The following is a 48,558-nucleotide window of genomic DNA, read 5'->3' on the forward strand; positions in this document are numbered from 1 at the left end:
GGATGCTGTCGCCCGTCGAGTTCGAACGGCAGCGGAAACTGAGAGCCGAAGGCGTCTAAGAAACGCGGGGCTATTCAGTGCGGAGCGGAAAAATGGTCTCAGTCTTTATAGCTGATTTGAGCAGGCTGTAATCGCCCTGAGCGATGAAGTCCCAGGTACTTCGGACAATCTTGACAACCAAGGAGTCGGGTAGAGGCTTGTTTTCTAGTGCTGCTTCTAAATGATCTCCAGCGGCCAAGGCTGTTCTAACAAGTGTCCAGGCATCGACTTCCGGTCCATCGTCGGCCTGTACGTTATCGCGGAGCCAAACGGCCAAATCCCCCATGCCACGTATGCCATGCGGTATCGAGGCCCCGCTGCCCAAGACTATCACTGGGCTATGTTGTGCACAGTTTTGGCACTGCTTTGCGAGTTCTTCTAGTTCCAAAGCTATTTTGCCTCACTTCTTGTACTTCGGCTTCGTTTGTCTGTGCCCGAAAACGATTTGGTCCAAATGTTCGCTCTTACGATACCCCCGGTAGCACTTCTTTGTCACAGCAAGTTTTCTCTGTCGTCGCAAGGTGGGTGCGTCGGGAATCTGGCAATTGACATGGATCCGAAAATGCCTGCTCCAGCTATGATCCATGCATCAACATACGCCCTCTGGCATCTTCGACGGCTGTTCCCCTACTTTCCTTCATGGCCAACGCACTTCTCCCCTTGTCTGAGTTGCATGACATGCTGGTCGCAGCTGTCGTCCCGTCCACAAAGGTTGTCGCCGATCTTTTTCCCCTGCCCCTGCGGGTCATTCCTCGCGGAGCAAAAAGACCGGCGCCTGCCCCTCTCCGCTGCGCTCCGCCTGCGGTGTGGCCGGGCCTTGGCCAGCTGCAAGGTGACCATCATTGCAACGCAAACAAGGAGAAAAGCAATGACCACGAACTGCATCAAATTCACCAGCGCCGACATCGAAACCGCCAAGGGCGTCGGCTCCATCTCGACCTTGACCTTCGACCTCGACATCACGGTCGAACCTGTCGCGAGCACCAACCCGATGGCCCCCACGCACCGCGTCCTCGGCCGCTCCCCGCGCGGCAAGCTGGTCGAGTGCGGCGGCATCTGGAAGAAGCAGAACAAGGAGACCGGCGCCGACTACTACACGCTGACCATCCGCGACCACGGCTTCAACGCCAACCTCGGCAAGGCCGCGAACCAGGACGATCTGTCCCTGCAGGCGGTCATCCCCTGGGGTCCCAAAGACGCCGCCTAAGCCAAGGGCCAGACCGCTTCGGCGGTCTGGCTTTTTCTCGTTCCGGGGAACTAGCCCTTGGTCAGCGAAATAGCGGTGTCCGAAGGATGGCGCATATTTCGGACGCGGACGCCGAGGCGGATAGTCAGGCTGGATAGGTCGCTGACGCGGCCCCGATCATTCTGTTCCGTGACAACGTGCATCGCGCGAACCCGAGCCTGAACCGAATTTCCGCAGGGAGAGCTGGCAGCCCACAGAGCGAGGCCAGCGCACCCCTTCTCTCTTTCGTGCAACCCGCGCCTCGGTCTCGAGGCCTACCTCGCCGCCTTCGATGAAGAGGCCCATCCCGAGACCCTCGACAGCCTCGAGACCGAGGCGCTGATCGCTCGCAGCCGCTACGACGACCTGCGCTCTCTGGGACTGGGTCACTGACCCAGACACCCCTGCGGGTCTTCGGATCCGCAGGGGTCTGACGTCGACTCTCAGAAGCTTCGTGACGCCCTCAAAGGGCGTGACTCGCGCCATCCCGCGCGGGCAGTTTTCGTGTTCCTAGCGCCCGATCCGTGACCGGCTCGAGCGTTTGGTTTGCCTGTCGTCGCGTGCGTCTTGAACACAAGTTTTGGAAGCCTTTTCGACCTGGCTGTCCTGCATCGAAGAGGGCGGGACCCGTTCCATGCCGCGCTGAGCGGCGATCTTGAGTGCACCTCATTTCCCGCAAAAAGACACTACACGCAAAACGTAATATTGCGCAATGTGATGTATTGATTTATAAGCGAAGGAGAGAAGGAAGACGTTGGCAGGATATGGCCAATGTTTGCACATTTTGTCCGAGGGGTCTGACCCGTGCCGAGGCCAGCGAAAAACCTGAAGCTTGAAGAGCGCATCGAAGTCGCGCGGCGCTTCGCGGCGGGCGAGAGCGCGAAGGACCTGGCGGCGGCATTTGGCATCTCTCCGCGTCATGTGAACCGGCTCGCGAAAGAGGAGGCGGGTGAGGGCATCGCAGTGCGGGATCCGAGCGAGACGGTGGCGTTCCGCGCCAGCCGATCCGAGTTGGAAGCCTTCGACGCGGAGTGGCGTGAACGGGGCTATGCCAACCGGTCACAGGCGCTGAATGCAGTGCTGCGTGGGCGGTGCGGGTTTCTCGATGTGCCGCGTGATCTGGTCGCGGAATTCTGCGCCGCATGGCGTCAGGCGAAGGATGTGAGCGACGCCGGATTGGCGCTCGCCAAGGCGGTGCATCGCGGTCGGCTGGAGGTCTCGGAGGCGGACCGCGCGGTGCTGATCGAACTGCTCGATTTGGCGCAGTCCATGAGCCGTGAGATGGGCCGGATGAAGGATGCGGCGCAGGCGCTGCGTCATCAGGAGTGGCCGCAAAAGGAAGAAGGGCAGGGGGCGGAGAGCGACGTTCTGGAGGGCGGCCCGCGCACGACCGACGGTCTGAGGCTGGTGCGCAATGGCTGACCCTCTCGCCCTCTACACCTCGGTCATGGGGCGGCTCTGGGAGGATGAGCGCATCCGGGGTCAGGCCGCGGCGCGGATCGACGCGCGGCTGGCGGGGCGTCGGCAGGGTCGGAGTTTCGCACGCGTCGGCTCGATGTCGGCACGCAACGCGCTGAAGGCGGCCTCGGGGCAAAGCCTGGCGGCGGTGTTCAAACGGATCCGGGCGGGGGGCTGCAAGACGCGTGCTTCGCTCGGAGCGCAGATCTCCTACATCAACGACAAGGCGGTTTACACCTACTCGACGATGACCAATGCGCTGACCGATGCGGCGGTCCTGACGGATGAGCAGAAGGAAGACATCATCGAGGACTGGGCCGGGACCTGGCGCGGCTCGACCAAACTCGGCTTCACCTCGCACATGCTGCTGTCCTTCCCGACCGACGTGACGGTCGACCAGGTGCGCGACATCGCGATGGACTGGACGGAGCATTTCTTCGAGAGCGGCGAATACGGCGACCAATGGGACTATGTGCTCGCGGTCCATGACGACCGGGCGCACAAGCACGCCCATATCATCCTGAACAATCGCGGCGTCGAGAAGGGCACCTGGTTCTCCTGCTGGGCCGAGGGCGTGATGTCGCCGCAGCTCATGCGCGAGAAGCAGGCAGAGATCGCCGAAAGCTATGGCATCATGCTCGACGCCACCACCCGGCTCGAGCGCGGCATCTTCGAGAAGCCGGCCGGGATCGAGGAGATTTACCGCGCCAAGGAAGAGGCTCGCCTGCCGCGCGAGATCGTCATGACGGCCCAGGAATCCGCCATCGCGCAGGCGCAGGTGGTGGGCTTCGCCAAGGACTACAAGAACCTCGCCGACCTGCTGGACCGGATGGACCAGCGCCACATGGCGCGCGCCCTGCGCGGCATGGCGGACGGGCTCGGCTCCGGCACGCCGTGGAACTTCACCGAAGGAGAGATAGACATGAAGGACATCAAGACCGTCGGTGATGCGATCGACTATTCCGAGCGCACGATCGAGGCGCTCAGGCTCAAGGCCGAGGAACTGGACCCGGCTGAGCGCGCCGCTTTTGAAGCCAAGGCCGCACCGATCATCGCGGACCTCTCGCAAATGGTGCCAGACCCGGAACTGCGCGCGCGGTTTGGAAAGCAGCTCGAGGAACCCTATCCGCCGGGGGCGGGCAGCGAGGTGCTGATCGCCGCGCTGCAGTCCGGCAAGGACGAGGGGTTGCGCGACGTGCTCGAGCGCGCCGAAGAGGCAGGTATGGACAGCGAGGAGTTGGTGGCTCGGATTGCTGCGGGCGGCACGCGGAACTATGGCATGGCGCAGGACTGGGTCGAGCGGGACATGAACGCTGTGCTGGCCAAGGATGGCCTCAGCGTGGAGACCGCGAGTGACGACCAACTCGATGCCGCGCTCGAGAAGGTCGACGGGGTCATGGACGCCCTGATGGAGCGCGCGAAGGAACTGGGCGTCGAGATCGGTCGGACTCTCGCGGACGAAGAGGAGGCGACACTTCCGCTCATCGACGAGGATGACCGCACGCCCAATCCGTACCTGCAGGACCTCGCCGACATGTTGCGCGATGGCAAGCTCACCGAGGAGCAGGAAGAGACCGTCGAGCGGACCCTGCAATCCGAACTCTTCAAGGAATTGGGCGAGGAAGGTTTGGCCGAACTCCGGCGCGGCAACTACGAGGTGCTGGATGCGGCCCTGCCGAGCAAGCTCGACCAGATTACGGTCACGCAGGAGTTCCTCGAGATGACCTTTGAGGAGACCGGCGACCAGGTCTTCACCGACCGCGCCGCCGGATTGCAGCAGGACAAGGCGACGGAGGTGGCGCGGATGCGCGGCCAGCAAGAGGCGCAGGAAATGGGGCGTGAACTTGCCCGAAACAAAACACTAGATCGTGGTCTCGATGACGAGATGGATTTCTAAGGGGGAGATGACAACCATGACCAAGACACTTCCCCTTTGGGCCGCGCTCCTCTTCGGTGTGATCTGCGGCGCCGTGATCGGCACCATTGTCGCCGCCTTCTACCTGACCCTGGCCCTGAAAACCGGGTTTCAGAGCTTTGACATGTTGGCGCTCTGGAAGGCCAGCGCCGCAACACGCGCGGCACATCCTGAGGCCTTTAAGGTGGGGTTTGGCGCCGTCGCCTTCGGAGCCATCGGCCTCGGCGCCCTGGCGCTTGCCTGGACCTGGAAGAAGGAGCGGGACGATTACGGCTCGGCGCACTGGCAGACAAAGGCGGAGCTGCAGAAGAACGATATGCTGCAGGCCCCTGGCAAGGGCTTCGTCTGTGGCAGGCTCGGTGCGCCGACCTCCAAGGCCGAGTTCATCTCCTCGACCACCATCCCCCATGTGATGATGGTGGCCCCGACCCGCGCCGGCAAGGGCGTTGGCTTCGTGATCCCGAACCTTCTGAGTTTCGCGGGCTCGGTTGTGGTCCTCGACGTGAAGGGCGAGAACTTCGAGAAGACCGCACGGCTCCGGGCGCTGAACGGTGACGAGGTCTATCGCTTCAGCCCCTTCGACTGGGCCAACGCCACGCATCGCTACAACCCGCTTGCTCGGATCGCGAAGGCCCCGACCTTTGCGCAGCGGTTCACCGAGGTCTCGATCCTGGCCGACCTGTTCCTCGACAAGGACAACAAGACGCTCGACACCTTCTCCGAGGCCGGCAAGTCTATCTTTGTCGCGGCCTGTTTGCTGGCGATTCAACGCGGCACGCCGAACCTTGGCGAGGTCAACAAGATCGTCGCAGGAGGGGAATACAAGAACGCCCAGTACAAGACCTATGCTGATGAGGCCGAGGAAGACATCCTGCGCGAGCTCTGGACCAACGCCGCCTCGGCCTCGTCGCGGCTTCTGACGTCGAACATTCAGGCTCTGATGACCGCCGGCCTCAAGCAGTGGGACAACCCGGCGGTGCGCTCGGCCACCGAGGCGAGCGACTTCGACTTTTCGACATTCCGGAAAACCCCACAGTCGCTCTACATTGCAGTCTCCGAGGATCACATCGCGACCCTCGCCCCGCTCCTGCGCCTGATGTTCGCCGATCTCATTGCCTCGATCCGCCTCAATGAACCGGGCCTGGACGAGCCCTGGCCTGTCATGATGATGATCGACGAATTCCAGCAGATGGGGGCGATGCCCTATCTGGAGCGCGCGATCCATTCGCTGGCAAGCTATGGCGGCCGCGTTGCGATGATCGCGCAGTCGCTGGCTTCGCTTGATCGGATTTACGGGCCCGAGGGCCGTGAAAGTCTCGAGAACGGGGCAGGGCTGAAGCTCTACATCACCCCGCGGGACCAGCGCACGGTGAAAGAGGTCTCCGCCGCGGTCGGCAGCACCACCCGCGAGGCGGTGACCCGGATGTACGGTCGCAACAAGGGCTTCCTTGGCGCGACCTCGACCTCGGCGCGTCTGGAAGAGCGGCCGCTACTTTCCGAGACGGAAGCGCGCCTCATGGATCCCGACGAGGTCATAATCCTCGCGTCGCCCCAGCACCCTATCAAGGCTAGCCGGATCAAGTATTACGACGATCCGTTCTTCAAGGACATGCTGGCCCGCCAGGACGGCAAGCCGTTCCCCTATCCGCCGAGTGTGCAGGGCGTGGGGCCCTGGGGCGGTGACTTTGAGGTCGGCGCAGACGACCAGGCGAAACTAGCCGAACGTGCGCCTGTCCGGGATCGATCGCAGCGGCGCGAAGCGCGCGCGATGAGCGTGATGCCGATTGAGGCCGGACGCGGGCAGCCCGAGCCCGAGACGCTCGAAAGGGAAGCCGCCGTGCCGAAGGATTGGAAGGCGGCGCTCGACCGGCAGGAGGACTTCATCGAGGAATTGTTGGGTGGGTGATCGCCGTCGACTAGTCCCCTATTCGTCGTAGTAGAATTTCAAGTCGCGTCGCTCTTTCAATTGGGCAGGTCGGTAGGGTTTGACCTCGCCACACTGGGCGACGGCCTTGGCTCGCATGCGCTCTTCGACTGAAGGATGGAGCGGGAAGTCGTCGCCAACTGCGCGAATTCCCTTCTTCCAGCGGATGCGGAGGGGGCCAAATGCTACCATCGCGTCTTCGCGGTGCTGCAAACCCAGAGGGTCAGGGGCGCGGTTCAAGACGTTCTCGTTGATCTGGATCGACGGCACGCAGTCTTTCAATTCGTCGACCATCCAATCGAGGGCGATATCGCTCAGGCGGGACTCTGCCTCAGGATAGCTTCCACCGATGTCGCTATGACAGCCCGGGAACCAGACCTGCTTCAACCACTTCGGCTCTCGATCTTTGGTCTCAATCGCGGCCGCCTTCGATGCCCATCCAACCCTTGGAAAGTCAGCACGGTCTTCGTCGATCGCCATGGCGTGACGGGCGTGTTGGACATCGGGATCCAGCCACTTGTCGTAGTTGCGCTTGTTCCAAGCCGCGAAATGACCCGTCTTGAGAATCTGCGGCCAATCGGTTGGGCGCCAGAGCTTCAGTTTGCGCTCGGGATCGTCCGAGAAATACTTGAAGTTGTCGAGCAACAGGGAACCTAGCTGCCAAAGAAGCGCGACTAGAAGTACGCCAAGCGGAACAACCAAAAGCCAAGACCATCCGAGTGCAATGCCTGCGGCCAAAGCCGCCCCGACCCCGAACGTGACGCCCCAGACCAAGGTGCGGACAACTGCCGTTCGCAGTGATGCCACCGTGTCGAAGACCCCGATGAATGTTGGCTGAACGTTTCCCTGATTTTCTTCGCCTACGAGCGGAAAGCTCGAATACTTCTTGCGAAATCGCTTGCCGAGTTCTTCACGGTTCTTGAAGTAAGGATCTTGTCCGCGCGGTTTTCCAGCACCGTGATTATACACGAATTTTACAGCGTCCTTGGCGATCTTGCGCAATCCGGGGCCGTAACGCGGGACCGGCGAACCATCTAGCATCTGCGTCGGGACACCGCAGAGGTTCATAACGTTTGCAAGTGCTCTTACTGTGTAGGCCCCGCGCGAGAACCCAAACAGCAACACACGGTCGCCGGGCTCGTAATGGGCGATGATCTGCTCGTAGCAATCGATTATGTTGTGGTCGATGCCAGTTCCGACGGCGCTTTCCAGGATGGGCTTGATCCGACCGAAAAACCCACCGCGTTCTCCTGTTCCCAAGCCCGGGTCGTAAAAAGCCACTTGGTCCTTAGGGCTAATTGGTGAATCTGGGCCGGGACGCATGGCTCGATACATCTTGTAAACATTCGACAGCCGTTGGTCTGGCCTGGCGCCACCCATCTGGCCGGTTCCGTCCGAGAATATGCAGATGTTCTTTACCATTTGTCGCCCTATTCAAGAACACGAAGTACAGTCAAAATCCTAAACCTGCAGCAGTTCTGCCAAGCTAGGAGAGAGTGCAGCGGAAATGTTTCGCCCGAGTCGGGAAAAATTAGAACATAGTGGAAACACATATGTCTACCTGATATTGTGACACATGAGAAGGGATTGCCCAATATGTTGGATACGATGCAGCAAATGGAAGTGTTCCCGACGACAGTCGATCTCAAGCGGGTCGACCTGTCTATCAACATGCGGCGCTTCTATCGAATGAGCGTTCAGCCAGACCTGTTTGGCGGTGCATGCCTCGTGCGGGAATGGGGCCGTATCGGGTTTCGAGGGCGGATGCTAATCGATCAGCACGCCGACGAGGGTGGAGCTGTCACCGCGCTCATGAAGCTTGCAGTGACCAAGACGCGGCGAGGGTATCGAGCTGCTCTGGATCAACGTGAGCAGCGGGTCTCGGGTGTGCCAATCGTTAACGCCGTCATTGCTGCCAGCCAAGACGAACGTAAAATCAAGAGCATACGAACTGAAGGGCTATAGAAAATCTGCAAATACGGTTCCGCAAAAAGGTTGAAAAGTCATGGCCAAACGAACATCTTTAAGTTGAGGTCGATTGAGTTAGGAAGTTGATGATGAACACGAGTTCGAACATAGGTTTTGGCTATAACGTCGCGATTGAAAAACTTGCTGAAGAATTGGCAGTGCCACAAGATCGCTTTGATCAAGCCGAAAAACGCTACAAGGACCTTGGCGAGTTTTTGCATCGCGATGAGTCCAGAGTTCGTGCTTATGATCCCGATGTCTATATTCAGGGCTCGTTCGCGCTCGGCACGCCGATCAAGCCGACGTCCAAGAACGAAGACTACGATCTCGACATCGTTGTTTCTTTCCGTTCCCTGACGAAAGCGCAGATTACCCAGGCAGATCTCCGCGCTCATCTGCTGGCTGAGCTCAAGGCGTATCGCGATGCGCGAGGGATCAAGAACGAGGTAAGCGATGAGCCTAGAAGATGCTGCACCTTGACCTACGCAGATGGTGCGCAATTCCACATGGACGTATTGCCGGCTGTACCGAACGAGGCAAACATGCGTGCCGTTCTTTCTTCCTACCTCGCGGATCAGGCGCTTGCGGAAGGTGCGATTGCCATCACCGATAAAGACAAGACTAGCACATACCGTATCATCACGGATGATTGGCCCCGAAGCAATCCCAGGGGCTTTGCCGCATGGTTCAAGTCGAGGCAGATCGAACAACTGAATGAACGCCGCAGGGCATTCCTCGACGCCCAAGGCAAAGTGACAGCGAGTGTGGAAGACGTCCCGGTATTTCGGGTGCGAACACCTCTCCAGTCATCCATCATGATTTTGAAGCGTCACAGGGATGAGTGGTTCGCGGAGCAGGATTCGGACCTCAAGGTTATCAGTATAATCCTCACGACACTGTCAACTCATGCCTATGCCGGGGAGGCAAGAGTTTCGGATGCAATTGCCAAGATTCTGAGGGACATGCATCTCGAAATCAAAGAACGAAATGGCGTGTCGTGGATTGCCAATCCTACCGACCCTTCAGAAAATTTTGCAGATCGGTGGGAAGAATTCCCCGAGCGCCGGGCCTCCTTCTTTGCGTGGCTTGAGGCCGCTCGAACGGATTTTGGTGCCGTTCAAAGGTTCAGCGACACAAATATTGTTCTAAATGAGCTCTCACGAAATCTTGGAAGCACCCTCGTTGAAGGTGCGCGCTCGAGGGTAGCGGCATCTGCGGGGTCACGTGCGGCATCCGTTGCTCCTGCCGCTGCAGCCGGGGCTTCTGCGCCCGGTCTCGTCTTTGGTGGTGAGGATCGAAGGCCGACGGAGCCAAAAGGTTTTGGTTGATGGACTTCACAGCCGGCGAAGCTCGGCTAATCCGTGAGTGTGAAGAGCTCGCTGACCTAGCCGCGGCATCAGATTGGCTGGAAGAACCCCAATTCGGCAAAAACTCCGATGGCCTGCTGACTTGGTCGTTTGTTCTGCTCGCCAGGGAGCGTCGCATTCCATTGCGGCTGGTTTTCCCAGCACTTTTTCCAGATCTGCCACCATTTGTACTTCCAGCCGACAGTTCTGTCCGGCTATCCCAGCACCAGTATGGCGAGGGTGGCGAACTATGCCTTCAGTATAGACCGGATAACTGGCACCCCGACTGCAAAAGCACGGATGTGATCCGGAGTGCCAAAGCACTTCTCGAGGCAACCCCAAAGGACGATGCTTTCTCAGACGTGGAAAGCGCTCATCCAGCCGACTTACCTTCGTTGCTCTCGGGGTGCTCCCGGCGCTTCATGCTACCGCCTGACACCGCACGGCTTTTAAGGTTGCGCCTTGCCGGACACGCAACCGATATTCATATGACTTTGGAGCGCCGAGTTGGGGGTTCTGAAGTTCTTGTTGCTCGCATCGCGAGCATCGGGCTGGATTCTGGTTTACGGGTGCCGATTGATGGTGCGGGATTTGGGGGAAGGGTGGTCCCTGGGGTCCTATATCGATTGCCCGATATTCGACAAATTCCAGATCTGCATCCCGAAGAGCTGAAGGGGCTCTTGTACCAGTACCTGCCTTCATGGCTCCGTAAATGGGTAGAAGACGCCGGCGACATGTTGGTTGTCATGTCAAATGGTAGGCGAGAGGTATTACTGCGCGTTCGGCACAACGGATCGAAACGAAAGATTGACCTGTTTAATACCTTTGAACCGCCGAATGCTAGAGAACGCCGACTCCATGGGAAGATGTTTCGAGAATATAGCATCTGCATCATCGGCGCAGGTTCGCTGGGATCAAAAGTGGCCGCCAGTCTTGCGCGCGAAGGCGTCGGTCATTTCATGTTGCTGGATAATGATGTTCTTTGGTCCGACAACTTGGTTCGAAACGAACTTGATGAAATGGATGTGGGGCATCACAAGGCAGTTTCTCTAAGGCACAGATTGTTGCGAATAAATCCGGCAGCGAAAGTCGGTGCTTTGGGTATGAGTCTGACGTCTCAATCCGCTGTCCAGCATATTGCTCAGTTGAGCGAGATCATCAGCACTTGTGATCTCGTCATAGATACGACGGCTGATAGCGGAGTGTTTCGAATGGCAGCGGCCATTTGCACGCAGAAGCGTAAACCCCTCGTTTGGGGACGAGTCTACGCGGGAGGGCTCGGAGGATTGATTGCACGAAGTATCCCGTCTGAAGATCCGCCACCACTGACCGCTGCAACTCAATTGCGAGCATGGTGCGACGAGAAAGGTATGGCACCGCCAGAGGGCCGCGAGCGCAATTACGGGGTGCAAGGTGATGACGACGATGAACCCCTGTTCGCTTCTGACGGCGATGTGGGTGTCATTGCCAATAGGCTGGCACGTCACGCCCTAGACGCCCTGGCAATCACAGAGATGAGAGTTCATCCGGAACCTGCCTACTTTATCGGGCTGCGCAAAGGTTGGATCTTTGATCATCCCTTCGACACCCACCCAGTTATTTTCGCTCCTCACGGAGGATGGGAAAAGGGCAGCACTAGTTGTGCAGAAGAGGGCGTTGAACGCGTCATGACTCACCTTGGAGTACAAGATGACGCTTAGCCTCACAGTCTCACGCTCGCAGCTTGCTAAACTGCAGACCCACCTCAAGAAGGGCGGCAACCGCGAGATCGGCGGGTGGTTGGTTGCAGAACAGACAGCTCCAGGAAAATTTGATCTCGTCGGTTTGACCGTCGATCTTGAGGCAGGGACACGAGATCGTTTCGATAGTTTACCTGAGCCCCACTCACAACAGATGGATCGGATCTTGCTGGAGAATAGCGGTCGCGCTGGACGGGTTGACTATCTTGGCGAGTGGCACTCGCACCCGACATTCCCACCAATACCTAGCGAGATCGACGTGACCGCGATGACGGATATGGTAGAAAACAGCGGACCTTCGTTTGCGGCGTTGGTTATCGTCCGTCTAATCGCCAACGCCTCGATTCAGGCTACTATTACCACGTTTCAACGTGGCCAATTGCCCGAGGCCGGCCAGTTGATAATTGCGGATGAAGTTTCAGAAGCTGAATTTGGCGAGGGTTGGCAACTGCCGGAACACTAGCATCATTCGGTAGCCTGAAATTGGTTGGGTCCTCGTCTGACCATCCCATCGTAACTCGCTATGGCGGCGCTATTCAAAATGGAGCAGAAAATTGTCTAGTTCAAACATCCCAGCCAAGATTCAGACTCAATTGTGGGCTTTGGCGGCGGGTCGATGTGAATTTTCAGGATGCAACAAGCTCCTTGTCGGGGATCTAGTCGCTGGCAAGGAAGACGGAAAGTTCGGTTTCATCGCGCATATTGTGGCAGATAGCGAAAATGGTCCGAGGGGTGATAAAGTCCGTTCGCCACTTCTCGCCCGCGACATCAGCAACCTGATGCTAATGTGTCCCGTCCATCACAAGGAAATCGACGTAGATCACGTGGACGACTATCCGGAAGAAACGCTCGTGGCAATGAAGCGCGAGCACGAAGAGCGGATCGAGACTGTTACAGATATGGACTCTGACCGCGCAGCTCATGTGCTCCGTTTCGCGGCAACTATCGGCCAGATGGACTCGCTGGTTTCCACCAAAGCCATCTTTGCCGCTATGCCGCCCGACAGACATCCGGCGGAGCGACGAACCATCGACATCGAGCTAAATTCCGAAGTCAAGGATGATGAACCGGAATTTTGGGGCATGCAAAGTGCGCATCTGCATCGTCAGTTTCAACGCAAGGTGAAGGATCGGATAGAGCAGAAGGAAATACTTCAGTTGAGTGTGTTTGCGCTTGCTCCGCAGCCTCTTCTCATCGAGCTCGGTACATTGCTCGGTGACATCATGCCCGTGTGTGTTCACCAAAAATATCGCGAGCCATCTACTTGGAAATGGCAACTCCACCAGCCATCGATAAATTTCAAAATTGGCGAGTATTCTGGGCCGAAGGACGTACCAGTCGCCCTCAAGCTGGCGCTCAGCGCGACCGTAGATGATCAGAGAATTCGCTCGGTTTTGGGCGATAACGCTGCAATCTGGTCGATCACGGCAGAGGACCCTCATAACGACATCATGCGAAGACAGGACGATCTTGCAATTTATAAGACTCACCTTCGCAGGCTCTTTGATCGGATCAAAGCGCACCACGGCGAGGATGCGAGTATCAACGTATTTCCTGTTCTTCCGGCTTCCGCGGCTGTCGAAACGGGTCGCTCACGAATGCCCAAAGCCGATCTGCCTTTGGTGATCTACGATCAAAAACCGGGGAAGGGATTCGAGCCAACGATTAGGATTGGCGTATAGATCACTGTAAATCTACGAGCGTAAGTCTGTCATACCTTCGCGGAATTGGCCGCCTCTCTTCTACTCAACCCTGCCTTCGCCAAATCAGTAGACGGCGGGCACCAGCACCGCATGGAGGTTTCATATAGTGGAATTCCCTTTGGCGAATACCAGGCCTGTTGATCAATTATTGGAAGACCTAGTTGAGGAGCTTCAGGTCCCGCCCGGTCGGTATGAACAGGCGGAGCGCAGTTACAAGTCGCTCGGTGATTGGTTGCACCGGCTGGACTCGACTGTGCGGGATGACAATCCCGACGTATATGTCCAAGGTTCATTTCGGCTGGGGACTGCAATACGGCCCGCGTCAGACGAAGAAGACTATGACATCGATATGGTCTGCCGCCTCGATTACGAGAAGTCGGCACTGACCCAGGCAGAGCTGAAACGACGCGTTGGCGTCGAGGTCAAAGCCTATGCTCGGCGATATGGCATGAGCAAACCCGAAGACGGGCGCCGCTGTTGGACCCTAGTCTACGCAGACGGCGCACAGTTTCACATGGATGTCCTGCCTGCGGTGCCTGACTTCGAGAAGCGGCGCTATCTGAGTGAAGCGGGCCCCGCGCTTGCCCGACTGGGGGCAACTGCACTCGCGATCACAGACAAGGAACACGACGGTTTCCGGCAGGCTGGCGGCCGCTGGCCGCGCAGCAATCCCAAAGGCTATGCGCTCTGGTTTCGCGATCGGATGGGCCAGGCGTTCAGAAGTCGTGCTCTCAACGAGGCACGCAGGATGCAGGCCAGTGTTGAGGATGTTCCGGCATGGCGGGTGCGTACCCCGCTGCAGGGCGCCATTCAGATACTTAAACGCCATCGCGATCTCATGTTCAGCGACCGGCCGGATGACAAACCGATCTCCATCCTGATCACGACCCTTGCGGCACATGCCTATAATCAGGAAGAACGCCTCTCCGATGCGCTGTTCTCGATCCTTCAGGGAATGGACCGGTACATTACCCGCCGCAATGGCGTGGACTGGGTCGAAAACCCGGCCGACCCTGAGGAAAATTTTGCTGACAAGTGGGAGGAGCACTCCGAACGCCGGGACTCATTCCATGAGTGGCTTCAGCAGGCCCGCAGCGATTTCGCATCGGCAAATCAGGCGCTCACTGCAGACGGTGTCGGCGCCGTCCTCGGCGAACGCATGGGGCAGGGCCTGGTCGAACGCGCACTGGGGCGTCGCAATCCGGCCAGAAGGCCGGGTGTTCCCGCGCGCGTGGTCCGTGCGATGAATCTCGTCCTTGCGCCAGCCTACATGCGAAAACCGCGATGGCCGCAGGCTGCGGAAGGTCACGTGAATATTCGTACGGCGAGCTTCACGCAAAACGGGTTCAGGCCGCAGAGTTTCTTGAGCAATGGCGCGCCGCTTCCCAGAAATTGCAGTCTGCGCTTTGAGGCGGACACGACGGTGACTGGGCGTTTCAAGGTCTACTGGCAGGTCGTGAACACCGGGCGGGAAGCCGAAGATGCGGATTGCCTACGTGGAGGCTTCAGCCCGGACGCGGCGGTCCGGGGTGGTCTGTCCCATTCTGAGAGCACCCTCTATCGGGGCCAGCACAGCATCGAGTGTTTCATTGTGAAGAATGGCAAACTGGCCGCACGGAGCGGTCAGTTCATCGTAAATATTGGCTGATCCGGAGGCCGAAGACATGTCGTTCTGGCGCAAACATGGTGACCGGTTTTTCGATGGATTGATCACCTATGTCTTCCGGATCCCGTCCTGGCCGTCGAGGTTGCTGCGTGCCGGTGTCACATTGATGGTCGCCGGGTTGGGCGTCGGCGGGCTGGCCGGTAATCTTTCCTGGATCGATGCGGACCGCGTCCTGCGGCTGGCCGTGCAGGCGGATGGTGGCGGGCTATCGGTCTACTGGTCCCAGATCACCGTCTTCCTCGGCATTCTGCTCCTCGCTGCGGGGGGTGTCCTTGGTGTGATCGATCACATCGCCGACCGGCGGCAGCTCAGGAAGCAGAGCGTGGTTGTGCTGGAGCACCGCGGGCTGCACCAGACCGTTGATACTCCCCTTGCCTCTGCCGTGCCGAAGCACCTGAAAGGCCGGATCGATCTCCTGCCGGTCGACCACCGGCAGTCGACCTCAACGAGTCAGATCAGCAGTCCCGAAGATGCGCTCACACAGATTGCCGGGTTGCGGCAACAGCTTCGTCAGAAGCGTGATGCGGCGGGTCCTGGCAACGTCAGGCTGGTCTACGGTGGCATGGCTCCGGTTCCGCTGACGTTCCTGATCGGTATGATGGTTGGCAATGAAGCCGGTCTCACCGTGATGGACTGGGATCGTTTCGCAGAAAAATGGCGCGAAGCTGACGGTGAAGATGACGGAGACCGGTTCGACGTTTTCGGAGTCGAAGGTCTGAAGGACGATGTTCCGGAGGTAGCTTTGGCCGTCGCTGTTTCCTACCCGTCGGACGCAGACGGTATCAGCGCGACTCTCGGCGATATGCCTCTGATCCGCCTCGCTTTGCCAACTCTGAGCACGACGGCGCACTGGTCTGCCGACAAGCAATCTGCCATGGCAAAAGACTTCACGGATCTTTTGGGCGACCTCATGGCGAAAGGGGTCAAACGCGTTCACCTGTTTATCGCAGCTCCCAACAGCGTTGTGTTCACTCTGGGCCGGCACCTCGATGACAGGCTGCATCCCGAGGTGCTGGTCTACCAGTACGAGCGTTCGGCGTCGCCACCGTTTCCCTGGGCGGTTCAGATGCCCACCCACGGACGGAGTGCAGCGCAGATTGTCAGAAGTGTCGCGATAGCAATCCCTTCCACAGCGAACTGACGAATTACTGGTGACTTGCGGCGAGGTAGGCGCATCATGTTTGATGAGCAAGTCGGCTCTGGCGAGGAACGCTACGGTCGAGAAACTCCTCTATTTAGCTGGTAATCCCATGTTTTTGTGCGGAGATTACCAGTTGACCGCCCTAAAGAAGTCCGCTTCGGGTATTGGAAGGCAAGGCCAGCGTCGCGCTGTCGCAAACCCGTTCAGCGCCTTTGTTCTGGGGCTTTCAAGACCCCGGCAAATAGAATTCCGTAATCCCCCGCTTCCCCTCCGCGCGACCGAGTTGGACGATCACATCGATGGATTTCCGGATGTATTCGCGTACCTCGGCGAATGTTAGAGGCGTCCCTGCCTGCAGCACCATGATGGCCAGCCGGTCGATCGCGAGTTCCGCGGTCTCTGAGTGGATCGTGGAGACCGACCCACCATGGCCGGTGTTGATCGCTTCGAGATAGGTCAGGGCTTCGGCGCCGCGCAGCTCGCCGACGATAATCCGGTCGGGGCGCATGCGGAGGGAGGCCTGGAGGAGGGCGTTGGCGCTGCGTTGTGAACTGGCACCGCGGTCGGCAAGGAGGGCGACGGTGTTGGGTTGGCCGGGGAAGAGCTCGAAGGCGTCCTCGATAGTGATCAGCCGTTCGTGCTCGCTCACATGCGTCAGGAGGTGGCGGGCGAAAGTGGTCTTGCCGGTCGAGGTGCCGCCGCTGATCAGGACGTTGAGCCGCGCTTCGACAAGGGTCTGCAGTGCGGCCTCGAGATTTTCCTCGGCAAGACTGGCGATGTTCTTCATCTTCTCGGCGCGGAGCGCATCCAGCGAGACGGCCTTGCCGAAGAGATAGGCCGGGGCGTAATCTCGGACGCTGCCCGAGGCAAAAAGGCGGATGGTGATCGAAGCGCCGCGATCGATGGCGGGCGGCACGGCGACCTGGACCCGAAGCGGGCGGCCTGCATATTCTACCTTGCCGGAGACGAGGGGGTTCTTTTCAGAAACGCGGGCCTTGGCATCGCCGACGATGGTTTGGGCCATGTTGAGCGCGGCGGTGCGATCCACGGTCTGACCTTCGTGGTGCATGGTGGCGTCACCCGCCACCTCGAGCCAGACCTTGCCGTCCGGGTTGATCGCGATCTCGACCACGTCGTCGCGTCTCAGCAGGTCGCGGAACGGATCGAGATAGCGCTCGAGGTATGAGGCTGGCGATGCCTGATCCATCATTTCGGTGGTTCCGGTAGTATTGAATCTGGTTTCGCTGCCTCTCGCCTGCGGCTCGAACGCGAAACCTGATGCTTCTTTTTCATTGTGAACCGGAACCCCCGTATATCACCACATCCCGGTCCACGAGCACGGTGACCGAGGCACCCTGATCGACATAGATCGTCGGCGCAATCGAGACCTGATCGGCGATGACCGACCCGACAGCATCCTGGAGGTCGCTTCCGACATCGCCCAGGACGATGCTGGTCGTTTCATTGTTGGCGCTCTCCGCTGCCACGGCTGGCGCCGCCCCGATCACGGAAATCAGCGCCGCCCCGCCGAAGCGCTCGGCGAACTTGGTGTCGACGAGACCGGTGAGGCCCGAGCGGCCGAGCTGGTCCCCGCCCACAGCGGCGATTTCCATCGAGGTGCCGTCCGGTGTCAAGACGCGGGTCCAGAGGATCAGGATTCGCTTCTGGTGCATCTCGATGCCGGAGCGGTATTGGCCAAAAAGGCGGGAGCCCCGGGGGATCAGGATCCGGTCCCCGGAAAAGGCCGGGACCGGCTCGGAGACAACCGCGACCACTGAGCCCGGCAGATCGCTGTTGATGGCGGTCTGGAGCGCGGCCTGAATGACGGACCCTTGGGTGAGCGTGCGCTCGGGATGGGTGAGGCGCGCGGCCTCCTGCACCTCGAGCGGTCGCGCGCTTTGCAGGAAAGCCTCATTGCCCGAGAGGGCCGGTCCACTTGCGCCGGCGGCAACAGGATCGGGAGCCGCCGCGCCACTTTGGCCGCCGCGCGGACCGTCGGCATAGACTATGGCTGGCGATTTGATCTGCGCGGTCAGAAGCTCCTCGGCGACCCGTTCGGCCTCGCGCTGGCGTTGTTCCTCTTCCTGGCGGCGGCGTTCTTCGAGAAGGCGCTGATCGGCGATCAGCCCTTCGCGGTCGAGCTCAGCCTCAAGCCCCTCGCGCTGCGCCCTTTCGGCATCAAGCATGGCCTGCAGGCCTTCAATGCGGGTCTCGGTCTGGCGCTGCAGGTTGGCCAGTTCGGTTTCCTTGGCGGCGAGCGTCGCTTCAAGCGCCGCCTTCTGTTCGTCGAAGGCTTCGCGCAGGTCCGCGACGGCGGACTGGATTTCCGAGTTGCGCGCGGCCTGACTGGCGGCGAGGGCTTCGCGGAGTTTGGCGATCTCGGCCAGCACCTCGGCGCTTGGCTCGGGGGCCGGGGCCGCAGGCACGTCGAGCGCCTCCTCGACGGCGATCAGCGCGTCATTCACCCTTTGCTCGTTCTCGTCGGGTGGAAACTCCAGCCGCCCGCCGGTGCCGGGGCGGCGGTTCTGGAAGGTCTCGACGTCCGAGGTCTCAAGCGCGCTGTCACCCTCCTGCAGACCGGTGGCCAGGAAATACGCGACCCCGGCGCCGCCAAGCGCGAGGGCGGCGGCGAGCGCGCCGACCCCTAGGCTGTTGCCGCGGCGCTTGGACTTGCCGCGCTGGCTGAATTGATCAAGGCGGTTCTGAAGGTCGGGAGGGGGTTGATCGGCCATGGTCAGTTGCTCACATAGATCGCGCTCTCGTCGCGCCAGGCGCAGATCGCCTCGTCCCCGATACGCAGCGTCCAGTAGGTGTTCACTCCAAGCACCCGGACCGAGTTGCCTTGTTGGGTCCAGTTGACGGTGCGCTCACGGCCCTGGTCATCGGCCTTGAAGAGGGCGGGCTGGCGACCGTTCTCGGGGAAGACGAAATACGTATAGCGCCCGTCGTCATAGATTTGGCTGGGGCGGAAATCGCCCTCGCCCGAGACGCGGTAATTGTAGTTCCGCGGTGCCTCGAACCCTTTGGGCTGGGTTGCACCCGCCGCGCGGCGTTCCTCATCGGGGTAGCGGAAGCGCACCTCGAAAAACATGCCGGTGCGGTTCGGGATCGAACCCTCGCGCAGATGGAAGGAATAGGTGCGCCGGTTGGTGATCACCGTCATGTTGGTCGAGGCATTGGCCACATGCGGTTTGATCGTGAGCACATTGCCAAGCTCGGGGATTGGATCGACCTGGAAGCTCTCAGTGTCGCCGACGATCACTGCTTCAAACCGCTCCCCCGCCCCGAAATGAATCGTCGTCGAATGCCGAAGATCGGTTTCGATCCGGTAGACCTGGTTTTCATTATAGACGGCGGTGCGAATGCGGATATCGAGCGGGCCGCCTTGCGGCGTGGCCTCGGCGAAGGCAGCAACAGGAAGGGCAAGCGCCAGAAGGAGCGCGGGCAGGGTTTTCATCTTGGTCAGTTCTCCAGGGTCTCGGCGTCGACGCGGTAGGAGGTCACCACGAAGCCCAAGGGGTTGGCCCAGACGTCCTGAAGGCGCTGGCGGGTTTCGGGTTGGAAGTCGTAGCCGACAGTGGCGACGTAAGACCGGGTCACGGTGCGGGTGTCGCGGGGGCGGCGCAGCGTACGGGTGAAGCGGACCTGGGCCACGCCGCGCTCGATCTGGTTCACCGATTTGATCACCACCTCGATCTTGGCGTCGCGGCCATAGACGGTGATCGGGTAATCTTCGTTGGTGGAGGACCAGAGATCACGCAGCGTGCGGGCGGCATCGCCGTCCGAGCGATCGAGCACCGAGTTGATACGCTGCTCGCCATCGGTCAGGTCATAGGTTTCGCGGTCATCGACGTAGGCCACGAGATTGGCCTGGATGATGGCATCGCTCTCGGAAAGCGTCAGGGCCTGAACGGCGGCGACCCGATCCATCTCGCCGGTTTCCTTGTCGACCACGACCACGAAGGTCTCGGTCGATTTGAGCGGGAAGAGGCTCGCGCCCGCGACCATGCCGGCCACGCCAACCAGCACGCCGGCCGCCGCGACAAACCAGGCGAAACGCTCGCGCCGCCGTGGCCCGTAGATGAAATCCGCCTCGAAAGCGTCGCGGTCAGGCGCGGAGGAACTGGTCACAAGCTTCTTCAAAGTCGTCGTCTTTCACATCAGGGTTTGCGGAAGGCCTTGGCGGCAGAGAGAAGCGCGCCCGGGCTTTGCCGGATCATCTCGCCGGTTTTGACCACGCCCGCATTGGCCATCTGATTCAGCTCGTGCGGGGACTTGCCGGTGACGAGGCGGGAGGTCGCGCCGGTGCCATACTGGCGCGTGTTCACGAAGCCCTGACGTGCGAGGCCGGTCAGACCCACGGCATTCGAGGCAATGCCCACCACGCCGGTGAGGTTGGAGGCGATGTAGGGCACCGAAGCCATGATCCCGGCGCTGAGGATCAGGATCACGAGGAAGGGCAGGATGAGGCTGACGGTCTCGACATCTCCGGGATCGGCGGAAGCATCCCCGATGGCCTCGGCGATCGCCACGATGATGCCCGCGGCGCCTGCTGCGGCGACGGGCATGAGCGCATAGCCGATGGTGGCGCGGGTCCAGGCCTCGAAGAGGGATTGGGTCGGTTTGAAGAGCGAGGTCACGATCATGAAGGGGGCGATCACGATCATCAGCGCGAAGACGATGCGGGCGAAGGCGATGATCCCGGCGGTGACGGCGGCGAAAACGGCGGAAAGGACGAAGAAGATCGCGCCCAGGACCGCCCCGAAGACCCAGCCCGCGCGGTCGCCGATCGTGTCACCATAGGCGGTGATGCGGGCGACCATGTTGTCGAGGCTCTCATAGACCCCGGCCTCGTCGCCTGAGCCGGTGAGCGCCAGGATCGACGCGCCGACGGAGTCGGGCACCCGCGTGACGATGTCATAAATGACGCTGAAATTGTCCCAGCTCTGCGCAAAGATTCCCACGAGTGCCACCTTCATTCCGAAGGCAAAGCCGGTGCCGAAGGGCAGGGGGCGGAGTTGCATCACGGCGTTGATGCCGAGGAGGACGACAAGGAGCGTCGCGCCCGCCGAGATGACATTACCGACCGAGGCCGCCGAGGAGACAAAGCCGTCCTGCGCCACGGTGTTCACCGCGGCGTCGACCTGGCTCAGGATGTCGCGAATGACCCCCATTTACTCCGCACAGGCCTCCACAACTTGCGCCTCGAGCGCGTCCGCCTTGGCGTAGAGCTCGAGCACGTTGAAGGGCAGACGCGGGTTGTCCGAGGTCTGGAACCGGGGCAGGGCGGTGAGTGCCTGATCCCAGGTGAACTGGTCCAGCAGGCAGGTGCAGCTCTCCGACGCCAGCGCTTCCTCGGCAATCAGGATGCGCAGGATTGCCCGGTAGCCGTTGCGGAGATAGGCGGTCTCGGCCAGATCTGCGGGCGGTTTCGGGACACGGCAGGCGTCGGCCTCGTCCCGCGCGATGGCCATCGAGTTGAAGGGCGTGTCGCCGGAAGGGTTCGTGCTCGGGGTCTGGGCCAGCGCGGCACTGGGCAGGGCGGCCACAACAAGCACGGCGAGGCCAAGAGACCGAATTGGCGCCAAGCTGTAGGTCATGAACATTCTCATGGATCCACCGCCATCGAGCGGAACTTGCGCTCATCCGCGAGGGTTGCGGCGTCGACAACGCCAAGCTGGCCGGCACTGACGCCTTGCGCCGCTTCCAGCCGCCAGATCTGGGTCAGGATGATGCCGAGCTCGGCGGTGACGCGGGTGTTGAGATCGACGGCAGCTTTCAGCCCGTCCTGGTCGTCGATGAGCCCGACCATGGTTTCGAGCCGCTCAAGGCTTTGACCGGCCTCCTCGTGGCTTTCCTGCGCGGCGACGGACAACATGGCGCTGGCCCCGGCCGAGGTGGCGATGCGGTTGTCTGCGGGCTGATTGGAGTCCGAGAGCGTGCTCAGGCGCTCCGAAGTAAACCCACTGCCCGAAAGCACGCGCTCGACCGAGGCCGAAAGCTCGGCGCCGGGATTGAAGCCGCTCAGAAAATCGCCACTGGCCAAAGACTGCGCGGTGTTGAGCGGGGCGACGAGCTTGCCGCGAAGGGCGCGAAACTCCTCGACCGTGGCAAAAAGCTCACCAAGCCCGCTGCCCTCAATGAGCGAGGTCAGTTGCGCCTCGAGGTTCGTGAGCTGCGACAGCTGGGTTTCCAGTTCCAGCCGCATGGTCGCGAGCTGCTGCATCTGGACATTCAGGTCCTCGGCCATGTGCTCGAGCTGGGCCACGAGTTGACCAAGCTGCGAGCCATCAAAGGTTGGTACGCCCTGGGCCGTTGCAGGCGAGGCAAACCCGAGTGTGGTGACCGCAGCTACGGTCAGGAGAAGCTGTCTCATTCGGGAACTCCCATCTGCATGAAGTCGCGCTCGGCCAGCCGGTCGGCGACGAGGTGCTGCGCATAGGCCGCCTCGCGCTGCTGGTTTGCGGCCATCAGCCGGACGCGGAGATTGAGGATGCGGCCGATCTCGGCCTTGGCGTAGGTATTGAGTTCCCAGGCCGCCTTGGCATTGGGCTGCGCGTCGATCTGCAGGATGATCGCGCGGAGGCGATTGATGACCTGTTCGGTCGTGGCGGAGCTGTCGGCGGCGTAATAGACGCCGGCCTCGGAGATGCTGGCATATTCGGCGAGCGCAAAGTCTGAAGGTGAGAGCGTGCCGAGCGCATCGGCACCGCCCACAACGGCGAGGTATTCGTTGTAGAACTTCGAGATGTTGCGGACGTAGCCTTGGGTCTCGGCAAAAGGCGGCACGCCACCGTATTCGATCACCCGGCCCGGGCCCGCGTTATAGGCCGCGAGCGCATGGGGGATATTGCCGAAACGGTTGAGCTGGGTCGTGATGTAGCGCGCGCCACCGCGCAAGTTGTCTTTCACATCATAGCGGTCGACTCCAAGATCGGAGGCGGTGCCGGGCATGAGCTGAGTCAGCCCATAGGCTCCGACCGGGCTTTCGGCGGCGACATTAAAGCGGCTCTCCTGCTTGATCAGGGCCTGGAAGAGACAGCGCCACTGGGTGGCCGAGAGACCCGCGCGGGCCACACCGGGGGCGCCTGCGAATTCGCCCGCGACCTCGACGATCATCATCTCGACCGTCTCGCGGCCCTCGCCGAAAAGGCGGCTGTTCATCGGGTTCGGATCGGTGTTGGGATAGACCGCCGCCACTCCGAAATCCGCATTGCCCTCGAGCGCGCGGATATCGAAGCCGGGACCGATGATCGCCGCCGTCATCTCCTCGAAGACGCGCAGTTGGTCGGCCTGGACATCGGCCAACGTGGACTCCGTCCGATCCTTGTCCTGCTGGACGCCCAGATCTTCGGCAAGCGCCGTCACCCGCGCGATGGCGCGACCGATCGCGGAATTGTCCTGCGTCGGCACGCCCTGGGCATGCGCAGGCAGGGCACCGAGGCCGAGGCAGAGCCCGGCGGATATGATCGCGGCACGGCTCATTCCGGACGGGGCAGGGGCTCGAAGGAGCAGTCGGCCTTGGCCGTCTCCTGAACCGGTGCGCCCATGGTCGAGACCGAGAACGCGGACCGCGTCACCTGCGGCTCGCCATTGCGTCCGAAGCAGGGCGAGGTCTTTTCGGTGTATTTCTCGCACGCGGCCAGAAGGCTCGCGGCGGCGCAAAGCGCGACAAGGGGTTTCGAACTCATATCACATGTCTCCAGAAATCGGGGTTGGCGCGCCAATCGGCGGGCACACGGGCCTCGCCGGTGGCGCCGCCGCCAAGGATGGGAAGGAGGTTGCCGAGCGCGGAGAGATCGGCATCGATGAAGACGCTGTCGCCCGCCGAGCGCACGAGCGCGATGCGCTGGCCAATGGTCGGCTGCACGAGGAGTGCCGCCTCCTTGGCATTCACGCGCAGGAAGTCGTAATCGGAGACCGTGGCGCGGTCGTTCGGGAAGAGGATCTGAGTTGGCACTGTTTCGACGATGGTCTTGCCGACGCGGCTGTCGCGCAATTGGCTCGGGTATTGCGTCATCATGATCACGACGCAGTTCATCTTCCTGAGCGTCACCAGCCAGTTTTCCAGCCGCGCCCCGAAGTAGGGATCGTCCAAGAGCTTCCAGGCCTCGTCGAGCACGATGATGGTGGGGCGGCGATCCTCGACCACGCGTTCGATCTGGCGGAAGATGTAGGAGAGCACCGCCATCCGCTCGGTGGTCATATCGAGGATCTCGGTCATGTCGAAGCCGATGATGTCGGAGGCCAGTTCAAGCCCGGCACCCTGTTCCGGCTCATCGAAGACCCATCCGTAGCGGCCGCCTGGGGCCCATTCGGCGACGCGGGACTGTAGCTCGCCATCGTCATCGAGCGACTGGAACAGGGTCTCGAAACTCGTGAAGCGCCGGAGCGAGCCCTCGGCATGGGCATTTTGCGAGACCGCGCTCTGGATATGGCGGGATTGCTCGCCGGTCAGGGTTCCGCCCCGGGAAAGAAGGGTCGCCAGCCAATCCGAGAGCCAGGCGCGGCCACGTTCGTCGATTTCGGTATCGAGGGGGTTCAAGCCCGTGGGCACACCGGCTCGGATTTCGTTATAGCGACCGCCAAGGGCGCGGACGGCCATCTCAAGACCGCGATCTTTGTCGAAGAAAAAGAGCCGCGCACCGACCCGCTGCGCTTGGGCTGCGAGGAAAGCAGTGGTCAGTGTCTTGCCGGTGCCAGTGCGCCCCAGCACAAGGGTATGGCCAACGGTTGGTTCCTTGCCGGGGCTGCCCGTCTCGTGGAAATTGAAGCGATAGCCCGAGGTGCCGACCGTGGGCAGGACCGAGATCGTCTGGCCCCAGGGCGACTGGTCCGGGCCACGCCCTTCGACGCTGCCATGCAGGGCTGCGAAGTCGGCGAAGTTGATCGAGGAGATCGGCGTCTTGCGCGCACGGTAGCCGAAGTTGCCGGGCGACTGCGCGAAGTAGGTGGCTTTCAGCGCCATGTTCTCGCGCACGATCACCGACATGATCTCCTGGCCGACGCGTTTGATCTGGGCGGCGGCGCGTTCCAGCGTGTCGCGGTCCGGCGCGTAGACCGCGATGGAGAGGTGATGGTCGCCAAAGGCGATACGCCCCGCCTCCTGGTCATCGGCGGCCTGGCCGAGCTGTTCCCGCAGGGAGACAGCGGCATCGTCGGAGGCATGCATCTGGCGGATGATCCGCTGGATGCGTTCGGCCATGATGTTGTTCGGGATCGGGCTGAAGGAGTTCGTCAGCACGATGTCGAGCGGCAGGTCGAGCGCGTCGAGGAGCGTGACATCCGTGAGGGCCGGATAGGTCTTCATCGAAAAGAGCGCGCCATATTTGACCTGACCGGTCACGGCATCGGTCAGGGTGACGACGTCGCCATCAAAGGTGGCGCGGCAGTTGCTCAAGGTATGCGAGAGGGGCAGGGCACTTTGCCCGTAGGCAATGGGAGAGAAGCTGCCGGCGTTCAGCGTGTTGAGGTAGCCCAGCCATTCACCGCCTGACTTTGTGAGCCGCACAGGGTTTGCCGAGGAGAGCGCCACCTCGAAGAAGCCCATGACCTCGTTGAGTTCCTGCATCCGTGTCGCGCGGTCCTTGACCCAGGCCTTGCGGGCCAGCGCACGTAGGAGGGGAATGCGCGCGGAGATGTCGGGGCGCCGGATGACGCTGAGATAGAGCTGGCGCTTGGCCGGGCGAAGGTCCTTCACATGGGACTGCCAGCGCGCGTCGATCGCAGCGGCGAAACTGTCGCCCTCGATGGGGCGCATCCCGAGATCCTGCGGCACAGAGATGCGGTGGATGTAGAAGCCGAAGGCATTGCCGGTCTGGGCGACGATGGCCGCGACCGCGCGTTTGAGCGCATCGAGCCGGGCGTCTTCGCTGGTCATCGGGTTGAGCCCGTCGAGGCGCAGGGTCGCGAGGAGATCGCCCTCGCGCAGCACCATGACATCGTCATCGGTGAGGCCAAAATACGGCAGGTGCTCGGCGAGATAGCTTTCCCGCGCGAACTCCCCGCCGCCGGCTTGATGCAGTGCGGCCCCAAAAGTGGACAGGGTGCCTGCATCACGCGCCAAAGCTGTCGCCTCCGTGCAGGGCCCGGTTCTTCGTCGGGCGGACCGTGCCGTAGGAGACGCGCAGCACCTCGAAGAAATGCGGCTCGCGGTCGGCCACGAACCAGAGGATCGGATAGGCAATGATCCCGATCAGGAAGAAGACCATCGACTTGGTCCAGATGAAGGGCAGAACGACCCCAGTCGCCAAAACCACCAGGTATCCGACAGGGAGACCCAGATACTTGGGGGGACGGGCGAGGCCCAGAAAAAGGGGGGATCGTTCTGCCAACTAGATGCTTTCCCGCTTAGCTGAAATGAAGAATCCGTAGGTCGTCTCGAGGCAGCGTTTGCCGAGCAAACGCGTTCGAGAGGAACGTAGGATGTGAGGTTGCGGGAAAGTCATCGGCCAACCTCAGGAGAAGCCGTCGACGATTGTGCCCGCCGAGAAGATCAGCACGATCCCGATGATGACCGAAGCGAACCAGCCCCAGTTCAGCCGTCCCATCATGCACATGAAACCGGTGCCGATGACGGCGAGCGTCGCGACTGCAATCCCGATCGGACCGGTCAGCGCGGCCTCGACGGTTTCCAGCATGGTCTGGATGGGTGACAAGTCTTGCGCGAGAACGGGCGTTGCGAAAGCCGCCAAGGTTGTGGAGACGGGCAAGAGGCGGCTGAGGCGATGTCTGAGCATGCGAAGTTCCCTTGTTTTACTGAAGATCGATAAGGACGGGCGCGCGGGCTGGCACCTGGTCTGCGATGCGAGTGTCCGGCGCGGAAACGGGGGTGCCTGCCAGCCGGGACCGAATCCGGTGGATGCGCGCGATGTAGTCGCGGGTCTCGGTGAAAGGCGGGATGCCGGAATATTCGACGACCCGATGCGGCCCGGCATTGTAAGCCGCGAGCGCCAAGTCGATGTCCTTGAACGTGGCAAGCTGCGCGAGCAGATAGCGCGCTGCGCCGTCGAGGTTCTGAGTGGGATCGCGCGGATCAACCCCCAGGGCGCGAGCCGTGTCCGGCATCAGCTGGCCCAGGCCATAGGCCCCCTTGGGACTGACGGCGGTCGGGTTGTAGCTGCTTTCCGCCTCGACAAGGGCGCGGAACAGGACCTGCCAGTCGTCGGCGCCCAGATTAACTTGGCGCAGGGCACGGTTCCTCTGGTGGCGGACGGCAGTCGTCTGGATCAGGGAAAGGATGTCGTCACGACCGGAAGGCTGCGCAACATCCAGCGAGGCCAGAACGACTTCGGCCTCAGCGCTATCATCCAGCCCTGCCCAGGCAGGCCGCTCACCATGAAACGTCCAGCCCGAAGTCCGGGCGGTCCCGTCGCGGCCGAAGGCGATGACGTCAGCCGCGCTCCTCGAGGGTGATGCTGTAGTCAGGACCAAAGCGCAGATCGCGCCCGTCACCGAACTCGAGATGATGTTTGAAGAGCCCCGGCCATATGTTGAAATACCGCGGCTCTGGCCCGTGCGGGGTGATCCGGGTCGAGACCAGAATGGCTTCCGGCTCGCCCTCGCGCAGGTAGATGCACTGGTAGCGCGGCTTGCCATCGTCCGTGAACCCCACGAGTTCATACCGGCAGCGGTACGCGATGCCCTTCTCGGACAAGTCTTTGACACCATCGATGGTGATCAGGATCTGGTTGCGCGCTATCGGCATGTTCGGACTCTCCCCACGAGAGCCCTTCTACTTCACGACACTAAGGCCATAAAGTCATATGGAGTCAATACGACATATTGCAGAAAATTGCATATTGCACGATAGTTGCCGCAACTTTTGCGGGAGAGCGACATGAGACGACAGGTGATGGCGGCAACGATGGGTGTGATGGCGGTGTTCGGATCCCCGGAGAAGGCGCAGGCCTATGACATCGACTGCGCCATCATGCTCTGCATGGCAGGAGGGTTCCCGCCGAGCGCGGTCTGCGCACGGGCCTATCGCACGATGATCCGCCGCATCACGCCCTGGCCAAGCCTGCCGCCCTTCGGGGTCTGCACCTTTGCCCATGTGCCGGTCGAGCTGGGCGGTCCCGGCGGGGAGGGCGAACTCGACACCAACCTGCCGGAGTATGAATGGCTGAATCGCACCCATGTGATCTGGTTCGCCGGGCGATCCTACGAGCCTCGCGACGAACCCCGGCAATGGGATTGGTCGATCCGTTCCTGCGATCGCGAGAACCGGACCTGCCGCTACATCCAGCGGGTCTACGGATCCCACACGCCCTGGCCCTCGACATTCATCTCGGAAAGCGGTCAGGAGATCGCCTATCCGACCAGCGGTGGCCTTTGGCACTTCTATTCCCGCAGCATCATGGTCGAATACGGCGACTACGAGGGCAACATGGGCCACTCGGAGTGGTTCTCTTACTGATCCGAACGGTCCGATGTGTTCAGGGAAACCGGGCGAAGCTCGGCAAAGCTGACATCGAAGCGTTCTCGGTCGACATGCCAGCGGCGGCTCACCGAACCATCATTCCAACGGTAATCGGTGAACAGGTGGATCTCCTGCGTACCATCGTTCAGAAACCCGTCCTGAAAGGGCCAGCCTGTCTTTCTTTTCGCCATGTACCCGTGCCACTCGTACTGTTCTTGCCGTTCTTTCTTTCGTTGGGGAATGGCGGGATCAAAGCCGCAGGAAACAGACTAGCGTTTCGCGAAGAGTTCTTCGGGGTCGACATTGAGCGCCCGAGCGATGCGTTCGAGAAGGTCGAGGGAGGCCGCGAACTTGGCGTTCTCGACCTTGCCCATATGGCCGCGGCTCACGTCGGCCCGATGAGCAAGCTCCTCCTGGCTGAGGCCGCGGGCGCGTCTCAATTCCTGGATGTTCAGTGCTACACGGTCCCGCAAGTTCATGCCCGCGAAACGGACACGATGCGCGAAATATCGCCACGCGATATATGTTACATTCGGAGGTGCGGAGTAGAATTCTTGGAACGGCGCGTGATCGCCGGAATGGGGTGCCTGCCCAAAAGCAGGTCACGGGATGATCCGTCTCGCAAACATTATGGGCCGTTCAATTACTCTTTCGGAAAAGGGCGGCACCGGCAATACCGGTGCCGCCAGTTGGTCGTCCACAGGGAGGTTGTAGAGGACGAATTCTAAAGGAAGCGACTTTTAGCTGTAGGCTGCACAGCATTCATATTTGCTGTTGGCCATAAAATCCGAAGCACACTCCCTTCGGAAGTCGCATGGTTTTGACAGGGATTTTCAGTTACTTTGTATCTGAAAATGATACGGGAGAAATCTCTTTAACCAGTTCGCCTTGACGATGGGGAAGGTTTATAACCTCGGCTGCAACAAGACGGTCGCGGTATTTTAGGTGCACCTCCAATGACGTCGGAGGCTGGGTTGGAACGCGTCGTACCAGATCGTAACCGGCCGCTATTCCTATGGCTTGAACCTTCATGCCTTTGAGGTCGGACCAAAATCGTGGTGGTACGGGAGCTGGGCGTGTTTTATTGCAGATAGTAGCTGCTGCGATTTGTGCCTGGGAGGATGCGTTATGGACAGTTTCAATGCGCGGCTTTCCCGACACGAACGCGTTGTCACCGCGCGCGCAATCACCAATCGCGAAAATCTTGGGGTCGGATGTCCGCATGTCCTGATCCACACAGATTCCATTGTCACAAACCAAGCCCGCGTCCTGGGCTAAGGTTATATTCGGCGTCGCTCCAATACTCACCAAGACAAGATCGACCTTAATCTCTATTCCGTTTTCAAGGTTAATGGAAGAAACATGTTGATTAGCAGCGCCAAACTCTTCGAGACGCTTGTTGAACATGAAACGCACCCCAGCATCTGATAGCTTTTCAGTGATGAAGTTTGTCGCTGCCGGAGAGGCAACGCGAGCCATTGCTCGTCCACCAACCTCTATGATCGTGACGGCCTTTCCACTATCAATTGCGGCAGAGGCCACCTCGAGTCCGATCACACCGGCACCGACGATAACGACGTCGTGGCAGCCTGGGCGATTCAGTGCTTGGCGGAGTCCTGCAGAATCTCTCAAATCTCTTAGATAGTGAATCCCTTTAAGATCGGCCCCCGCCAAATCGAGGCGGCGAGGCGTTGCTCCCGTTGCGAGGATCAAGTTATCGAATTTCGTTGTTTTTCCATCCAAGAAGCGGATTCGACGCTTGTTCCTGTCAATTTTGACGACCTTGCGCGCGCGCATCAGTTCAATGCCGTTAGACTCATAGAACGAAAGAGGCCGCAAAGGGGTCGGTTTCGGTCTGTCTGAATCCAGCAACCACGCCTTTGACAGAGGTGGGCGTTGATAGGGGAGCGCCGCTTCTTCACCTATCAGCTTAATGGTGCCTTCGTAGCCGTTTCTGCGCAGTGTTGCGGCCGCAGTCGTCCCAGCGACCCCATTGCCTATGATCACGGTTGTTTCCATTTTTCGTTCCTCCCTGAGTGTGTAGAATCTTTTTAAATGAGGCCTTTCGAACGTGCGATTGACACGGCCTCGGTACGGTTGCTGGCATTTAGGGACGATAAGATTTTCCGGAAATGCCATTTGATGGTGTCTTCCGTGACATGCAGGCGCGCTGCAATTTCCTTGTTGCTCAACCCCAGTGCCGCATGCTGCAAAACCCCGATTTGCTTTCGGCTGATCGGGGCAGATATATGAGCTGCGGGGAGCTTAGTGATCGTCAGTTCATGTGCCGTTTTTCCGGCAATCGAAACTTGGTCTGCCTTTTGACCCAGGAACGCTTTTGCTGTTGGGCTGATGACCCTCAGAAAATGCCGCCTGTTTTCCAAAGTCCTGAATGCACCCAGTTGTTGTGCTTGCAGATTGGCATCGACCATCCTTTTTTTTGCTTGCTTTTCTTCGCCCATCAGATGGACGGTGGTCGCAAGCGTGCATTGCGCCCTGATCTCACCGCGTTGGTCCCTGATGGCGGCAAAGTTCGTCAGAGCTTTTCGCGCCTGCCTCTCGGCCAGACCCAGTTTCCCGTCACGCAGAAACCTTGAGGCTTCGAGCAACTCACGTTCCGCCTGGATAGCGCGATTTTGGTTTGGCAAGAAGACCAAGTCTTCGTCCGATGGGAGAGGTTCGATCCCGAGCGGGGTACTCGTTCGGGTTCCCATGGCAAAGACTTCGGTGCCCAACCGAATCAGGATACCCAACCGCTTCAAGCCGCGCTCGTTTGCCGCAAGGCGGCAGCGTTCCAGCAGCAAGAAGGCCCGCGATGTGTCACCCCGGCGAATATATACTTCGACCGCGCTTCGAACCGTGTTCCACACCACATCCGTCACCCCGAATGCCAGAGCGAAATCAAGAGCCTCTTGCAGGAGGCTGCCGTCAGGTGTGATTGTTTCGTCTTCTGCCTGGACCTGAAATTCGAAGGAGGTGAACATTCCTCTGACAAACGGCGTGCGCTCGTGGGCGACGTTTTCATCTTTCTGTGCCCGCCGGATTTCGGCGCGCGCGCCATAAATGTCGCCATTGAGCAGTCTGGCCAGGATACCGGCGGCAGCAAGCCAGCCAAACGCATAGCGGTGACGGACTGCTCCGCTTGTGACCGTGGCCGTGGCGATTTGATCTGAAAGGATAGTGAACTGCCTGTCAGAGGCGGCAATGAAGGCTCTGCAGGTCTGTGCAGCCGCCTGCCCGACGGGGTTGACCAACCCATAGATGTCAACCCATGCAGTGCAGCCTTCATCGCTTTCTTTCATTTCATCATGTGTGGCCAGACCAATGGCGTGGACCAGTTCCCCCCATCCATTCGGGTCGTCCTGTTTCGCGGGATCTGAAGCGGGCAAGGCGTTCAGTCTGTCCAGCACCTCTTGAGCTTCCTGAGCACGTTGGCCGAAGTACAGCACCCAAGCATATCCGATGGCCAAGGATGGTGTCTGGATTAATTTGAACCGAGGAATGCCGGTGAACCAGGTTATCAAGGCCTCGATCTCTCCCTGCCTCAGGGCAAGGTCCAGCAGAGCTTGTTCGCCCAGACGTTGGGCCCAATTATGATCTTGGGCCCGCAGGGCCACTTTAATGACCAAGCGGTATTCCCTTCTTCGCCAATGCCAGAATGCGATACGTTTCAGGAAATACGACTGGCGCGATCCGTTTGCCTCTATGAAACGATTGCGCAGATAATCTTTCAGCGCCCGGTTCATTTCATAGCGGTTTGGTGTTGCAGCGCTGGACGCCAAAAGGCGATAGTGCGCTTCAAGTTTAGCCAGTTTGAGGCCTGCAGCGTCCGTCTTGAACACGTAGTTGCAGATATCTTCAGTGATTTCTTCCAGCCAGCTGGCTTTCTCCAGGCAATCGCGGAGCGGTTGCGGCACCTGCGCCAGCACATCGTTTTCGAAATAGGCCTGAACCTCGGGCAGATGGACGATGCCTTCGCCTGAGGCAGTCGATTTTCCCGCCAGCGCGCACAGAAGCGGCCAGCCGCCCGTCAAATCGAACACTCTCTTTGCCTGGTCTGCGTCCAGTGACAGAACCAAGCCAGTCTCATCGAGGGTGAAACCCAAATCGTCCGGGCCGATCGTAACGACATCCGAGAGGACCGACAGAGAGACCGTCGCGTCGGGCAAGCCTTCGCTTATGACCAATCGAACGGTTTCCGGCGTTTCCAGTGTGATCGTTCTCAGAAACCTTTGCGTAGTGGCAGCGTCTGCTACGCCATCCAGGCAGATCGTGACGGGTCTTTCATGATCCGTGAGCAGGCGCAGCGCGAGGATATTCACACTACTCGTGGTCGGTTTCTCGGAGAATCCTTCGGAGGAAAGCGCCGCGACAATCGAATTCGCAATTAAATCGGCTTCAGACAGGTCCTTTGGCCAGAACGACGAAAAATCCAGGTAGATGCAGTCTTCGTTTCTTTCGAGCGCGGCTTGGGCGCACTGCGCGACCTGGACAGACTTGCCAAAACCGGGAGGCGCTTTGTAACGAAGACACTTGGCTGTCGGGTGTCCTACAAAACTTAGCCTGTCGCGTTTAAGATAACCTCGTGAGTACCTCGTACGACGGGTATTCATCCGTTCCAAAAAGTCTGAGATGTCGTCTGGGTTTGCTCTGGAGGGCGTTGTCATCCCTCCCTCCCCGAAGCGATGTATCGTTGGTGTCCCGACTCCATAACCATAGCGCGCGAAACTCAAAACTACACGAACGTGTAGTTGTTAGCTGGCCTGGTTGAGAGGATTTTGCCATCTCAGCGTCAAACGGCAGGAGGGAGCAATGCAATACGCTTACGCTTCCGGCCACCGTAAGGCCAAATGACAGCCTTTCAGGGAGGAACAGACTGATGAAGGATTTGAACGAAACGGCCGCGGCGGAAGCCGGCGCCGATGAAGCATACGTTGATAAGAAACGGTATTTTTGGATCTTGTCCGTATTCTGGCCAGCAACGCCGCTGATCGGACTTTACCTGGTCTCGGTAACCGGCTGGAGCATCTGGTACGGAACGGTGCTGATTCTGTGGTATCTGGCGGTGCCATTGCTGGACGCCATGTTCGGAGAGGATTTTTCGAATCCCCCCGAATCGGCCGTGCCTGATCTTGAAAAAGATCGCTACTATCGCGTGCTCACCTATTTGACTGTACCCATGCACTATGCGGCTCTGGTCGGGTCCTGCTGGTGGGTGGCAACCCAATCGGTCAATGCCTTTGAGTTCATTGCGCTTGCACTGTCGCTGGGTATCGTCAACGGTTTGGCACTGAACACCGGCCATGAACTGGGCCACAAGAAAGAAACATTTGACCGCTGGATGGCCAAACTGGTGCTGGCAGTCGTGGGCTATGGCCACTTTTTCATCGAGCATAACAAAGGGCACCACCGCGACGTGGCGACCCCGAAAGATCCGGCAACATCGCGTATGGGTGAAAACATCTATTCTTTCGCAACCCGCGAAATCCCCGGTGCCTTCAAACGCGCCTGGGAGCTCGAAGAAGTTCGCCTTGAGCGGAGTGGCAAGAGTGTCTGGAGCCTGGACAACGAGATCCTTCAGCCGCTGATCATTACCGTCGTTCTTTACGCCGGACTGCTGGCATTCTTCGGGCCGATCATGCTTGTGTTCCTGCCCATTCAGATGGCGTACGGATGGTGGCAGCTGACCTCGGCCAACTATATCGAACACTATGGCCTGCTGCGCGAAAAACTGCCCAACGGCAAATACGAGCATCAGAAGCCGCACCATTCGTGGAACTCGAACCATATCATGTCCAACCTGATCCTGTTCCACCTGCAGCGGCACTCGGACCACCACGCGCACCCGACGCGGTCCTATCAATCGCTGCGCGACTTCAAGGATCTGCCTGCGCTTCCTTCGGGCTATCCCGGGATGTTCTTTGCGGCGCTGGTCCCCTCGTGGTTCCGATCGATCATGGATCATCGTGTCTTGGACTGGGCCAAAGGTGACCTGAACAAGATTCAGATCGAGCCTGGCATGCGTGAGTACTATGACCGTAAATTCGGGTCGGTCGCACCTGCGCAACCTGCCGCCATGCCTGCCGAATAAAACCCTCGCATGGCGCCTCAGACTAAGGAGTTGGCCCCGATGGGGCCAACACTGACCTGACAAACAGCCCCTTGCTCTCACTCGATGACGGGGCCGCAGACACAACCGACAGAAAATCTGGAACGACGCATGTGCTTGCCTGTCAACGCACGTGTGTAAGGGAGGAATGAACAATGGCTAAATATCAATGCCCGGATTGCGGTTACACCTACGATGAAATCCAGGGCCACCCGCATGAGGGGTTCCCGCCGGGAACGCCGTGGTCACAAGTGCCCGAAGACTTTTCGTGCCCCGATTGCGCGGTCCGCGACAAAGAGGACTTTGTGCTGATCGGCGAAGCCGCAGCGCTAGCACCAACCCCGGCACCGACACTCGCTCCGGCCCCGGCACCCGAACCCGTGGCGGTTGACGCTCCTGCCGCCGCACCGCAAGCGCCTGCTCCGGTGGCACAGGCGGCCCCCGCCGCCGGAACCACCTACCGGAAATGGCTTTGCATAACATGCGGTCATATCTACGACGAAGCCCTTGGCGACGAACACGAAGGTTTCCCGCCGGGAACTCTGTTCAGTCAGATCCCCGATGATTGGTGCTGTCCGGACTGTGGCGCCACGAAAGAGGACTATGTCCTCTACGAAGAGAAGTAGGAGCGTGAACATGAATCAGGTTGCATCATTTCACGCAAAAACAGCCAGTGCCGATGACATCCGAGCGGCGTTTGACACCCAGATTCGGGCACAACTTGCCCGGCGTGCCAGTTTTGACCGCAAGGCACGCATTGCACAGCTGGACCGCCTAGCAGAGGCCGTCAAACGGAACGAGGACAAAATCATCGCGGCTTGCGCCGCTGATTTTCGCAAACCCGCCGAAGAAGTGAAACTGACCGAGATCTTCCCTGTGCTTCAGGAAATCCGGCACACCAAACACCATTTGAAGTCGTGGATGCGCCCCAAACGGGCGCGCGCCACTTTGGGGGTGTTTGGCACCAAGGCACGGGTTCGCCCCGAGGCCAAGGGTGTGTGCCTGATCATCGCGCCCTGGAACTATCCAGTGAATCTTTCGCTCGGGCCGCTGGTTTCGGCAATCGCGGCCGGCAACAGTGCCATCATCAAGCCGTCAGAAATGACGCCAAATGCGTCCCGTGTCATCATCGACATCGTGGAAGAGGCGTTCACACCGGATCTGGTCAGGGTCATCGAAGGCGACGCCACGGTTTCCCAAGAGCTACTGTCGCTTCCGTTTGACCACATTTTCTTCACGGGCAGCCCGGCAATCGGCAAGGTCGTGATGGAGGCGGCGGCAAAAAACCTGACATCGGTCACTCTGGAACTTGGTGGTAAGTCGCCCACAATCGTCGGGCCCAACGCCAATATCAAGAAGGCCGCGCGCAACATCGTCTGGGGTAAGTTCGCAAACAACGGTCAGACCTGTATCGCACCGGATCATGTGTATGTACATCGCGATGTTTCGACTGCGTTCAAGGCTGCGCTTCAGGCCGAGATCGGCCGGGTCTATGGAAAGACGCCCGAGGCTCAAAAAGCAACGCCCGACTATTGCCGGATTGTGAACGAACGTCACTTTGACAGGGTTCGCAACCTGATCGAGGATGCCCGTGCCAAAGGCGCAAGCATCCTTCAGGGCGGGCAGACAGACGCGGCCCAGAATTTCGTTGCCCCGACGCTGATCTCCGAGGTTTCGGACGATATGGAAATCACTCACGAAGAACTGTTTGGGCCGATCTTGCCGATCATCGAATATGTCGATCTGGATAAAGTTATCGACAAGATCAACGCAAACCCCAAGCCGCTTGCCCTGTATATCTTCGACAAAAGCAAGGGCTTCGCTGATCAGATCATCACGCGCACCTCTTCGGGCGCGGTGGGCGTAAACCTTACAGTGGTGCATTTCCTGCACCCGAACCTTCCATTTGGCGGCGTCAACAACTCCGGCATTGGGTCGGCCCATGGCGAACACGGCTTCAAGGCCTTTTCCCATGAAAAAGCCGTTCTGGAGGAAAAGCATTCGATCACGCATATGCTTTTCCCGCCTTACACGGGCTTTGTACGCCGTCTTATCAACATCGTGGTCCGGGTGCTTGGATAACAGCCGCCCGTAACCAATAGGGAGAGAAGAAATGTACGACTATATCATCGTCGGCGCCGGATCCGCTGGTTGCGTTCTGGCCAACCGGCTGTCGGCAAACCCGGCAAAACGCGTCGCGCTTATCGAAGCAGGCCCAAAGGACAAGAGCCCCCTGATCCACATGCCATTGGGGATCGCCTTGCTGGCCAACAGCAAAAAGCTGAACTGGGCATTCGACACCGAACCGCAAGAGCACCTGAATGGCCGCAAACTGTTCTGGCCACGCGGCAAGACGCTGGGCGGGTCGTCGTCCATCAACGCCATGGTCTATATTCGTGGCCACAAGGCCGATTACGACTACTGGGCGTCCGAGGCAGGCACGGATGTCTGGGGCTGGGACCGCATGACCGACCTGTTCAAGCGCATCGAAGACAACCATCGGTTCGGTGCAACCGAAACCCACGGTAGGGGCGGCGAGCTCTCCGTGAGTGAGCTGAAAACCGTGAACCCTCTGAGCCGTGATTTCGTACAGGCTGGGCGCGAACTGCAGATCCCCCACAACGGCGATTTCAACAGCGCCGAACAAGAGGGCCTGGGCATGTATCAGGTCACGCAAAAGGATGGTCGGCGTTGGAGCTCGGCGCAAGCTTTCCTGCGCGGGGCTGAGGCCCGGTCCAACCTTGAGATTTTCACCGACGCCCGCGTGACCCGCGTTGTCATGGAGGAAAAGACGGCAACCGGTGTCACCTTACAGCAAAGTGGCGAATATCGCCAACTGCGTCTCAATGCCGGCGGCGAAGTGATCCTGTCCGGCGGGGCCGTGAATTCGCCTCAACTCCTCCTTCTGTCGGGTATCGGGGATGCCCAAGAAATTAAACGGCATGGTCTAGCCGTCGTTCACGACCTTCCCGAGGTTGGCAAGAACATGGCCGACCACCTCGATGTAACGATTATGCATGCTGCTAGCTCACGGCGCCCGATCGGTGTCGCGCCCAGCTTTCTGCCGCGTGGCATTGGTGGTTTGTTTTCCTACATCTTCAGACGTAAAGGGTTTCTCACGTCAAATGTTGCGGAAAGCGGTGGGTTCATTAAGTCGTCCCCTGAACGCGATAGGCCGAATGTTCAGTTTCACTTCCTGCCCACATATCTGAAAGATCATGGCCGCAAGATCGCTTTTGGTTATGGCTATACGCTTCACATCTGCGATCTTTTGCCCAAGAGCCGCGGCTATATCGGCCTCAAAAGCCCGGATCCGATGGACGATCCTCTGATTCAGCCGAATTATCTTAGCGATCCGGAAGATATGGGAACGATGATTGCAGCCTTCAAAGCTGGGCGCAGGATACTCGAAGCGCCGGCAATGTCTGCGCACAGCAAATACGAAGTGCACCCCGGTAAATCTGTACAGACCGACGATGAGATCGCGGCATTCATTCGGGAAAGCGCAGAAACAATCTATCATCCGGTTGGTACATGCCGAATGGGTGCGGACAAGGATTCTGTGGTCGACCCCGAGCTTAAGGTTCGCGGTGTATCTGGGCTGCGAGTGGTGGACGCATCCATCATGCCAAGCCTTGTCGCTGGAAACACCAACGCCCCGACCATGGTCATCGCTGAGAATGCGGCCGAGATCATTCTGGGGCAGGTGCGTATTTTTGACAGGAGCCGGTCTGTTGCCTAAAAAATCTTACGAAAATCATGAAAAAACAGCCAGTTGCCAAGGATGCGATGGGGTTTGTTGTAAGAAACTGCAAGCCGCGACTAGCGGCTTGCGAGCCTACCAGACCGACCAAATAGCCGCTCCTAAACACAAATCCGGAAAGGAAGCTAAATGCGCGGACAAATGATGGCGATGCCCCTCACAATACACTCACTCATTGATCACGGCGCTCGCTATCATGGCAACACCGAGATTGTGTCGGTGGAAACAGATGGCACAAAGACAAAGACGAACTGGAAAGGGATTTCGGATAGAGCCCGTCAGCTCGGCTCCGCGCTGACAAAGCTGGGGCTCTTCCAAGGGGATCGCGTGGCGACGATCGCGTGGAACAACGCGCGGCATCTGGAATGCTACTTCGGCATTTCCTGCGGTGGAATGGTGTGCCACACGATCAATCCACGCCTCTTCCCCGAACAGCTTGTCTATATCATCAACCACGCGGAAGACCGGGTCATCTTTTTTGACAAGACGTTCCTGCCGATCATCGAAGGGATCAGGGAAAACCTGACGACGGTCGACACCTTCGTTCTCATGTCCGCGCGTGACGAAAAGGCAGCCAGCAAGATCCCCGGACTTATATTCTACGAGGACTTCCTGGCCACGGGGGACGAAAACGCCGATTGGGTGGATGTCGACGAGAATGACGCCTCCAGCCTTTGCTATACCTCCGGCACCACGGGTAATCCCAAGGGCGTTCTTTATTCGCACCGCTCTACGGTGTTGCATTCCTTGGGCGCGGCCCTTCCCGATACGCTGAATATTTCAGCGCGCGAAGTGATGATGCCGGTGGTTCCGATGTTCCACGTTAATGCCTGGGGCATCCCCTATGCCGCCGCGATGGTCGGCGCAAAACTGGTCCTGCCCGGTCCGGGGCTTGACGGTGACAGCCTCGCACGGCTGATCGACGACGAAGGCGTGACGGTCGCGCTTGGTGTTCCTACAATCTGGCAGGGGCTTCTCGCATCGCTCGACAAACTCGGCTCCAAAGCCGAGACCCTCACACGGACGGTGGTCGGCGGATCGGCCTGCCCGCCTTCGATGATCGCCGAATTCCGCGACAAATATGGCACCGAAGTCGTGCACGCTTGGGGCATGACCGAAACCTCGCCTCTCGGGACCGCGAATGCCTTGCTGGAACGCCATGCGGGCATGACCAAGGAAGAACAGGCCAAAGTGCGCGAAAGCCAGGGCCGCCCGCCCTATGGCGTGGAACTCAAGATCGTCGACGATGAAGGCAGTACACTTCCCGAGGATGGGGCGGCGCAAGGCAATCTTCGCATTCGCGGCCATTGGGTCGTAGACAGCTATTTCGGTGCGGAACCGGGTACGACTTTGGAATCCGATGGATGGTTTGAAACCGGCGATGTGGCCTCGATTGATGCCGATGGGTTCATGACGATTCGAGACCGCTCCAAGGACATCATCAAATCGGGCGGGGAATGGATTTCCACCGTCGAACTTGAAGGAATCGCGGTCGCTCATCCCGGTATTGCAGATGCCGCCGCAATTGCGGCGAAGCATGTAAAATGGGACGAACGGCCGGTCCTTGTCGCTGTCAAGGCACCAGGGGCAAAAGTGTCAGAGAAGGATGTGATTTCCTTCTTCTCCGACAAAGTCGCCAAATGGCAGATCCCGGATGCGGTCGTTTTTGTGGATGAACTTCCACGAAACGCAACTGGCAAAGTGCTGAAGAACAAGCTGCGGGAAGCATATGGAGACGTGCTTCTGGCGTAGCCTGAAAACAGGCAGGCGGATTTGCAGATCGCATGTTCCGCCTCCTTGAGACCGAGCAAAATGCGCGGAAGAACGACTAAAAGGGAGGAATAAATGAAACAATCTAATGTAAAATCCAAGGGGCCTTTTGCCTCGAAGTTTGTGTTAATCACGATGCTTGGTTGCTTTTCGTCGTTCAGCGTCGCAAATGCGGAACCGCTTTACTCCAAAGGCGACTGGCTTTTTGGCCTGAATGCGGCGAAAGTATTCACGAACGAAACGTTGGATTCAATCAGCGCGGGCGGTGCGCCAATACCGGGGTCTGGTATCGATATCTCCGATGACACCACACTGAGTTTCGATGTTTCTTATTTCTTGAATTCATCTTTGGCATTGAATTTTTTTGGTGGTTTTCCTGCAACCGCCGATCTTACAGGAACCGGCAGCTTGGGGGGGATGACCGTCGGAGAGACAAAATACGGCCCTGCCATCTTGTCGCTTCAATATCACTTTCCGACTAATTCATCCGTTAGCCCTTATGTTGGTGCCGGTATCGCTCGAATCTTGTTTCTGGAAGAACAAGGGGATGCACTTGCGGACTTCGACTTGAAAGACGCTTGGGCGCCTGCTCTCCAAGTTGGAATGCGCTATCAAATGAGCGATAATTGGTTTGCTAATGCCGATATACGTTACACGCCATTCGAAACAGATATCTCTGGGACACTCGGCGGGGCACCGGTCAGAGGCAAGGTTTCGGTGGACCCAACAATCTTGAATATCGGTGTTGCCTACCGGTTCTAGGGTCTCGTTTCTGACGGAAGTAACCCGGAGCGCGCGTGTCGCGCCTCGGAACATTTACTTCCGAACTTCTTGAAAAATGATTTCTGTACTGGGCAACGGACCAACGCGGTCTTCTTGATGCAGAACGAAGCAACGGTGAAAAAATGAAAGATATCGTAGTATTGGACGGTGCGCGAACAGCCATCGGAACCTTTGGAGGGGCTCTTGCCAACACGTCGCCTATCGAGCTTGGGGAGATCGTGGCGAAGGAGGCGATTGCTCGCTCTGGCATTGATGGCAGGCAAATTGAAAATGTGGTGTTTGGTCATGTTATTAATACTGAGCCGCGTGATATGTATCTTAGCCGCGCGGTCGCAATTGGGTCCGGAGTGCCAGAAGAAGCGCCCGCAATGAACGTAAACCGGCTCTGCGGTTCTGGGCTTCAAGCCATCGTGTCTGCGGCGCAGTCGTTGATTCAGGGAGATGCGGCCATAGCACTTGCCGGTGGCAGCGAAAGCATGAGCCGCTCGCCGTATATCATGCCGGCCATCCGCTGGGGGCAAAAAATGGGCGACACTGGTGCAACCGACATGATGCTCGGCGCACTCAATTGTCCGTTTGGCACAGGGCATATGGGGGTCACGGCGGAAAATGTTGCCTTAGAATATGCAATTACCCGCGAGGCTCAAGACGAGTTTGCACTGCAAAGTCAGGAGCGCGCCCTGAACGCGATCAATAACGGGTATTTCAAATCCCAGATTGTTCCCGTCGAGGTGAAGGGCAAACGCAACATGGTGTCTTTTGATACTGATGAACATCCTAAGGCAAGTACACTGGAATCGCTTGGAAACCTGCGCCCAGCCTTCCAGAAGGATGGTACAGTCACGGCGGGAAATGCTTCGGGCCTAAATGACGGGGCCGCCGCAGTTGTATTAGCGACTGCAGATACTGCAGCCAGAGCGAGATTGAAACCGCGAGCAAGGCTGCTCGGCTATCATATAGCAGGCGTGCGTCCGGACATCATGGGGATTGGGCCAATTCCAGCGGTATCAGGTCTTCTAAAGAGAACAGGACTGACAATTTCAGATTTTGATGTGATCGAGTCGAATGAGGCTTTCGCGGCGCAAGCTCTAGCTGTGAGCAAGACTCTTGGTTTGGACAATAACAAGGTGAATCCCAATGGTGGCGCAATAGCACTTGGACACCCGATCGGGGCATCGGGGGTTATAATCTTTCTAAAGGCGCTCTACGAGCTAGAGCGTACAGGTTTGAAACGGGCTCTGGCAACCATGTGCATTGGTGGTGGGCAGGGCATCGCGGTTGCTCTGGAAGCTATCAGGCCTTCGACGTAAACGTGCCGCTTTTGAACACGCTTGTCGATGGCTACAGGGTTGTTCTGGCCGCGCCGATCACCCAGCTCAGTCAGCTGATGGGATCGAACTTGATCATCGGCCCCGGACTCTCCATGGGCGTGCTTAACGACGGGCTCGCCTACAGCAAATACCGACCCTGTCCGCTATTGGTGAAATACGTCGAAGTCGGCTGGCTCGGACAAAGGACCAAACTCGGATTTTACGATTTTCGCGGCGAGGACACGATTCCCGTTCCAACCCGCTGACCCTTGAAGAAAGGAATAGACCCATGAAGGTGCTCGTTCCCGTCAAACGGGTGATTGATTACAACGTTAAGGTCAAGGTTAAGGCGGACGGCACGGGTGTCGATCTTGCCAATGTGAAGATGTCGATGAACCCGTTCGACGAGATTTCTGTCGAAGAGGCGATCCGTATGAAAGAAGCCGGTGTGGCTTCCGAGGTGGTGATCGTGTCCATAGGTGAAAAGAAAACCACCGACACTATTCGCAACGCTTTGGCCATGGGCGCGGACTTCGGCCTCGTCGCAGATCTGTTTGATGTTGTCCCGGAATTGACTGAGAAACTGTGATAAAAAGGAATTGAGGCAATGACCTATGTTGCGCCAACAGAAGAAATGATGTTCGTCCTTGAAGAACTTTGCGGGCTGGACGAAATTTCGCAACTACCCGGGCTTGAGGAAGCCAGTCCCGACATAGTGGGAGCGATCCTCGAAGAGGCGGGGAAATTTGCAGGCGATGTGCTCGGACCGCTCAACGCTGCGGGCGATCAGGCTGGGCTCGGTTTTGCCATGGGGCAGGTGACGACACCGGAAGGCTGGCGTGTCGCCTATGACACGCTGGTCGAGATGGGTTGGAACGCGCCCACGGCGGCGCCGGATCACGGAGGAATGGGCCTGCCGGAGGTGGTGAACGCCGCCATTATCGAAATGTTCAATGGCGCGAACACGGCGTTTCAGCTCTGTCCGCTTTTGACCCAGGGCGCGATTGAGGCGATCAACGGCTATGCCTCCGATGATCTCAAAACGCTCTACCTGCCGAAACTCGTGACCGGGGAATGGACCGGGACGATGAACTTGACTGAACCGCAGGCCGGGTCTGATCTGGCCGCTATCCGCACGAAAGCGGTGCCGGAGGGGGATCACTACCGGATCAGCGGGCAGAAAATTTTCATTACCTATGGCGAACATGACCTGGCGGAAAACATCATCCATCTCGTGCTCGCGCGCCTGCCAGATGCGCCCGCAGGCGTCAAAGGAATTTCGCTTTTCATTGTGCCGAAATTTATTCCCGATGCCGAGGGCACTCCGGGGTTGCGCAATGACCTGCGTTGTGTGTCGATTGAACATAAACTGGGCATTCACGCCAGTCCGACCTGCACCATGTCTTATGGCGATGAGGGCGGTGCCATCGGCTATCTGGTGGGTGAGCCCAACAAAGGGCTTCAGTACATGTTCACCATGATGAATAACGCGCGTTTGGGCGTGGGCCTGCAAGGTGTCGGTATTTCCGAGGCGGCCACGCAACATGCGGTGCGCTACGCGATGGACCGTGTGCAGGGCGGCACGCCCGAGGGCGCGGAAGCGGCCATTATGGGACACCCGGATATTCGCCGGATGCTGGGCCTGATGAAAGCGCGGACTGAAGCGGCAAGGGCTTTGGCATTTCGCGCGGCGCGGTCTCTGGATTTTGCGCATCGCGCAGAGGAAGACAAGACTCGTGCGCACCATCAGCGGCGCGTAGATCTTTTGATTCCGGTGGTGAAAGCCTGGTCAACGGAACTATCGGTGCATGTGGCATCTTTGGGCGTCCAAATCCATGGTGGCATGGGCTATATTGAGGAAACGGGCGCTGCGCAGCACCTGCGGGATGCGCGGATCACCACGATATACGAGGGCACGACCGGCATTCAGGCGCTCGACCTAGTGGGCCGCAAGATCAAACGCGACAACGGCACCGCCGCGCGCGAGCTGATCGCCGAGATGAATGCGACCGCCGAGGGGCTGAAGACGCAGAGCGGCGGGGACGCCGATTGGTCCGGACTGAGCGCGATGGTCGAAGAGGCTGCCGGAATCGTCGGCGATCTGACCGACTGGCTAGTGGCGCAAAACGGTACGGAGCCCCTGTCGGCAGCTGTCAATATCCTTGAGGCTTTTGGGATTTGCCTCGGCGCCTGGGTGATGGGCGATGCCGCAATTTCGGCGTCCAAGCGTCTTGCAGAAGGGCGCAACACGACCCATGCAAAGGCCAAGCTGAGCATGGTGCGGTTCTATGCCTCAAATGTCTTCCCCATGGCGGCGGCACTTCATGCGATTTCCAAGACTGGCAATGGCGCGACGCTTGCGCTGACGGCGGCGGATTTCGACCTCGCGATCTGAGGTCCTTCGGCGCGGGTATCTTCGCCCACGCCAACACATAGTGAAGTCTGGAGATATCATGAGCACGATCAAGACGGCCTTCGGGGTCGAGGATTTGGGATGCCGGCGCGTAGCGGTGATCGGCGCGGGAAATATGGGCGGCGGGATCGCAGCGCAGTTTGCCAATGCGGGGATTGCCGTCGATCTGCTGGATCGGGCGGGGCCGGATGGGGTGCGAGATGCGCCCGCTGAACGAGGCCTTGCGCAACAGATCGCGCGACAGGCGTTCATGGGGGAGGCGCCCGTCAGCCTGGTGCGGGTCGGCAATACCGAGGACCATCTGGAACGTGTGGCGGAGGCGGATTGGATCGTCGAAGCCATCCTTGAAGACCTCGACCTAAAACGTGCACTTTACGAACGGATCGAGCCTTTGCGCAAACCCGATGCGATTGTCTCCTCCAACACCTCGACCATTCTGCGCGGACGGCTGATCGAAGGGCGCGGTGCGGCGTTTCAGGATCATTTCTTGATCAGCCATTTCTTCAACCCGCCCCGGCGCATGGCACTATTGGAACTGATCGGATCTGAGGACCGGGTGGCGTTCGACCGCGCTGCCGAGATTGGGCGAAAGGCGCTTGGCAAAACCGTGATCGAATGCCGCGACACGCCGGGTTTCATCGCCAACCGACTGGGCTGTACCTGGCTTTCGGTGGCGGTGGTCGAGGCGTTGCGGCTTGGGCTGACGGTCGAGGAGGCAGATGCGGTGCACATGGCCTTTGGCGTGCCGCGCACGGGCGTCTTCGGCCTGCTGGATTTGGTCGGGCTTGATGTCGTCAAACCCATCTGGGGCTCGTTGATGGCGGCGCTGCCCCGGACGGACGCGATCAATGCGTTCGATCTGCCGGGGCAGGGGGTAATTACGGATCTTGTTTCTGCCGGGCGGTTCGGGCGCAAAAGCCGTGCCGGGTTTTACCGTAAGTCCGAGAGCGGTGCGTTGGAGGCGCTTGACCTGAACTCCGGCGTGTATCGTGCGCATAGCGGGTTCGCGCAGAAAGACCTGCCGGGGGCGGGGCGCGATCTCGATCTTTTGTTGAATAATGACACGGCCTCTGGGGCCTATGCGCGGGCGGTTCTGGCGCAGGTGGTGGACTATGCTTTGATCCACGCGGGTGAGATTGCGCCCTCGCTCAAGGAGACGGATCTCGGGATGGAGTTGGGCTATGCTTGGCGCGCGGGACCGGTAGCGTTGTGGCGGGAGCTGAGCCCTGAAACGCAGGCGCGTCTGCGGGCGCAGATGCCCGAAGGCGTGCCGTTCGAGGCGCTGGCGACTCCGGTCGTGCGGAGTGGCGAGGCGGACCGGCTGAGCCGGGCACAGGCCGCAGGCCAAGCACTGGCCCAAAATTCCTCTGCAGCGCTTTGGGATCTGGGCGATGATGTGATCTGCTTGGATATTCGGAGCAAAATGCACGCCCTTGCCCCCGCGGTCTTCGACATTCTCGAAGAGGGGGTGAGCCGCTTGAACGGCGCTGCGCGCGGGATGGTTGTCGGCAATCACAATCCGCGGGTGTTCTCCGCAGGTGCCGATCTGTCAAAGGTGGTGGCGTGGATCGAGGGCGGAAAATGGGCGGCGATCGAGGCCTTCATCACGCGCGGGCAAATGGTTCTCGCCGCCCTGCGGACGGCCCACACGCCCAGCGTCGCCGCGATGCACGGGCTGGCGCTTGGCGGTGGGTGCGAGTTGGCGATGCATTGCACGGGCACAGTGGCCCATGCCGAGACGCGGATCGGTCTGCCCGAACATCTTGTCGGTCTGGTGCCGGGCTGGGGCGGATGTCGGCGACTGTTGGACCGAGCCCGCGCCACAGCATCGCACGAGGCGGATTTGTCGGACCGGATCACGAGGGCCTTTCACGCGGCCACACTTGAGGCCCCCGCTGGGTCGGCGCGTGAGGCGGGGGATTTGGCTTTGTTGGATCCGTCTCAACCGGTGGTCATGCGTGACGACGATGTCTTTGCCGCAGCCCTTGCGCATCTCGACACATTGGAGCCGAGGCAGGGCGCGCAAGAGGTGGTGACATTGCGTCTGGATCGGCAGGCGGTTCTGAGCGGGTTGTTGTCGGAGCGCGAAACTGCCCGAGACGATGGGCGGATTACGCCGAACGCTTTTGCGCTTCAGTCGCGCATTGCCGAGATTTTCGCCGCAGGAGGGGCAGGGACGTCGGAGGCCGATCTGGCTGCTCTTGAGAGCGAGGTGTTCATGGCGCTGGTCGCGACGCCTGAAACGCTTGCGCGGATTGGCCACATGCTTCGGACCGGCAAACCGCTCCATTAAATGATGGCTCAAGGGTCGTTGCGACGGTTTCCGCTATCTCAGTTTCATCAGTTCTTCCCTGAATGCTTCAGTTGGTGTGCGCCATCCCAGACACTTTCTGGGCGTGCCGTTCAAGCGGGCAAAAATCGACTTCATATCTCGATTTGAGAGCGCGGCGACAGGCGCATCTCTTGGTAAGTAGCGCCGAGCACGCTTGTTCAGGTTTTCGACGGAACCCTTTTGCCACGGGGCTTGAGGATCACAGAACCATGCCTCGGTTCCGATTCCAGGTTTCAGCTTGCGCCGTTTCCAAACTCAATACCTCTATCAAAGGTGATCGATTTACGGGCTGTTTGGAGCAGGGGTTCCATCACAGTCATTAGCTTGTCCATCAGATGCGTTGTGCTGCGGTCGTTGTTACGGAACAGGACGGCGAAGCGGGTCTTCCGCTCAACGAGCGAGGCGACGTTCATCTTACCCTGAGCACGCTCGAAAATCATCAAATCGCCTTCCCATTCGCCAAAAGTCTCACGAGTATCAACGTAGTCGGGTCGTTCATGGATGGACCGATCTGGCGGGAAAACAAGGCCACGGGACCTGCGTGAATGGTGCGGTCTCCGTTTCTTGCGCCGGTTTGGTAGGTATCGGGCCAGCTCTTTGGATTGGCCGTCTGGACTGTAGACATAAGCATAAATTGTCTCGTAGCTCACACGAACTGTCTGGCCTTCAAAGTGCAATCGACCCGCGATCTGTTCGGGAGACCAACCTTCTTTGAGCGTAACCGGCCGGTAAGGACCGCAGCTTAGGCGACGGCCTTTGCCTCTTTGGATTGTGGCACCCAGTTCCACGGCAGGAGCTCGTCGAGGCGATTGATCTTGTGATCTCCGATGCGGGCAAGGATGTCTGCCAGGTAGGCTTCGGGGTCGTGGCCGCTGAGCTTCGCGCTTTCGATGATCGTCATGGCTTTCGCGAGGGTTTCACCCCCGGCATCGGCCCCGGCGAAGAGCCAATTCTTCCGACCAATCACCACGGGCTTGATCGCACGCTCGGCCGGGTTGTTGTCGATGGCCACGCGGCCGTCCTCCAGGAAGAGCGTGAAGGAGGGCCAGCGGCGGAGCGCGTAGCGGAAGGCTTTGGCCAGTGCGCTCTTGCCGGAGACCCGGCCGAGCTGGGCCTCCGACCACGCCTTGAAGTCCTCCGCCAGCGGGCGCGTGCGGGTCTGCCTAACGCGTCGCCGCTCTTCGGCGGAGCAGCCGGTGATCTCGCGTTCGATGTCGTAAAGCGCGCCGATACGGTCCAGCGCCTCCCGGGCGATCTCCGACTTGGTGCCGGTCCAGACATCGTGGAAGTCCCGGCGCAGGTGTGCCCAGCAGGCGGCCTCCCGGATGCGCACCGCGCCGGTAGCATCGGGCTCATAGAGCGCCTTGAAGCCCGTATAGGCGTCCGCCTGAAGGATGCCGCTGAACTCGGCCAAATGGCGGTGCGGATGCGCACTCTTCCGGTCCGGTGAGAAGAAGTAGTTCACCCTGAACAAGTCCCAACGCATTGATTTTGTTTTATGAAGCGGCGTTTTCAGTATTCTGGAACTGCAGG

42 protein-coding genes and 3 pseudogenes are annotated in these 48,558 nt (G+C 59.5%); 23 read left to right on the top strand and 22 right to left on the bottom strand.

The window, feature by feature from the left end; translation table 11 throughout:
* Positions 1 to 70: 70 nt before the first annotated feature.
* Complete coding sequence (locus MF270_RS26000) at positions 71 to 325, bottom strand: hypothetical protein (RefSeq protein WP_238368560.1); 255 nt, start codon at positions 323 to 325, stop codon at positions 71 to 73.
* 582 nt (positions 326 to 907) lie between these two features.
* Here MF270_RS26000 and MF270_RS26005 point away from each other — a divergent pair.
* From MF270_RS26005 to MF270_RS26020, 4 genes are all read left to right on the top strand, one after another.
* Positions 908 to 1,246, top strand: coding sequence for a DUF736 domain-containing protein (locus tag MF270_RS26005; RefSeq protein WP_017470241.1), 339 nt, complete (start codon positions 908 to 910; stop codon positions 1,244 to 1,246).
* A gap of 822 nt (positions 1,247 to 2,068) precedes the next feature.
* Complete coding sequence (locus tag MF270_RS26010) at positions 2,069 to 2,686, top strand: helix-turn-helix domain-containing protein (RefSeq protein ID WP_238368561.1); 618 nt, start codon at positions 2,069 to 2,071, stop codon at positions 2,684 to 2,686.
* The gene (locus MF270_RS26015; RefSeq protein ID WP_238368562.1) at positions 2,679 to 4,619 is read left to right on the top strand and encodes a relaxase/mobilization nuclease domain-containing protein; all 1,941 of its coding nucleotides are present in this window, start codon (positions 2,679 to 2,681) and stop codon (positions 4,617 to 4,619) included. Before MF270_RS26010 ends, MF270_RS26015 begins: the two co-directional genes overlap by 8 nt.
* Before the next feature lie 16 nt (positions 4,620 to 4,635).
* Positions 4,636 to 6,543, top strand: coding sequence for a type IV secretory system conjugative DNA transfer family protein (locus MF270_RS26020; RefSeq protein WP_238368584.1), 1,908 nt, complete (start codon positions 4,636 to 4,638; stop codon positions 6,541 to 6,543).
* Positions 6,544 to 6,561: 18 nt separating this feature from the next.
* On the opposite strand, the gene MF270_RS26025 is transcribed toward MF270_RS26020, so the two are convergent.
* Entirely contained in the window at positions 6,562 to 7,983 is a 1,422-nt protein-coding gene (locus tag MF270_RS26025) for a phospholipase effector Tle1 domain-containing protein (protein ID WP_238368563.1), read from the bottom strand.
* A 174-nt stretch (positions 7,984 to 8,157) separates the two neighbouring features.
* On the opposite strand from MF270_RS26025, the pseudogene MF270_RS26030 reads away from it, so the two are divergent.
* The 7 genes and pseudogenes from MF270_RS26030 to MF270_RS26060 form a co-directional block, all read left to right on the top strand.
* Positions 8,158 to 8,412, top strand: a pseudogene (locus MF270_RS26030) (WGR domain-containing protein); the annotation flags it as partial.
* Between the two features lie 206 nt (positions 8,413 to 8,618).
* A complete protein-coding gene (locus tag MF270_RS26035) occupies positions 8,619 to 9,857 on the top strand; it encodes a nucleotidyltransferase domain-containing protein (protein ID WP_238368564.1) in 1,239 nt (412 codons plus the stop codon).
* Positions 9,857 to 11,575, top strand: coding sequence for a ThiF family adenylyltransferase (locus MF270_RS26040; protein WP_238368565.1), 1,719 nt, complete (start codon positions 9,857 to 9,859; stop codon positions 11,573 to 11,575). The genes MF270_RS26035 and MF270_RS26040 overlap by 1 nt, the downstream gene beginning before the upstream one ends.
* Positions 11,553 to 12,077: a M67 family metallopeptidase gene (locus MF270_RS26045; protein ID WP_238368566.1), complete on the top strand. Its 525-nt coding sequence runs from the start codon at positions 11,553 to 11,555 to the stop codon at positions 12,075 to 12,077. Before MF270_RS26040 ends, MF270_RS26045 begins: the two co-directional genes overlap by 23 nt.
* Positions 12,078 to 12,168: 91 nt before the next feature.
* Positions 12,169 to 13,296: an SAVED domain-containing protein gene (locus tag MF270_RS26050; RefSeq protein WP_238368567.1), complete on the top strand. Its 1,128-nt coding sequence runs from the start codon at positions 12,169 to 12,171 to the stop codon at positions 13,294 to 13,296.
* Positions 13,297 to 13,423: 127 nt separating this feature from the next.
* A complete protein-coding gene (locus MF270_RS26055; protein WP_238368568.1) occupies positions 13,424 to 14,965 on the top strand; it encodes a nucleotidyltransferase in 1,542 nt (513 codons plus the stop codon).
* Between the two features lie 16 nt (positions 14,966 to 14,981).
* Positions 14,982 to 16,124 (top strand): SAVED domain-containing protein, encoded by a 1,143-nt coding sequence (locus MF270_RS26060; RefSeq protein WP_238368569.1) that lies wholly within the window; start codon positions 14,982 to 14,984, stop codon positions 16,122 to 16,124.
* Positions 16,125 to 16,350: 226 nt separating this feature from the next.
* Here MF270_RS26060 and MF270_RS26065 read toward each other — a convergent pair whose 3' ends face one another.
* From MF270_RS26065 to MF270_RS26130, 14 genes are all read right to left on the bottom strand, one after another.
* The gene (locus MF270_RS26065) at positions 16,351 to 17,331 is read right to left on the bottom strand and encodes an ATPase, T2SS/T4P/T4SS family (RefSeq protein ID WP_238368585.1); all 981 of its coding nucleotides are present in this window, start codon (positions 17,329 to 17,331) and stop codon (positions 16,351 to 16,353) included.
* 82 nt (positions 17,332 to 17,413) lie between these two features.
* Positions 17,414 to 18,856 carry a TraB/TrbI/VirB10 family type IV secretion system protein gene (locus MF270_RS26070; protein ID WP_238368570.1) on the bottom strand — a complete coding sequence of 481 codons (1,443 nt, stop codon included), beginning with the start codon at positions 18,854 to 18,856 and terminating at the stop codon, positions 17,414 to 17,416.
* A 2-nt stretch (positions 18,857 to 18,858) separates the two neighbouring features.
* The gene (locus tag MF270_RS26075; protein ID WP_238368571.1) at positions 18,859 to 19,581 is read right to left on the bottom strand and encodes a TrbG/VirB9 family P-type conjugative transfer protein; all 723 of its coding nucleotides are present in this window, start codon (positions 19,579 to 19,581) and stop codon (positions 18,859 to 18,861) included.
* Positions 19,582 to 19,586: 5 nt separating this feature from the next.
* Positions 19,587 to 20,267, bottom strand: coding sequence for a VirB8 family type IV secretion system protein (locus MF270_RS26080; RefSeq protein ID WP_040179430.1), 681 nt, complete (start codon positions 20,265 to 20,267; stop codon positions 19,587 to 19,589).
* Between the two features lie 17 nt (positions 20,268 to 20,284).
* Entirely contained in the window at positions 20,285 to 21,298 is a 1,014-nt protein-coding gene (locus MF270_RS26085) for a TrbL/VirB6 family protein (protein ID WP_238368573.1), read from the bottom strand.
* The gene (locus MF270_RS26090; protein WP_238368574.1) at positions 21,299 to 21,724 is read right to left on the bottom strand and encodes a hypothetical protein; all 426 of its coding nucleotides are present in this window, start codon (positions 21,722 to 21,724) and stop codon (positions 21,299 to 21,301) included.
* An 8-nt stretch (positions 21,725 to 21,732) separates the two neighbouring features.
* Complete coding sequence (locus MF270_RS26095; RefSeq protein WP_238368575.1) at positions 21,733 to 22,500, bottom strand: type IV secretion system protein; 768 nt, start codon at positions 22,498 to 22,500, stop codon at positions 21,733 to 21,735.
* A complete protein-coding gene (locus tag MF270_RS26100) occupies positions 22,497 to 23,609 on the bottom strand; it encodes a lytic transglycosylase domain-containing protein (RefSeq protein ID WP_238368576.1) in 1,113 nt (370 codons plus the stop codon). Before MF270_RS26100 ends, MF270_RS26095 begins: the two co-directional genes overlap by 4 nt.
* Positions 23,606 to 23,815, bottom strand: coding sequence for a hypothetical protein (locus tag MF270_RS26105; protein WP_238368577.1), 210 nt, complete (start codon positions 23,813 to 23,815; stop codon positions 23,606 to 23,608). Before MF270_RS26105 ends, MF270_RS26100 begins: the two co-directional genes overlap by 4 nt.
* Positions 23,812 to 26,190 carry a VirB4 family type IV secretion/conjugal transfer ATPase gene (locus tag MF270_RS26110; RefSeq protein WP_027238817.1) on the bottom strand — a complete coding sequence of 793 codons (2,379 nt, stop codon included), beginning with the start codon at positions 26,188 to 26,190 and terminating at the stop codon, positions 23,812 to 23,814. Before MF270_RS26110 ends, MF270_RS26105 begins: the two co-directional genes overlap by 4 nt.
* Positions 26,180 to 26,458, bottom strand: a complete 279-nt coding sequence (locus MF270_RS26115) for a VirB3 family type IV secretion system protein (protein ID WP_027238816.1) — start codon at positions 26,456 to 26,458, stop codon at positions 26,180 to 26,182. The genes MF270_RS26110 and MF270_RS26115 overlap by 11 nt, the downstream gene beginning before the upstream one ends.
* Before the next feature lie 123 nt (positions 26,459 to 26,581).
* The gene (locus MF270_RS26120; protein ID WP_027238815.1) at positions 26,582 to 26,863 is read right to left on the bottom strand and encodes a TrbC/VirB2 family protein; all 282 of its coding nucleotides are present in this window, start codon (positions 26,861 to 26,863) and stop codon (positions 26,582 to 26,584) included.
* Positions 26,864 to 26,879: 16 nt separating this feature from the next.
* A complete protein-coding gene (locus tag MF270_RS26125) occupies positions 26,880 to 27,578 on the bottom strand; it encodes a lytic transglycosylase domain-containing protein (protein ID WP_238368578.1) in 699 nt (232 codons plus the stop codon).
* Positions 27,517 to 27,831: a hypothetical protein gene (locus MF270_RS26130; protein ID WP_080458281.1), complete on the bottom strand. Its 315-nt coding sequence runs from the start codon at positions 27,829 to 27,831 to the stop codon at positions 27,517 to 27,519. The genes MF270_RS26125 and MF270_RS26130 overlap by 62 nt, the downstream gene beginning before the upstream one ends.
* A gap of 132 nt (positions 27,832 to 27,963) precedes the next feature.
* On the opposite strand from MF270_RS26130, the gene MF270_RS26135 reads away from it, so the two are divergent.
* Complete coding sequence (locus tag MF270_RS26135; RefSeq protein ID WP_238368579.1) at positions 27,964 to 28,542, top strand: hypothetical protein; 579 nt, start codon at positions 27,964 to 27,966, stop codon at positions 28,540 to 28,542.
* Here the strand turns inward: MF270_RS26135 and MF270_RS26140 are convergent.
* The 4 genes from MF270_RS26140 to MF270_RS26155 form a co-directional block, all read right to left on the bottom strand.
* The gene (locus MF270_RS26140; protein WP_027238812.1) at positions 28,536 to 28,736 is read right to left on the bottom strand and encodes a hypothetical protein; all 201 of its coding nucleotides are present in this window, start codon (positions 28,734 to 28,736) and stop codon (positions 28,536 to 28,538) included. The genes MF270_RS26135 and MF270_RS26140 overlap by 7 nt on opposite strands.
* 78 nt (positions 28,737 to 28,814) lie before the next feature.
* Entirely contained in the window at positions 28,815 to 29,024 is a 210-nt protein-coding gene (locus MF270_RS26145) for a helix-turn-helix transcriptional regulator (RefSeq protein ID WP_040179450.1), read from the bottom strand.
* 358 nt (positions 29,025 to 29,382) lie between these two features.
* Positions 29,383 to 30,564 carry an NAD(P)/FAD-dependent oxidoreductase gene (locus MF270_RS26150; protein WP_036784129.1) on the bottom strand — a complete coding sequence of 394 codons (1,182 nt, stop codon included), beginning with the start codon at positions 30,562 to 30,564 and terminating at the stop codon, positions 29,383 to 29,385.
* Between the two features lie 32 nt (positions 30,565 to 30,596).
* Positions 30,597 to 33,212, bottom strand: a complete 2,616-nt coding sequence (locus tag MF270_RS26155) for a helix-turn-helix transcriptional regulator (RefSeq protein WP_238368580.1) — start codon at positions 33,210 to 33,212, stop codon at positions 30,597 to 30,599.
* 212 nt (positions 33,213 to 33,424) lie between these two features.
* On the opposite strand from MF270_RS26155, the gene MF270_RS26160 reads away from it, so the two are divergent.
* The 11 genes and pseudogenes from MF270_RS26160 to MF270_RS26215 all read left to right on the top strand — a co-directional run bounded on the left by MF270_RS26160 (position 33,425) and on the right by MF270_RS26215 (position 46,986).
* Positions 33,425 to 34,636 (top strand): alkane 1-monooxygenase, encoded by a 1,212-nt coding sequence (locus MF270_RS26160; protein WP_238368581.1) that lies wholly within the window; start codon positions 33,425 to 33,427, stop codon positions 34,634 to 34,636.
* A gap of 173 nt (positions 34,637 to 34,809) precedes the next feature.
* Entirely contained in the window at positions 34,810 to 35,280 is a 471-nt protein-coding gene (locus tag MF270_RS28470) for a rubredoxin (protein ID WP_027238807.1), read from the top strand.
* A gap of 10 nt (positions 35,281 to 35,290) precedes the next feature.
* Positions 35,291 to 36,736, top strand: coding sequence for an aldehyde dehydrogenase family protein (locus tag MF270_RS26175; protein WP_027238806.1), 1,446 nt, complete (start codon positions 35,291 to 35,293; stop codon positions 36,734 to 36,736).
* A gap of 31 nt (positions 36,737 to 36,767) precedes the next feature.
* On the top strand, positions 36,768 to 38,396 hold the full coding sequence (locus MF270_RS26180; protein WP_027238805.1) for a GMC family oxidoreductase: 1,629 nt from the start codon (positions 36,768 to 36,770) through the stop codon (positions 38,394 to 38,396).
* A 150-nt stretch (positions 38,397 to 38,546) separates the two neighbouring features.
* Positions 38,547 to 40,169, top strand: a complete 1,623-nt coding sequence (locus MF270_RS26185; protein ID WP_027238804.1) for a long-chain fatty acid--CoA ligase — start codon at positions 38,547 to 38,549, stop codon at positions 40,167 to 40,169.
* 93 nt (positions 40,170 to 40,262) lie between these two features.
* Positions 40,263 to 40,949: an OmpW/AlkL family protein gene (locus MF270_RS26190; RefSeq protein WP_027238803.1), complete on the top strand. Its 687-nt coding sequence runs from the start codon at positions 40,263 to 40,265 to the stop codon at positions 40,947 to 40,949.
* A 143-nt stretch (positions 40,950 to 41,092) separates the two neighbouring features.
* The gene (locus tag MF270_RS26195) at positions 41,093 to 42,280 is read left to right on the top strand and encodes an acetyl-CoA C-acyltransferase family protein (RefSeq protein WP_027238802.1); all 1,188 of its coding nucleotides are present in this window, start codon (positions 41,093 to 41,095) and stop codon (positions 42,278 to 42,280) included.
* 2 nt (positions 42,281 to 42,282) lie between these two features.
* Positions 42,283 to 42,546 (top strand): hypothetical protein, encoded by a 264-nt coding sequence (locus tag MF270_RS28475; protein WP_051360505.1) that lies wholly within the window; start codon positions 42,283 to 42,285, stop codon positions 42,544 to 42,546.
* A 23-nt stretch (positions 42,547 to 42,569) separates the two neighbouring features.
* Positions 42,570 to 42,866: pseudogene (locus tag MF270_RS26205) on the top strand (electron transfer flavoprotein subunit beta/FixA family protein); the annotation flags it as partial.
* Between the two features lie 21 nt (positions 42,867 to 42,887).
* Positions 42,888 to 44,675 (top strand): acyl-CoA dehydrogenase, encoded by a 1,788-nt coding sequence (locus MF270_RS26210; RefSeq protein WP_027238799.1) that lies wholly within the window; start codon positions 42,888 to 42,890, stop codon positions 44,673 to 44,675.
* Between the two features lie 58 nt (positions 44,676 to 44,733).
* A complete protein-coding gene (locus MF270_RS26215) occupies positions 44,734 to 46,986 on the top strand; it encodes a 3-hydroxyacyl-CoA dehydrogenase/enoyl-CoA hydratase family protein (RefSeq protein WP_027238798.1) in 2,253 nt (750 codons plus the stop codon).
* 33 nt (positions 46,987 to 47,019) lie between these two features.
* Here the strand turns inward: MF270_RS26215 and MF270_RS26220 are convergent.
* Positions 47,020 to 47,741, bottom strand: a pseudogene (locus MF270_RS26220) (IS30 family transposase); the annotation flags it as partial.
* 26 nt (positions 47,742 to 47,767) lie between these two features.
* A partial coding sequence (tnpC, locus tag MF270_RS26225; RefSeq protein WP_238368583.1) for an IS66 family transposase occupies positions 47,768 to 48,558 on the bottom strand: 791 nt, incomplete at its 5' end.

Source organism: Mesobacterium pallidum, assembly GCF_019966535.1.
Lineage (GTDB): Bacteria > Pseudomonadota > Alphaproteobacteria > Rhodobacterales > Rhodobacteraceae > Mesobacterium > Mesobacterium pallidum.

Coding starts and splice junctions, on each gene's coding strand:
- MF270_RS26000 (WP_238368560.1), bottom strand. CDS start 325: ATGGGGGATTTGGCCGTTTGGCTCCGCGATAACGTACAGGCCGACGAT.
- MF270_RS26005 (WP_017470241.1), top strand. CDS start 908: ATGACCACGAACTGCATCAAATTCACCAGCGCCGACATCGAAACCGCC.
- MF270_RS26015 (WP_238368562.1), top strand. CDS start 2,679: ATGGCTGACCCTCTCGCCCTCTACACCTCGGTCATGGGGCGGCTCTGG.
- MF270_RS26020 (WP_238368584.1), top strand. CDS start 4,636: ATGACCAAGACACTTCCCCTTTGGGCCGCGCTCCTCTTCGGTGTGATC.
- MF270_RS26025 (WP_238368563.1), bottom strand. CDS start 7,983: ATGGTAAAGAACATCTGCATATTCTCGGACGGAACCGGCCAGATGGGT.
- MF270_RS26035 (WP_238368564.1), top strand. CDS start 8,619: ATGAACACGAGTTCGAACATAGGTTTTGGCTATAACGTCGCGATTGAA.
- MF270_RS26040 (WP_238368565.1), top strand. CDS start 9,857: ATGGACTTCACAGCCGGCGAAGCTCGGCTAATCCGTGAGTGTGAAGAG.
- MF270_RS26060 (WP_238368569.1), top strand. CDS start 14,982: ATGTCGTTCTGGCGCAAACATGGTGACCGGTTTTTCGATGGATTGATC.
- MF270_RS26065 (WP_238368585.1), bottom strand. CDS start 17,331: ATGGATCAGGCATCGCCAGCCTCATACCTCGAGCGCTATCTCGATCCG.
- MF270_RS26070 (WP_238368570.1), bottom strand. CDS start 18,856: ATGGCCGATCAACCCCCTCCCGACCTTCAGAACCGCCTTGATCAATTC.
- MF270_RS26075 (WP_238368571.1), bottom strand. CDS start 19,581: ATGAAAACCCTGCCCGCGCTCCTTCTGGCGCTTGCCCTTCCTGTTGCT.
- MF270_RS26085 (WP_238368573.1), bottom strand. CDS start 21,298: ATGGGGGTCATTCGCGACATCCTGAGCCAGGTCGACGCCGCGGTGAAC.
- MF270_RS26090 (WP_238368574.1), bottom strand. CDS start 21,724: ATGACCTACAGCTTGGCGCCAATTCGGTCTCTTGGCCTCGCCGTGCTT.
- MF270_RS26095 (WP_238368575.1), bottom strand. CDS start 22,500: ATGAGACAGCTTCTCCTGACCGTAGCTGCGGTCACCACACTCGGGTTT.
- MF270_RS26100 (WP_238368576.1), bottom strand. CDS start 23,609: ATGAGCCGTGCCGCGATCATATCCGCCGGGCTCTGCCTCGGCCTCGGT.
- MF270_RS26105 (WP_238368577.1), bottom strand. CDS start 23,815: ATGAGTTCGAAACCCCTTGTCGCGCTTTGCGCCGCCGCGAGCCTTCTG.
- MF270_RS26120 (WP_027238815.1), bottom strand. CDS start 26,863: ATGCTCAGACATCGCCTCAGCCGCCTCTTGCCCGTCTCCACAACCTTG.
- MF270_RS26130 (WP_080458281.1), bottom strand. CDS start 27,831: ATGCCGATAGCGCGCAACCAGATCCTGATCACCATCGATGGTGTCAAA.
- MF270_RS26135 (WP_238368579.1), top strand. CDS start 27,964: ATGAGACGACAGGTGATGGCGGCAACGATGGGTGTGATGGCGGTGTTC.
- MF270_RS26140 (WP_027238812.1), bottom strand. CDS start 28,736: ATGGCGAAAAGAAAGACAGGCTGGCCCTTTCAGGACGGGTTTCTGAAC.
- MF270_RS26145 (WP_040179450.1), bottom strand. CDS start 29,024: ATGAACTTGCGGGACCGTGTAGCACTGAACATCCAGGAATTGAGACGC.
- MF270_RS26150 (WP_036784129.1), bottom strand. CDS start 30,564: ATGGAAACAACCGTGATCATAGGCAATGGGGTCGCTGGGACGACTGCG.
- MF270_RS26155 (WP_238368580.1), bottom strand. CDS start 33,212: ATGACAACGCCCTCCAGAGCAAACCCAGACGACATCTCAGACTTTTTG.
- MF270_RS26160 (WP_238368581.1), top strand. CDS start 33,425: ATGAAGGATTTGAACGAAACGGCCGCGGCGGAAGCCGGCGCCGATGAA.
- MF270_RS28470 (WP_027238807.1), top strand. CDS start 34,810: ATGGCTAAATATCAATGCCCGGATTGCGGTTACACCTACGATGAAATC.
- MF270_RS26175 (WP_027238806.1), top strand. CDS start 35,291: ATGAATCAGGTTGCATCATTTCACGCAAAAACAGCCAGTGCCGATGAC.
- MF270_RS26180 (WP_027238805.1), top strand. CDS start 36,768: ATGTACGACTATATCATCGTCGGCGCCGGATCCGCTGGTTGCGTTCTG.
- MF270_RS26185 (WP_027238804.1), top strand. CDS start 38,547: ATGCGCGGACAAATGATGGCGATGCCCCTCACAATACACTCACTCATT.
- MF270_RS26190 (WP_027238803.1), top strand. CDS start 40,263: ATGAAACAATCTAATGTAAAATCCAAGGGGCCTTTTGCCTCGAAGTTT.
- MF270_RS26195 (WP_027238802.1), top strand. CDS start 41,093: ATGAAAGATATCGTAGTATTGGACGGTGCGCGAACAGCCATCGGAACC.
- MF270_RS26210 (WP_027238799.1), top strand. CDS start 42,888: ATGACCTATGTTGCGCCAACAGAAGAAATGATGTTCGTCCTTGAAGAA.
- MF270_RS26215 (WP_027238798.1), top strand. CDS start 44,734: ATGAGCACGATCAAGACGGCCTTCGGGGTCGAGGATTTGGGATGCCGG.